This window comes from Bifidobacterium leontopitheci (assembly GCF_009193355.1).
In the GTDB taxonomy this organism is placed as follows: Bacteria; Actinomycetota; Actinomycetes; order Actinomycetales; family Bifidobacteriaceae; genus Bifidobacterium; species Bifidobacterium leontopitheci.
The window spans coordinates 1-43,538 of record NZ_WBVT01000028.1 but is presented as its reverse complement, the minus strand read 5'-3'; the positions used below and the strand labels follow the sequence as shown (position 1 = coordinate 43,538).

At 64.8% G+C, this 43,538-nt stretch carries 35 protein-coding genes, 2 tRNA genes and 1 pseudogene; 13 read left to right on the top strand and 25 right to left on the bottom strand.

Going from position 1 to position 43,538, the window contains the following annotated elements; translation table 11 throughout:
• A pseudogene (locus F7D09_RS08380) lies at positions 1–145 on the bottom strand (carbohydrate ABC transporter permease); the annotation flags it as partial.
• A gap of 224 nt (positions 146–369) precedes the next feature.
• Here F7D09_RS08380 and F7D09_RS08375 point away from each other — a divergent pair.
• Positions 370–1,383 carry a LacI family DNA-binding transcriptional regulator gene (locus tag F7D09_RS08375; protein ID WP_152234933.1) on the top strand — a complete coding sequence of 338 codons (1,014 nt, stop codon included), beginning with the start codon at positions 370–372 and terminating at the stop codon, positions 1,381–1,383.
• Positions 1,384–1,547: 164 nt separating this feature from the next.
• On the opposite strand, the gene F7D09_RS08370 is transcribed toward F7D09_RS08375, so the two are convergent.
• The 4 genes from F7D09_RS08370 to orn all read right to left on the bottom strand — a co-directional run bounded on the left by F7D09_RS08370 (position 1,548) and on the right by orn (position 5,228).
• Positions 1,548–2,018 carry a hypothetical protein gene (locus F7D09_RS08370; RefSeq protein WP_152234932.1) on the bottom strand — a complete coding sequence of 157 codons (471 nt, stop codon included), beginning with the start codon at positions 2,016–2,018 and terminating at the stop codon, positions 1,548–1,550.
• Between the two features lie 92 nt (positions 2,019–2,110).
• Complete coding sequence (locus F7D09_RS08365; protein ID WP_152234931.1) at positions 2,111–3,553, bottom strand: DEAD/DEAH box helicase; 1,443 nt, start codon at positions 3,551–3,553, stop codon at positions 2,111–2,113.
• A gap of 13 nt (positions 3,554–3,566) precedes the next feature.
• Positions 3,567–4,484 (bottom strand): Cof-type HAD-IIB family hydrolase, encoded by a 918-nt coding sequence (locus F7D09_RS08360; protein WP_152234930.1) that lies wholly within the window; start codon positions 4,482–4,484, stop codon positions 3,567–3,569.
• A 96-nt stretch (positions 4,485–4,580) separates the two neighbouring features.
• Positions 4,581–5,228: an oligoribonuclease gene (gene orn / locus F7D09_RS08355; protein WP_152234929.1), complete on the bottom strand. Its 648-nt coding sequence runs from the start codon at positions 5,226–5,228 to the stop codon at positions 4,581–4,583.
• A 252-nt stretch (positions 5,229–5,480) separates the two neighbouring features.
• On the opposite strand from orn, the gene F7D09_RS08350 reads away from it, so the two are divergent.
• Positions 5,481–7,235, top strand: a complete 1,755-nt coding sequence (locus tag F7D09_RS08350; RefSeq protein ID WP_152234928.1) for a glycoside hydrolase family 13 protein — start codon at positions 5,481–5,483, stop codon at positions 7,233–7,235.
• 292 nt (positions 7,236–7,527) lie between these two features.
• Here F7D09_RS08350 and guaB read toward each other — a convergent pair whose 3' ends face one another.
• From guaB to F7D09_RS08335, 3 genes are all read right to left on the bottom strand, one after another.
• Positions 7,528–9,072 (bottom strand): IMP dehydrogenase, encoded by a 1,545-nt coding sequence (gene guaB, locus F7D09_RS08345; RefSeq protein ID WP_193312398.1) that lies wholly within the window; start codon positions 9,070–9,072, stop codon positions 7,528–7,530.
• 137 nt (positions 9,073–9,209) lie between these two features.
• Positions 9,210–10,391 carry an MraY family glycosyltransferase gene (locus tag F7D09_RS08340; RefSeq protein ID WP_152234927.1) on the bottom strand — a complete coding sequence of 394 codons (1,182 nt, stop codon included), beginning with the start codon at positions 10,389–10,391 and terminating at the stop codon, positions 9,210–9,212.
• Complete coding sequence (locus F7D09_RS08335) at positions 10,388–11,035, bottom strand: L-threonylcarbamoyladenylate synthase (RefSeq protein ID WP_152234926.1); 648 nt, start codon at positions 11,033–11,035, stop codon at positions 10,388–10,390. The genes F7D09_RS08340 and F7D09_RS08335 overlap by 4 nt, the downstream gene beginning before the upstream one ends.
• A 179-nt stretch (positions 11,036–11,214) precedes the next feature.
• Here F7D09_RS08335 and F7D09_RS08330 point away from each other — a divergent pair, with 179 nt between their 5' ends.
• Complete coding sequence (locus F7D09_RS08330; protein ID WP_226836140.1) at positions 11,215–11,931, top strand: sugar O-acetyltransferase; 717 nt, start codon at positions 11,215–11,217, stop codon at positions 11,929–11,931.
• A gap of 185 nt (positions 11,932–12,116) precedes the next feature.
• Here F7D09_RS08330 and prmC read toward each other — a convergent pair whose 3' ends face one another.
• From prmC to rpmE, 3 genes are all read right to left on the bottom strand, one after another.
• Positions 12,117–13,166, bottom strand: a complete 1,050-nt coding sequence (gene prmC / locus F7D09_RS08325; RefSeq protein WP_193312400.1) for a peptide chain release factor N(5)-glutamine methyltransferase — start codon at positions 13,164–13,166, stop codon at positions 12,117–12,119.
• Between the two features lie 220 nt (positions 13,167–13,386).
• Positions 13,387–14,475 carry a peptide chain release factor 1 gene (prfA, locus tag F7D09_RS08320; protein ID WP_152234925.1) on the bottom strand — a complete coding sequence of 363 codons (1,089 nt, stop codon included), beginning with the start codon at positions 14,473–14,475 and terminating at the stop codon, positions 13,387–13,389.
• A gap of 189 nt (positions 14,476–14,664) precedes the next feature.
• Positions 14,665–14,877, bottom strand: coding sequence for a 50S ribosomal protein L31 (gene rpmE / locus F7D09_RS08315; RefSeq protein WP_152234924.1), 213 nt, complete (start codon positions 14,875–14,877; stop codon positions 14,665–14,667).
• 474 nt (positions 14,878–15,351) lie between these two features.
• Between rpmE and F7D09_RS08310 the strand changes: the two genes are divergently transcribed.
• Positions 15,352–15,735: a glycerophosphodiester phosphodiesterase gene (locus F7D09_RS08310; RefSeq protein ID WP_152234939.1), complete on the top strand. Its 384-nt coding sequence runs from the start codon at positions 15,352–15,354 to the stop codon at positions 15,733–15,735.
• Between the two features lie 62 nt (positions 15,736–15,797).
• Here the strand turns inward: F7D09_RS08310 and F7D09_RS08305 are convergent.
• A tRNA-Ile gene (locus tag F7D09_RS08305) sits at positions 15,798–15,871 on the bottom strand.
• Positions 15,872–16,028: 157 nt separating this feature from the next.
• On the opposite strand from F7D09_RS08305, the gene F7D09_RS08300 reads away from it, so the two are divergent.
• From F7D09_RS08300 to F7D09_RS08290, 3 genes are all read left to right on the top strand, one after another.
• A complete protein-coding gene (locus F7D09_RS08300) occupies positions 16,029–17,066 on the top strand; it encodes a GlxA family transcriptional regulator (protein WP_152234923.1) in 1,038 nt (345 codons plus the stop codon).
• A gap of 209 nt (positions 17,067–17,275) precedes the next feature.
• Complete coding sequence (locus tag F7D09_RS08295) at positions 17,276–18,163, top strand: GRP family sugar transporter (RefSeq protein ID WP_152234922.1); 888 nt, start codon at positions 17,276–17,278, stop codon at positions 18,161–18,163.
• 96 nt (positions 18,164–18,259) lie between these two features.
• Positions 18,260–19,285: a Gfo/Idh/MocA family protein gene (locus tag F7D09_RS08290; RefSeq protein WP_152234921.1), complete on the top strand. Its 1,026-nt coding sequence runs from the start codon at positions 18,260–18,262 to the stop codon at positions 19,283–19,285.
• Positions 19,286–19,365: 80 nt separating this feature from the next.
• Here the strand turns inward: F7D09_RS08290 and F7D09_RS08285 are convergent, their stop codons facing one another.
• Positions 19,366–20,670, bottom strand: a complete 1,305-nt coding sequence (locus F7D09_RS08285) for an SAM-dependent methyltransferase (RefSeq protein ID WP_152234920.1) — start codon at positions 20,668–20,670, stop codon at positions 19,366–19,368.
• A 326-nt stretch (positions 20,671–20,996) separates the two neighbouring features.
• Between F7D09_RS08285 and F7D09_RS08280 the strand changes: the two genes are divergently transcribed.
• The gene (locus tag F7D09_RS08280; RefSeq protein ID WP_152234919.1) at positions 20,997–21,869 is read left to right on the top strand and encodes a D-hexose-6-phosphate mutarotase; all 873 of its coding nucleotides are present in this window, start codon (positions 20,997–20,999) and stop codon (positions 21,867–21,869) included.
• Between the two features lie 173 nt (positions 21,870–22,042).
• Here F7D09_RS08280 and F7D09_RS08275 read toward each other — a convergent pair whose 3' ends face one another.
• From F7D09_RS08275 to F7D09_RS08250, 6 genes are all read right to left on the bottom strand, one after another.
• The gene (locus F7D09_RS08275; protein WP_226836138.1) at positions 22,043–23,068 is read right to left on the bottom strand and encodes a serine hydrolase; all 1,026 of its coding nucleotides are present in this window, start codon (positions 23,066–23,068) and stop codon (positions 22,043–22,045) included.
• 465 nt (positions 23,069–23,533) lie between these two features.
• Entirely contained in the window at positions 23,534–24,718 is a 1,185-nt protein-coding gene (locus tag F7D09_RS08270; protein ID WP_152234918.1) for a toxic anion resistance protein, read from the bottom strand.
• A 1-nt stretch (position 24,719) separates the two neighbouring features.
• A complete protein-coding gene (locus F7D09_RS08265) occupies positions 24,720–25,808 on the bottom strand; it encodes a substrate-binding domain-containing protein (protein ID WP_152234917.1) in 1,089 nt (362 codons plus the stop codon).
• Entirely contained in the window at positions 25,805–26,644 is an 840-nt protein-coding gene (locus tag F7D09_RS08260) for a 5-bromo-4-chloroindolyl phosphate hydrolysis family protein (protein WP_226836136.1), read from the bottom strand. The genes F7D09_RS08265 and F7D09_RS08260 overlap by 4 nt, the downstream gene beginning before the upstream one ends.
• Positions 26,644–28,377, bottom strand: coding sequence for a substrate-binding and vWA domain-containing protein (locus tag F7D09_RS08255; RefSeq protein WP_226836134.1), 1,734 nt, complete (start codon positions 28,375–28,377; stop codon positions 26,644–26,646). Before F7D09_RS08255 ends, F7D09_RS08260 begins: the two co-directional genes overlap by 1 nt.
• 568 nt (positions 28,378–28,945) lie before the next feature.
• Positions 28,946–30,955, bottom strand: a complete 2,010-nt coding sequence (locus F7D09_RS08250) for a DEAD/DEAH box helicase (protein ID WP_152234936.1) — start codon at positions 30,953–30,955, stop codon at positions 28,946–28,948.
• A 339-nt stretch (positions 30,956–31,294) separates the two neighbouring features.
• On the opposite strand from F7D09_RS08250, the gene F7D09_RS08245 reads away from it, so the two are divergent.
• A complete protein-coding gene (locus F7D09_RS08245) occupies positions 31,295–32,239 on the top strand; it encodes a DMT family transporter (RefSeq protein WP_376863168.1) in 945 nt (314 codons plus the stop codon).
• A gap of 185 nt (positions 32,240–32,424) precedes the next feature.
• Here F7D09_RS08245 and F7D09_RS08240 read toward each other — a convergent pair whose 3' ends face one another.
• From F7D09_RS08240 to F7D09_RS08225, 5 genes are all read right to left on the bottom strand, one after another.
• Positions 32,425–33,096, bottom strand: coding sequence for a hypothetical protein (locus tag F7D09_RS08240; RefSeq protein WP_152234916.1), 672 nt, complete (start codon positions 33,094–33,096; stop codon positions 32,425–32,427).
• A 207-nt stretch (positions 33,097–33,303) separates the two neighbouring features.
• On the bottom strand, positions 33,304–34,053 hold the full coding sequence (locus F7D09_RS08235) for an ABC transporter ATP-binding protein (RefSeq protein ID WP_152234915.1): 750 nt from the start codon (positions 34,051–34,053) through the stop codon (positions 33,304–33,306).
• Between the two features lie 31 nt (positions 34,054–34,084).
• Positions 34,085–35,860: an FtsX-like permease family protein gene (locus F7D09_RS08230; RefSeq protein WP_152234914.1), complete on the bottom strand. Its 1,776-nt coding sequence runs from the start codon at positions 35,858–35,860 to the stop codon at positions 34,085–34,087.
• 311 nt (positions 35,861–36,171) lie between these two features.
• Positions 36,172–36,330 (bottom strand): hypothetical protein, encoded by a 159-nt coding sequence (locus F7D09_RS11200; protein ID WP_193312397.1) that lies wholly within the window; start codon positions 36,328–36,330, stop codon positions 36,172–36,174.
• Positions 36,331–36,505: 175 nt separating this feature from the next.
• A complete protein-coding gene (locus F7D09_RS08225) occupies positions 36,506–37,726 on the bottom strand; it encodes a DUF2974 domain-containing protein (RefSeq protein ID WP_152234913.1) in 1,221 nt (406 codons plus the stop codon).
• Between the two features lie 91 nt (positions 37,727–37,817).
• Between F7D09_RS08225 and F7D09_RS08220 the strand changes: the two genes are divergently transcribed.
• Entirely contained in the window at positions 37,818–38,666 is an 849-nt protein-coding gene (locus tag F7D09_RS08220) for an alpha/beta hydrolase (RefSeq protein WP_152234934.1), read from the top strand.
• Between the two features lie 261 nt (positions 38,667–38,927).
• On the opposite strand, the gene F7D09_RS08215 is transcribed toward F7D09_RS08220, so the two are convergent.
• Positions 38,928–39,001, bottom strand: a tRNA-Asp gene (locus F7D09_RS08215).
• A gap of 279 nt (positions 39,002–39,280) precedes the next feature.
• On the opposite strand from F7D09_RS08215, the gene F7D09_RS11635 reads away from it, so the two are divergent.
• The 3 genes from F7D09_RS11635 to F7D09_RS08205 all read left to right on the top strand — a co-directional run bounded on the left by F7D09_RS11635 (position 39,281) and on the right by F7D09_RS08205 (position 43,460).
• Complete coding sequence (locus F7D09_RS11635) at positions 39,281–39,412, top strand: hypothetical protein (protein WP_264371987.1); 132 nt, start codon at positions 39,281–39,283, stop codon at positions 39,410–39,412.
• A gap of 163 nt (positions 39,413–39,575) precedes the next feature.
• Positions 39,576–40,934, top strand: coding sequence for a glycosyltransferase family 4 protein (locus tag F7D09_RS08210; protein ID WP_152234912.1), 1,359 nt, complete (start codon positions 39,576–39,578; stop codon positions 40,932–40,934).
• A gap of 171 nt (positions 40,935–41,105) precedes the next feature.
• Positions 41,106–43,460 (top strand): glycoside hydrolase domain-containing protein, encoded by a 2,355-nt coding sequence (locus tag F7D09_RS08205; RefSeq protein ID WP_152234911.1) that lies wholly within the window; start codon positions 41,106–41,108, stop codon positions 43,458–43,460.
• Positions 43,461–43,538: the final 78 nt, after the last annotated feature.

Genomic DNA, 43,538 nt, shown 5'->3' with positions numbered 1-43,538 from the left:
AGAACGAGATGTACACCGCATACACCAACGGGATGATGAACACGAACACGAACACCACCGCGAACGGCCACATGAACTTCCAACCACGCCAATCCGGCTTGTGCCTATTCACACGAGCCGACGGCGCTACTTCAGCTGCTGCCATAACCCTCTCCTTCGAAGGACTCGAAGTCGCTGCCGCATGGAACGTTCTGTGACGTTGTGTGCCGTTACGTTCGTTCCGTGCAACATTGTCTGGAAAAATGTTTGCGTTATCATAATAGCACCAATGTTGAGATTGTCCACTTCGCCGCCCGGCAAGTCGCAAGAAAAAATCGCCTATGATGGTAACCAAAACATAAGATTCCACGTCAAGACAAAGCAGTAACCATGGATCATTCACAACCAGCCTCCATGCAGGACGTCGCGCGCGCGGCCGGCGTGTCGCCGCAGACCGTCTCCCGCGTAGCCAACGGCAGCAACGCCGTGCGACCAGAAACCAGACAACGTGTCGAAGCGGCGATGGAGAAGCTCGGATACCGTCCCAACTATGCGGCGCGCGCGCTGAAGCACGGCCGGTTCAAGGACATCGGCGTCGTATTGTTCAGCATGCTCTCCTATGGTAACGCTCGCATTCTCGGCGGCATCGCGCAGGCGGCCAACGACAGCGGGTACGCCATCACCATGCAGTTCATCGGCCGCAACCACGAGCGCACGCTGGAGGCGGCGGTCGAACGCATGAAGCAACTGCCTGTCGACGGCGTGATCGTGGTCATGGAGGAGCATGTGCCCGACTTCGACACGTTCCAGCCGCCGAAGGAGCTGCCGGTGGTCATCATCAGCGAGGACCCGGCCAACCACTGCCCCACCATCGACTCCGACCAGTATGGCTGTTCGACGGCCATCGTCGACTACCTGCTGAGCAAGGGGCACAAGACCGTCTACCACATCGCCGGCCCTTCGTCGTCGCGAGCGGCGGAAAGCCGCGCACGCGGCTGGCATGACACTCTCGACCAGCTGGGGTTGCGCATCCCGCCCACCTATATGGGCGACTGGGACGCGGACAGCGGCTATCAGGCCGGGCTCGTGCTCGCGCACGACCCGGACTGCACCGCCATCTACGCGGCGAACGACCAGATGGCGTACGGCGCGATGCTCGGCCTGCAGGCCGGCGGACGCCGCGTGCCCGAGGACGTGAGCGTGATCGGCGTCGACGACTCGCTCGTCGGCACCGTGCCGAGGCTCGCACTGACCACGATGCGGATGCGGTTCAATGACGTGGGCAGTGAGGCGTTCTTCATGGCCAAGCGCATGTGTGAGGGGGCGAAGGTGCCGGCCGGCGTGAAGACCGTCATCCCCGCGGAGCTCGTGGAACGCGGCTCCGTGCGCGACATCAGCGTCTGACGCGGATCGCGGCATTACCCCGTTTTGTCACAGCGTGCACCTACCCGCTGTGACGAAAAACAACGAAAACAACGACAGTGGGGGCCGGTCCGACGACACGTCGGGCCGGCCCCCACTACGCTATAGCGACGCTATGCCTCACCTTACGCGAAGGGAGGCTCTGGTCACTTCTTGACGCTCGCGTTGACGGCGTCGACCGCCTTCTGCAGGCTGGCGGTGTGGTCCTTGTACCACGTGGTGTTGGACTCGATCTTGCTGATCTGCGTCTTGAACTCGTCGGCGGTCTCGACGTTGCAGGCGCCCAGCTCGGGGGTCTTGACGTCCAGCTCGTCCGCCAGCTTGGCGAGCGTGTCGGGGTCGTTCACCTGATCCTCCGTGTACGCGCTGGCGGCCGCGGCGTCGCCGTTCACCAGCGTGTTGTAGACGTTCTGCTGCATACGGCGCTGCTCGGACACCTCGGCGCAGCTGGCCTTGAGCGACTCCACGCTCTCGCCGCCGAGCGACCTCCATGCGATCACGCCGGCGATGACGGCCACGACGACCACCACCACGGCGATGACGATCGCCACGACCGGCTTCTTCTTCGACCCGTTCTTGTTAGCGACGTCCTTGCTGGCGCTGTTGTTCTGTGCCACTCTCAATCTCCTTTGTCTTGTGGACAACTCTGTATGGACAACATCGGCATACTTTACCAAGACGCCAGACAAAACATCATGGCCGCGACACGTCAGAACAGCGCGGCCTGCTCGAACCCACCGTCGCCCGCCGCACTCGCGACGCCGTCACCCGCAGAGCCGCCACCATCCCGGCGCCCCGGCCGGAACGCCGCGGCCCCGTCCGCGTCCAGCGTCGCCGACGCATCGTCGGACGCCCGTCGCAAATCACCGTCCAGCGACACAGCATCCGGCGACACCGCGAACATGCGGTTGTTCACTCCCGCCAGGTACAGTCCGTCGAGCCGCTCCACGCGCGACAGCGCCACATACCCCATGCCGGGCGCGAACGTGCGGCTCAGGTCCATGACCGCCCGGTCGAGCGTCATGCCCTGCGACTTATGGATCGTGATGCCCCACGCGCAGCGCAACGGCACCTGACTGACCGACGCGAGCACTGTGTCGCCGTCCATCATCTCCCATGAAGCCGGTTTCATGGTCACGATGTTGCCGTTCTCGAACTCGACGACCGGCCAGCCGCCCTTGCTGTCGGCGGCGAACGCGCGCACCGTGCCCAGCGAGCCATTCACATACTGGTGGTCGGCGTCGTTGCGCAGTGCCATCACCGCCGCGCCCTCCTTGAGCATGAGATGCTCGGGCGCCAGCATGTTGCGTTTCAGCCGTTCGACCAGCGTCGCCTCGCCGGCCTGTTCGGCGTGGAACCAGTGCGGATCGCCGGCGATGCGCTCCAGCCGCATGTCGTTGAGCCCGTCGGCCTGCCGGTTGACGGGGAACAGGTGGACCGCCACCTCGCCTTCGGCAGGCCGGACGCCGAGCCGCGTGACGAGGATGTCACGGTCGCCGTCGTCCACGCAGCCGTTGCGGATGTCGGTGAGCACGCCGAGCAGACGGCCGTCATCCTGACGATGCTGTTCGGTCAGGTAGCAGACCGCCGGATTAAGCTCACGCCACACCAGCGACTCGGTGACGAACCCCTCCGGGTTGAGCCCGGCGTCCGCATACCGTCGCCGCGAGTCGAGGAACTCCTGGCTTTTCGGCAGCACGTCACGGTTACGACCGGACACCGAAACCGGCGGCAGCTGGAAGAAGTCGCCGGACAGGACCACCTGCAGCCCGCCGAACGGGCGCGGGTCGCGGCGCACCGAACGGCACACCTGATCGACCATGTCGAACAGCCATGCGTGCATCATCGACACCTCGTCGATGATGAGCACGTCGGTCGCCTGGATGCGGCGGCGCCGGCGGGTCCTGATGGTCTTCAGCAGGTTCGTCGTCAGTACGTCGGCCAGGCCGATGCCGCTCCACGAGTGGATGGTCTGGCCGTTGACGTGCGTGGCGGCGATGCCGGTGGACGCGGTGACGGCGACGTCGGCACCGTCCGCACGCGCCTGACGGATGAACTCGTTCAGCGCATACGTCTTGCCCGCGCCCGGCGCACCTGTCAGGAACACGTTCGCGCCGGCGTTCAGGATCGCCAGGGCTTCGCTCTGTCTCATGTCGACCTGTCCGTTACCGCACGGTCTGTGCGGTCTGCTCGGTCTGCGTGGCCTGCGCGGCCTGCGAGCCGCCGATGCCGAGCAGCCGCCGCACGACCGTGAGGACGCCGTGCTCGGTGTTGGCCGGCGCGACGTAGTGCGCGGCCTGCTTGAGGTCGGGGTGGGCGTTGGCCATGGCGAACGACCATTCGCCGGCGTCGAACATCTCCAGGTCGTTGAGGTAGTCGCCGAACACGGCGGTCTGCGCGGGAGTCACGCCAAGGCTGCGCTGCAGGGCGACGACTCCCTGACGCTTGTTGGTCGCCGGATCCATGATGTCGACCCAGTGCGCACCGGAGACGACCACCGCCCACGTGCGGGCGATGTCGGAGAGCAGTTCGTCTGCCATCGGCTCGGCGGCGCCGAAGTCGAAGATGGCGAGCTTGAGCACGGTCTCCCCCGGCGTGCCGAGCACGTCATGCAGGTCGTCGACGATGCGCAACGCCTGATAGTACTTGCTGCACTCATCCACGAACGGCTTGTCGGCGCGCTGGATGTACGCGGTCTTGAGGCCGCAGACTACCAGGCCGATGTCGTGCCTGCCGGAGGCGACGGCCTGGTCTACCATGTCGATGACGTCACGGGTGAGGTCCCAGCCGACGCCGTGCACGTCGACGATGTCGCCGTCCGCCATGACCACGTTGCCGTTCTCGGCGACGAACGACGACACGCCTGCCGCCTGTTCGTGCGAGAACATGGTCTGCAGGGTGGCCAGCTGGCGGCCGGACGCGGGGACGAACTCGACGCCGCGCGCCTGCAGCTCGCCCAGCAACGGCCAGAAGCCGTCGGGGATGCGGCTGTCGCCGTCAAGCAGCGTGCCATCCATGTCGGCGACGATGAGTCGGATGTCGTGAGGGCCGGGGGTGATGGCCGTCCAGTCGACTGCGGTCATGAGGGGTCCTTTCTGTGGGGTCGGTCGGTCAGTTGCGTGCGGGCGCGGTCGGACGGCGGCGCGAACGTGGCGCTGCGCAACCGCCGCCCATGCAGGCTACTTGTTCAGGCTGGTGGCGACGATCTCGTCGCGGATGCGCGCGGCCTCGGCCGCGTCGGGGCCGGGGGCGGGCGCCATGACGGCCGCACGGTAGTAGCGCAGCTCGTCCAGCGATTCGATGATGTCGGCGAGCGCCCGGTGGCCGCCGTTCTTCGGCGGGCGGTTCTCGTACACGGCCGGATACCAGCGGCGGGCGAGCTCCTTGAACGTGCTCACGTCGATGCTGCGGTAGTGCAGGTGGCTCATGAGGTTCGGCATGTAGTGGTCGAGGAACTTCTTGTCGGATCCGATGGTGTTGCCGGCGAGCAGCGGGCGCACGCCGTCCGGGGTGAAGCGGGCCACGTACTCGGTGACCTTCCTCTCGGCCTCCTCGAGGCTCAGGCCGTGCTCCCACTCGTTGATGAGGCCGGAGCGGGTGTGCATCTGGCGGACGAAATCGTTCATGTGGGCGACGGCCTTGTCGGACGGCTTGATCACGTAGTCGACGCCCTCATCCAGCACGTTGAGGTCGAAGTCGGTGGGCACGACGGAGACTTCGACAAGCTCGTCGCCGCCGAAGATGTCGAGTCCGGTCATCTCGCAGTCGATCCAGATGAGGCGCGAGTCCTTCGCGCTGTAGGTTTCCGCATCATGGCTGTCTACCATGTGAAGCCGCCTTTCCTTCTGTTTTGGGAACGTTACAGACTATATCCGACCGGGGACGATGTTTCGCCGTTCACGATTTGGGTGCGCCCGCAAATCGTGAACGGCGAAACGCACGATATCGCACATGCGCATTCGGCCAAACCGCAGGATTCCAAGGTTCGGCGTGTTCGTTCGCACATCTCCGCGTTCACGATTTGCCGCCGCCTTCAAATCGTGAACGGCGATGGGCCGTCGCAGGCGCATAATGGGGGCATGACACAAGACAATCAGGCGGACTGGTGGCGGCAGGCGGTCGTCTATCAGGTCTATCCGCGCAGTTTCAAGGACACGACAGGCTCTGGGATCGGCGACCTCAACGGTGTGACAGAGAAGATCGGCTATCTCAAACGGCTCGGCGTGGACGCGATCTGGCTGTCGCCGTTCTACCCGAGCGAGCTGGCTGACGGCGGCTATGATGTGGCCGACTACCGCAATGTGGACCCGCGGCTCGGCGACATGGATGATTTCGACCGGCTGGCGGCCACGGCGCATGAGGCGGGCATCAAGATCGTCGCGGACATCGTGCCGAACCACAGCTCCCACCTGCACCCGTGGTTCCGGGAGGCGCTCAAGGCGGCGCCCGGCTCGCCGGAGCGGGACCGCTACGTCTTCCGTGACGGCAAGGGACCGAACGGCGACGAGCCGCCCACCAAGTGGGTGAACCATTTCGGCGGCCCGGCGTGGACGCGCGTCGAGGACGGGCAATGGTACCTGCACATGTTCACCAAGGAGCAGCCGGACTTCAACTGGAAGAACCGCGAGGTGCGCGACGATTTCCTCAGGACCCTGCGCTTCTGGTGCGACCATGGCGTCGACGGGTTCCGCATCGACGTGGCGCACGCCCTCGCCAAGGACCTCGACCGTGACGACCTGGACGACTACGGCGTGATGAGCACGAACGACATGCCCGCCGACGGCTCGCATCCGGTGCTCGACCGCAACGAGGTGCATGACATCTACCATGAGTGGCGCCGCGAGGTGTTCAACCGGTACGATCCGCCGCGCTTCGCCGTAGCCGAGGCGTGGGTGCGCCCCGAGCGGCAGTACCTGTACGCTTCGCCGGACGACTTGGGGCAGATCTTCAACTTCGAGTTCGCCAAAGCCGACTGGACGTTCGAGGCCATGCATGCGGCAATCGCGGAAGGTCTGGCGTGCGCGCGGCGCAGCGGCTCGACCTCCACGTGGGTGATGAGCAACCATGATGTGCCTCGCCATGCGAGCCGGTATGCGCTGCCGCAGGTGCCGACGGACGAATACCATCAGATCGCAGCCGACTGGGCGTTGCGCATGGGTCGCACGTACCGTGAGGACCGTGCGCTGGGCGCGCGGCGGGCGCGCGCGGCGCTCATGCTGGAGATGGCGCTGCCCGGTTCGGCGTACGTGTATCAGGGCGAGGAGCTGGGCCTGTTCGAGGTGCCCGACATCCCGTGGGACCGGCTTGAGGACCCGTGGCCGTTGCGCAGCGACCGTGACCGTTCGACCAAGGGCCGTGACGGCTGCCGCGTGCCGTTGCCGTGGACCGCGGCCGACGCGCCGCGACTCGACGCGCCCGGTGCCCGCTTCGGCCATGGCGGCTCGTTCGGCTTCTCGCCGGCCGGGGCGGCGCACGAGCCGCACCTGCCGCAGCCTGACTGGTTCGCCGGCTTCGCGGTCGATGTGGAGGATGCCGACGACGGCTCGATGCTGAATTTCTACCGTCGCGTGCTCGCGTTGCGTCATGAGCTGCAGACGGCGGATACCAGCTGCGCGTGGCTGGCCGAGGACCGGCCCAGCGGTGCGCGCGACGGCGCCGACGGGCAACCGGGCGGCGTGATCGCCTACCGGCGCGCCAACGGATGGGCGAACATCACGAACTTCGGGGCGACGCCGGCCGTGCTGCCGGACGGCGACGTGGCGCTGACGTCCGGCCCGCTGACGGACGACGGCCGGCTGCCGCAGGACACGTCCGCGTGGCTGCGGCTGGAGTAGGGTGGCAATCGGATTACATAATGATAATCGGGCCTTCCGCCGCTGTGGCGGGAGACCCGATTGATGTGATAGGTGCCACGACCCTGCCGGGCGCACCCTGACCGGGTGAACGCTCCCCCAGTCAGCTTCGCTGACAGCGTCCTGCAATTAAGGACGGTCTACGGCCGACTCAATGCTGGCTCGCTGTCGCTCGCACCTCGCCTACAAACAGCTCCGCTGTTTGCTTGACGGCTCGGCCCTCCACCGAGGGGGCCAAGGGAAGCGGGTCGGTCCGGCAGTGTGCCGGAGGCTATCAGTTGTGGAAGCCGGTGTAGTTCGGGGCTTCGGTGGTCATGACGATGTCGTGCGGGTGGGATTCGCGCAGACCGGCGTCGGTGATGCGGATGAAGCGGCCCTTCTCCTGCAGCTCGGCGATGTTGTGCGCTCCCACGTAGAACATGGACTGGTGCAGGCCGCCGATGAGCTGGTAGAGCACGGCGTTGAGCGGTCCGCGGTACGGGACCTCGCCTTCGACGCCTTCCGGCACGACCTTGTCGTTGCTGGTGACGTCGGCCTGGAAGTAGCGGTCCTTGGAGTAGGACTTCTTGCCGCGCGGGGCCATGGCGCCCAGCGAGCCCATGCCGCGGTACAGCTTGTACTGCTTGCCGTGCAGGAGCACTTTCTCGCCCGGGGCCTCCTCGCAGCCGGCGAGCGTGCCGCCGAGCATCACGGAGTTCGCGCCGGCGACGAGCGCCTTGGCGATGTCGCCGGAGTAGTGGATGCCACCGTCGGCGATGCACGGCACGCCGGCGGCCTTGCAGGCCTGGGCGGCGTCGTACACGGCGGTCAGCTGCGGCACGCCGACGCCGGCGACCACGCGGGTGGTGCAGATGGAGCCGGGGCCGACGCCGATCTTGACGGCGTCGACGCCCGCGTCGATCATGGCCTGGGCACCGGAGCGGGTGGCGATGTTGCCGCCGATGACCTGCACGTCGCGGAACGCGGGGTCGGACTTGATGCGGCGGATCATGTCGAGCGCCAGACGGGCCTCGCCGTTGGCGGTGTCGACGACGAGCACGTCGACGCCGGCCTCCATCAGGGCGGAGGCGCGCTGCCAGGCGTCACCGAGGAAGCCGATGCCGGCGGCGACGCGCAGACGGCCCTGGCCGTCCTTGGTGGCGTCCGGGTACTGCTCGGTCTTGACGAAGTCCTTGACGGTGATCAGGCCGGCGAGCTTGCCGTTGTCGTCGATGAGCGGGAGCTTCTCGACCTTGTGCTGGGCGAGCAGGCGGTGGGCGTCCTCCTTGGAGATGTTCGCCGGACCGGTGATGAGGTTCTCCTTGGTCATCACGTCGCGCACCTTGAGGTGGTCGTAGTCCTCGGAGGGGATGAAACGCATGTCGCGGTTGGTGATGATGCCGACGAGCTTGTTGTCCTTGTCGACGACCGGCAGGCCGGAGATGTGGAACTTGCCGCACAGCTTGTCGAGGTCGGCGAGGGTCACGTCGGGGCTGACGGTCAGCGGGTCGGTGATCATGCCGGATTCGGAACGCTTGACGACATCGACCTGGGCGGCCTGGTCGTCGATGGACAGATTGCGATGCAGTACGCCGATGCCACCGTTGCGGGCCATGGCGATGGCCATCTCGGATTCGGTGACGGTATCCATGGCCGCGGAGATTGCCGGGACCTTCATGGTGATCTCACGGGTCAGGTGCGTGGTCGTGTCGACTTCGGAAGGAATGACGTCCGTCTCGTTCGGCAGCAGCAGCACATCGTCATAGGCGAGGCCCAGTTTGGCGAAGATCGGAGGGACGGGGGCATAGGATTGCATATTCACATCAGAATTTGTAGCCATGTATCCACTATATGAGCGCAAGGCGACGAACACGACACGACACGGTTATGAGACGGTGCACTGAGGTCAGGGAACGGCCCTGATCGGCGGTCTGCAGGCCGCACGAACGGCCGGGCGCAGACCGCCTGAGGCTTCCTTCAGGCCGCCTTGCCGCTGCCCTGGCTCATTTCGTCGGACGCGTGGCGCGCCTTGCGCCGGGCCGCCTCGTACGTGCGGTCCTCTTCGGCGATCTCGGGCAGCCGCTGCTTGAGGTAAGGGTACATCGTCGCCACGGTGAGCACGACGACGGCGACGGAGAACGCGATCGCCACATGGTCGGCGCGGAAGAACAGGATCATGATCGAACCGAACGCGATGAGCGCCGCCCAGCCCCACAGGATCAGCACCGCACCCTGCACGGTGTGGCCGATGCGCAGCATGCGGTGGTGCAGGTGCATGCGGTCGGGGTGCATCGGCGACTGGCCGTGGCTGAGGCGCCGCACGATCGCCAGACACATGTCCAGTACCGGCAGGAATAGCACGAGGATCGGCAGCAGGATCGGCATGAACACCGGCAGGTAGACGCTCGTGTGGATCGAAGCCGGGTCGAGTCGGCCTGTCATCACGATGGACGCGCAGGTGATGAGATAGCCGAGCAGCATGGAGCCGGAGTCGCCCATGAACAGTTTGGCGGGATGCCAGTTGTGCAGGATGAAGCCGACGCAGATGCCGACCATCGCCACGTCGATCAGCGTCGCCATCGAGGCGTAGGACGGCGAGTTGCGGGCGATGATGTACGAGTAGACGGCGAAGGCGATGCCGCCGATCGCCACGATGCCGGAGGCGAGGCCGTCGAGGCCGTCGACGAAGTTGACCGCGTTGATCGAGGCGACGATCAGGATGGCGGTGATGCTGATCGAAATGCCGGGGCTCGCCGTGACCAGCGACCCCAACGGCAGCGAGATGATCTGCAGGCCACCCCACGCCACGAACACGGAGATGAGCAGCTGCCCCGCCATCTTGAGCATCCAGTCGAGGTCCCACAGGTCGTCGGCCATGCCGAGCAGGCAGATCATGGCGGCGCCGGCGAGGATCACCCACTCCTGGTTGTTGTTGGCGAACAGACCGGTGGTGAAGGAGATGCGGCTGGCGTAGATCATGGCGAACGTGAAGCCGATGAGCATGCCCAGGCCGCCCATGCGCGGCGTCGGGATGGTGTGCACGTCGCGGGCGCGCACCTTGCCGACGGCGCCGATGTGGATGGCCATGTGACGGATCAGCGGCGTGACCAGCCAGGTCACGCCTCCGGCGATGGCGGCGATCAGCAGATAGACCCTCATGCGCCCAGACCTCCGCCGTTGACGTGCAGCGCCGCGCGGATGGCGGACTGCGGGATGATGCCTTCGCGAAGGATCCTGATGCCGTCGCGCTCATGCGGGTCGGCGGCGACGACGGTGCTGGCCACATGGCCTTGCGTGGCGCCGCCGTCCAAGTACAGCTGCACGTCGTCGCCGAACGCCCCCACGGCCTCCTCGACGGTCTGCGCGCTTGTGTCGCCGGAACGGTTCGCGCTGGATGCGGCAAGCGGGCCGAGCGCGCGCAGCACGCGCAGGGTGAGCGCGGAGTTGGGCACGCGGATGCCCTGCGTGCCGTCCGCGGCGATGGTGCGCAGCGTGCAGTCCTCGCGGGCGATGGTGATCGGCGAGAACGCGCCGGGCAGGAACCTGGCGGCCAGCCGGTTGAGCGGCGCGGGCAGGTCGAGCCCGAGCTGGTCGAGCTGGTCGACGGAGGCGAGCAGCACCTGCAGCGACTTGAACCGCGGGCGGCGCTTGACCTGGTAGATGCGGTCGATGGCCTCACGGTTGCGCGGGTCGCAGGCCACGCCGTAGACCGTGTCCGTGGGGATGACGACCAGACCGCCGCCCCGGATTATCGACGCCGCCTCGGCGAGGGAATCCTCGTCAACCTTGCGCACCGCACTCATCAGATTCAAGACCTCCCGAAAATCATCTATAACCACACCATTGCACCATTGCGGCGCGACACGCCGGACCGCCGCCGCATGCGCCGCAGCCGCACCGTTCGCAAGGCCGGCAACGTCGCGGCACGGCCGTACCGCAGCGGCGGCGTGTCATATCGACCGCCCGCGGCAAGATGGCACTCATGAACGATGCCATGCCGAATGCCGTGAACCATACGCTTGACGCCGCCGCCGATGCGGCCGCTTCCGCCGTGCCGCCGGTCGAGCTGCGCCGGCCCCGCGCCAGCGAACGCGAGGAGATGCTGGCCGGCCGTCTCTATGACGTCTCCGACCCCGAGCTGGTGGCGTTGCGCGATCGCGCCGCCGACCTGTGCACGCGGTTCAACGCGCTCCCCCGCGGCGCCCGGGAGGAGCGCCGGGCGGTGCTTGACGAGCTGCTGCCGCACCATGGCGAGGATCTGGACGTCATGGGACCGGTGTTCTTCGACTACGGCTGCCATACGACGATCGGCGACCGCGTGTTCGCGAACTTCAACTTCACCGTGCTCGACTGCGCTCCGGTGACGATCGGCGACGACGTGCTGTTCGGGCCGAACGTCTCGCTGCTGCCGCCGATGCATCCGATCCGCTGGCAGGACCGCAACGTGCGGCGTCGCGCGGACGGCTCGACGTACGACTATGAGTATGGCCGGCCGATCTCGATTGGCTCGAACTGCTGGTTCGGCGGCAATGTGACGGTGCTCGGCGGCGTGACGATCGGCGACGGCTGCGTGATCGGCGCGGGCGCTGTGGTGGTCGGGGACATCCCCGCGAATTCGGTGGCCGTGGGCAATCCGGCGAGGGTGGTGCGCACGATCAGCGACGCGGACGCCAGCGTCTATCAGGCGTACGCGCAGTAGCACAGGTCTCTGCGGCGAGGGAACCTCGCACGTCACGTTTGTAAGATGCACATTGTGCAGCTTGCGGCAATGATGTGAAGCATGAGTGAAGAAACGGGCTGGATTGTGTACCTTGAGGCGCACAATCCAGCCTGCTGTTTCCGTAAGATGCACTATGTGCAGTTTGCGGAAACGGGACCGACAGTTCAGGCCTTGACGGCGAAGAGGTAGCGGGGGCGTCCGGTCCAGTCGTTCTCGGTGCGTGCCTGGTCGAACCCGTTGGCCTGCGCGAAGGCGACGAGGCGGTCGCCTTGCGAGATGTCATGCTCCATGACGAGCGCGCCGCCCGAGCGCAGCAGCCGGGCCGCGCGTTCGATGATGCGTTCGGGGATGAGCGCGCCGTCCAGGGAGCCGCCATACAGGGCCATGTCCGGGTCGTGGTCGCGCACTTCTGGCTGTTCGGGAATCTGGGCGAGCGGCACGTACGGCGGATTCGTGATCACGATGTCGATCGTGCCGTCCAGTTGCGGGAGGGTGAACGGGCTGGTCGCGTCCGCCTGCTCAAGGTGATAGTTGTAGCCGGCGGAAGGATCGCGCTTGGCGACCGTTTCGCGGTTGCGTTCGGTCCACCGGTATGCCTCGGGGGACAGTTCGACCGCCCACACTTCGGCGCCGCGCACTTCGGTGACGACGGACAGTCCGATCGCGCCCGACCCTGCGCACAGGTCGACCACGCGCGGCGCGTACAGGCGGTTCTGCGTGATCCAGTCGAGTCCGGCCTGCACGACCGTTTCGGTTTCCGGCCGTGGGATGAAGACGCCGGGTCCGACGGCCAGGTCGAGGTAGCGGAACGGGGCATGACCGACAATGTACTGCAATGGCTCGCGCGCCGCACGACGGGAGACCATGGAGTGGAAGCGGTCAAGAGGGGTGGCGGCGGACTGGCGGGAATCGCCGGCTTCGCCGGGACCACCCCCAGTCGGCTCACGCTGACAGCCCCCGTCAGCGGGGGCGGGAGAGGAAGGGTCGCTCACGCCGCCGGTGGGGGCGGGAGCGGAGGGGACGACGACAGCGGGGGCGGGAGCGGAGGGCGTCAGCGCGGTCAGGTCGTCGCCCATGAGGAGGGCCTTGTCGATGTCGTGCAGCTCGCAGCCGACCGCTTCGGCCAAGAGCATTTTGGCGTCATGCTCCGGCGTATCCACGCCCGCCTCGCGCAACCGTCCCGCCGCGTCACGAATCATCTCCTCCAGGGACATACCCATCCTCCCCTTTTTTTCAAATCACTTGCGGCCCAAACAAACGCAAACGTAACAGAGCCACCCAACGAGGGCTGGGCTGGGGCATACGATGCTCGACCGTATGCTTGGCCGAGCGGCCTTGAGCGTGTCGAGCATCGTATGCCCCAGCCCAGCCCGGTCAAAAAGCCAGCCCCGGTCACGCTCGAATATCGCACGCCCAGCCAGCCCCGGCCGCACGCTACTTCTGGTTCGCCAGACGCTCCGCCTCGTCGGCCTGGATGTCCGAGTCGATGACCGCCTGCAGGTCGCCGTCGAGCACCGCGTCGAGGTTGTACGCCTTGTAGTTGGTGCGGTGGTCGACGATGCGGTTCTCCGGGAAGTTGTACGTGCGGATGCGCTCGGAACGGTCGAGCGAGCGCACCTGCGAGTGGCGCATGTCGGCGGCTTCGGCGGCCTCCTGCTCGTGCTTCATGGCGAGCAGTCGGGATTTGAGGACGCGCAGCGCGGCGGCGCGGTTCTGGATCTGCGATTTCTCGTCCTGCATGCTCACGACGATGCCGGTGGGGATGTGCGTCATGCGCACGGCGGAGTACGTGGTGTTCACGGACTGGCCGCCGGGGCCGGAGCTCATGAAGATGTCGATCTTGAGGTCTTTCGGATCGATTTCGATCTCGTCGTCGTCCTCGTCGGCTTCGGGGAAGACGATGACGCCGGCCGCGGAGGTCTGGATGCGGCCCTGCGATTCGGTGACGGGGATGCGCTGCACGCGGTGCACGCCGCCTTCGTACTTGAGGGAGGCCCACACGCCATCCTCGGGGGCGGGCGTGCCTTTGGCGCGGATGGCCATCTGCACGTCCTTGACACCGCCGAGCTCGGTGGTGTTCTCGGACTGGACGGTGACGGTCCAGCCGCGTTTTTCGGCGTAGCGCGTGTACATGCGCATGAGGTCGCCGGCGAACAGCGCGGCTTCTTCGCCGCCGGTGCCGGCCTTGATCTCCATGATGGTGTCGCGAGCGTCGTCGGGGTCGCGCGGGATGAGCGCGGTGCGCAGCTTGTCTTCGGCTGCCGGCAGTTCGGCTTCGAGACGCTTGGCTTCGTCGGCGAATTCCGGGTCTTCGCCGGCCATCTCACGTGCGGCTTCAAGGTCGTCGCGCACGGAAAGGTAGGTCTTGTAGGCGGCGACGATGGAGCCGAGTTCGGCGTGGCGTCGGCCGAGCTTGCGCATCTTGTCGGGGTTGGTCACCACCTCGGGGCTGGCCATCTGCTCTTCGATGGACCGGTATTCCTCCAATGCGGTCGCCGCCGCAGGGAACTGCTCGTCTGTCATGGTCATTCCTTGTCTGACGCCGGCGTCGGGCCGGCCCTGATATCGGCACGACCGTCAGGTGGAGGCCGTGTGCAATCGTCACGTGGACGTTGTTGTATGGGAAAGCGATTTGGGTATCAAAAAACGCCAGCCCGCTTGCGGCCCGGGCACGCCGAAGCGCGCCGGACCATGCGGACTGGCGTCGATACGCTACTTGGCCTTCTTGCCGTAGCGGCGCTCGAAGCGAGCGACGCGGCCACCGGTGTCCAGAATCTTCTGCTTGCCGGTGTAGAAGGGGTGGCACTTCGAGCACACGTCGACCGTCATGTGGTCGCCCTTGTAGGTGGAACGGGTGACGAAGGTGTTGCCGCACGAGCACAGAACCTCGACGGCATGGTATTCAGGATGAATGCCCTGCTTCATGGTGTCTCCTAAGGAATCCAGGTGACCCGGGTCGCCTTGCCCCTATGGCAGGCGTGAACCGGAACCTTCGGAAGTATACGCCGTGGTGTGGATTATCATATACCGCCACATGCAGGCACGTTCGCTTGACTGTCGAATCGAACATAACTGCACATACCGTGCCGCGAACGAATCATGAGCCGCACATGGCGACAACGATGCGCACACGACCTCCCAATACGATGACAAGTAGGTGAACAGCTATATAAATCAACGGTTATATCAATACAAGAAACAACGACGCTGCTATCGTTGGAGCCACAAGGATATCCGAGGACACCATCACACAATCCTATTGGATGTGTTCCATCACAACAGAAGACCATCCAATATCAAACATTCAGGATGTGCGTTTCGACTATCAGTACAGCGAAAGGAAGCCATCATGGCAACTGAAGACAGCAAGGATGAGAGGTCATCACCGTGAACTTCGACATGTTCGACAAGAGCGCCGACGAGAAGACCGCCGAGGCCAACAAGGTCGCCAGGTCGTTCGGCATCAGCGACGAGGCGATCGCCGAGGTCGAGGACTTCAAGGCGAAGCTCACCCGGTACAACGCGTGGGATCTGCCGTTCATGGGCTACGTGAACGATGACGGCTACGGCTACGCCTACGTGCCGGACGCGGCCATCGTCCGCGAGCCCTACTGGGATGCGCACAAGGCGTTCCTCGCGCTGCCCGAGGACGTGCAGACCGCGTTCGCGATCCGCATGCTCTTCACCCACCGTCCTGTCGACCGCTACGGCGCGAGCATGTTCCTGCACTACCAGCGCGGCTTCAGGGTCAACTTTGTGGGCACCGGCGCGAACAAGTACTGACATCAAGCCGGCGAATACGCTAATCCCCTTGAAAACAGCGGTTTTCAAGGGGATTTTCCATGTGGGGCCGCTGGGGCTTGAACCCAGGACCGGCGGATTATGAGTCCGATGCTCTAACCGACTGAGCTACAGCCCCACGTCGGCGCGAAGGCCAACCTGAACAGTCTAGCACACGGACCGCGACGACGGCCGGCCGCCGCCGCGCGCACCGCCGCAGGGCCTCCGAGACCGGCCGCGCGGATACAATGGTCGCGTATCCGGCATGTCATCCACCATGGCAGGAGGTTGGCCTGATGAGAATCGCGGTGCTGCTGCCCGGCACGATGTGGGCGTTCGACGTCATCTCCATCATCCAGATCTTCGATGACGACTCCGTGGAACGTGGCGGGCAGAGCCGCCCGACCATCGATTTCATAGCCGCCACTGCCTCGCAACCGCTTGACCATGGCCTCGCCATCGCCGCCACTCCCCTTGCCGACTACCATGAGTCGCCCGACCTGATCATCATCCCCGGATTCGCCAACCCCAAGGACATCGCCCACGACCGGCGTCACGGCGACGACAAGGCCGCCCTGTTCACCGACGATCCCGCGGACGCGCTGGCGATCCGCGACTGGCTGATCGAACGGCATCATGCGGGTGCTGAAATAGCCGCCATGTGCACCGGCGTGTTCGCGCTCGCGTGGACCGGATTGCTCGACGGCGTGGACTGCACCACCCATCTGCCGTTCGTCGACGATCTGGCCCTGCAGTTCCCCAAGGCGGTGGTCATGCGCGATCGTCTGCTCACCCATGACGTACGGCGGCGCATATGGACGTCGGCGGGCGGCAGCATCTGCCTCGACCTGTGCCTGGCGCTCATGGCCGAGCATGAGGGGCAGTCGCTGGCCAGCGCGGAGGCCGACGTGCTGATGATGCGCTACCCGCATTCGACCGACAGCCGCCGCCCCCGCGAGCGCCAGACGGCATCCGCCGTCAGGTCGTCATCGCAGCAGCGCGACGATATCATCGCGCTCACCTGCCGTGTCAGGGAGCATCTCAGTCACGACTGGACGCTTGACGCGCTCGCCAGGACCGTGCACATGTCGCCGCGCTCGTTCCAGCGGCGGTTCGTCGACGTCATCGGCATGCCACCGAGCAGCTGGCTGCTGACGGAGCGGCTGAACGCGGCGAAGGAGCTGCTGGAGCTGACCGACCTGCCGGTCCATCAGGTCGCCATGCGTGCGGGGTTGCGCAACGCCGACCTGCTGCGCAAGCATTTCACCGCCGCGTTCGGCGTCAGTCCGAGCCGGTACCGCAGGCGATTCCAGGAGCCTGCCCTGCCGCGGTAGCGCAGCCGCCGACCGTGGCCGCCGCACACGACGCCCGCCGCGCCAAGCCGCAACACACTGTCGTGATTTTCCCGAAAGTTGGCGTAAACCCACCGGCTGCGGCGTGACGCCGGCTGCCGGGCCTTTCCTACACTGAGACAGTGAACAATGTTGTTGCGCTCCCGTGAGGACACGGCAGTCCGGGCGGGAGCGGAAGGAAAGGATATGACATGTGGTCCATCCTCCTGGCCTTGGTCCCCGCGTTCGGCTGGGGCTTTCAGGGCGTCGTCATGCAGAAGGTCGGCGGCACGACCGCCAACAAGCAGATGGGCATGGTGCTCACCACGCTGCTGTTCGGCATCGTGGTGCTGATCTTCCATCCGATCAGCTGGTCGTGGACGCTCATCGCCGCGGCGGCCGTCAACGGCATCCCGTGGAGCATCGCGCAGATCCTGCAGATCAGGTCGTTCGACTATCTGGGCGTGGCCCGCGCGATGCCGCTGTCCACCGGCATGCAGCTCGTGTTCACCACGCTGCTGGGCGCGCTGTTCTTCCATGAGTGGACGCACGGATGGCAGTTCGGATTCGGCATCACCGCGCTCGTCGTGATCATCGTCGGCGTCGCCTGCACCGCGTTCCAGGAGAAAAGCGAGGACAAGGGGCCGTCGAACCTCAAGCTCGGCCTGCTCATCACGCTCATCTCGTCGCTGCTGTACACCAGCTACGCGGCGGCCGGCAAGTTCTTCTCCGTCTCCAGCTGGGACATGCTGTTCCCGCAGGCCGTGTTCATGATGCTCGGCACGACGGTCATCGCCTTCGTCATGAGCGGCAAGGACGCCGGCGACAAGGAGATCGGCGTGTTCGGCCGCAAGAGCTGGCTGAACATGTCGACGGGCGCCTTGTTCGCCACCGCGAACCTGACCGTGCAGCTGTCCAACGAGATCAACGGCCTTGCGGTCGGCTGGACGCTGTCGCAGATGAACGTGATCGTCGCCACGCTCGGCGGGCTCTTCCTGCTCAAGGAGAAGAAGACCCGCAAGGAGATGGCGTTCGTGATCGTCGGCATGGTGCTCATCGCCATCGGCGGCATCCTCATCGGCATCACCAAGAACGGCTGACGGCCGTCAGCCAGCGGTCACCGTCAACCATCAGTCATCGCCAACCATAAGTCATCGTCATTCATCGTCAACCATCATCAATCAAAGGAGATCATCATGATCAATGTCGGTTTCATCGGATGCGGCGCCATGGGCCGCGACCACGTCCGTCGCATCACCGAACGCTGCAGCGGCGCCCAGGTCGTCGGCGTCTATGACACCGTCACCGCCAACGCGCAGCAGGCCATCGACGACAACCGGCTCGACGCGGCCATCTACGATTCGGCGGACGCGCTCATCGACGACCCGAACGTCGACGCAATCGTCATCGCCAGCCGCAACGACGTGCACCTCGACCCGCTGCTGCACACCATCGCCGTCGGCAAGCCCACGTTCACGGAGAAGCCGATGACCATCAACGGCGCCGACAGCTGGAAGGTCGTCGAGGCGGAGGTCGCCCGCGGCCGCAGGACCATCCAGGTGGGGTTCAACTGGCGGTTCGACCCGGGCTACGACGCGATGAAGCGGTTCACCGCGTCCGGCGAGATCGGCGCGCTGCTCATGTCCGGCATGCGCCACTACAACGCGCAGGCGGCGACCAGCTACTACGGCACCGACAACGTGATCAACGACACGCTGATCCACAACTTCGACATGCTGCACTACCTGTTCGGCGGCGACGTGACGGCGATCGAGATGAAGTTCGCCCGCATGAACTCGCTCAACCCGAACGGCGAGTCGCTGCGTGAGCCGCAGCTGGCGATCGTGGAGTTCTCGGACGGCGCGCTGGCGACGGCCGAGGCGAACGTCAACTGCCAGTACGGTTACGACATCCAATGCCGTCTGGTGGGCGAGTCCGGCATCATCTCGCTGCCGGACGTTGCGACGCCCGAGGTGCGCAAGGCCGGGCAGATCAGCCACGCCATCTCGTCGGCATGGTTCGACCGGTTCATCGAAGCGTACGACCGCGAGTTCGACCGGTTCTTCGCGAACATCGAGGCCGACCGCCAGCCGGGAGGCCAGGAGGCGACCGCGTGGGACGGCTATGTGGCGAACGTGATCGCCGACGCCGCCCTGGAGAGCCTGCACCACGGCGGGCGGATTCCGGTGACGCTCAACGAGCAGCCGGCGCTGTACCGCTGACGTTGACGTCACGTTTGATATGAGTCGGGGGTCGACCGCAGTACGGCCGGCCCCCGACTTCGTTGTATCAGCTTCTGGAATCAGGCCATCCACCACGGACGCAGCGGATACCAGTCGCCGAGCGGACGGCCGTCCTTGTCGGGTTTGACGGCGAGGAACTGGTGGAGCTGGATGCCGTTGAGCTCGAAGTTGAGCGCGCACGCGGCCAGATACAGGCCGTACACCTTGGCCCGTTCGAAGCCGACCTGACGGACCGCGTCCTCCCAATGCTCCTTGAGGTTGTGGTTCCAGTGATGCAGGGTCAGCGCGTAATGCTGACGCAGGTTCTCCTGGTTGACCACCTCGAAGCCGGCGTCGTGCAGGGCGCTTTCGATGAAACCGGGCGAGGCGAGGTCGCCGTCGGGGAAGATGTAGCGGTCGAGGAACTCGTCGGTTCCCGGACGGTTGCCCGGCTTGTCCTTCGCGATGGTGATCTGATGGTTGAGCAGTCGTCCGCATGGCTTGAGCAAACGGAACATCTCGTCGAAGTAGTGACGGTAGTTCTTCGCGCCCACATGCTCCATCATGCCGACGGACGTGATGCCGTCGAAGTCGCGCTCCGGCACGTCGCGGTAGTCCATCACGCGCAGTTCGGCAAGGTCCTCGAGCCCTTCGCGGCGAATCCAGTCCTGCCCGTATTCGACCTGCTCGTGCGACAGCGACACGCCTATCGCGCGGATGCCGCGCTTGGCGGCGGCGATGACGAGCGACCCCCACCCGCATCCGATGTCGAGCAGACGCTGGCCGGGCTTCAGGTCGAGCTTGTCGAGGATCAGGTCGATCTTGTTGCGCTGCGCGTCGTCGAGGCTCATGTCCGGCGTGTCGAACACGGCGCACGTGTAGGTCATGGTCGGGCCGATGAAGTCGGCGTAGAACCGGTTCGACAGGTCGTAGTGAAAGCTGACCGTCTCGGAGTCGGCCTTCTCGGTGTGCGGGATCAGACCGGACTTGATGCGCTCGAGCCGTGACGGCCCCTCGGACTGCGGCACTTCAGGCTTGTGATAGCCGTGGCTGACGACCGCGGCGGCGATGCGGGCCGCGTCGATGGCCGACGGCCGGTGCAGGTAGGGCTTGAGCGCCATCATCTGCCGCATCTGCGGATACGGGTCCGCATAGTCGATGCCGGCGAAGTCGAGATAGCCGAGGATGTAGGAGCGTACGAGCCCGATCTCGTTCGGATTGGCCGCCAGCTGGTATACGGCCTTCGGACTGGTGACCCTGATCTGCAGCGGCGCGGCCTTGGGGCCGAACACCGACCCGTCGAACGCCTCCACACGCACCGGAGCGTCGGCGTCAAGCACCGCCGACACCATCTCGCTGATCAACATGGATTTTCCGTTGCCCATGCCCCGCCTCTTTCCCATAGATTTGCAGACAACGCGTCACGCCGGCGAAGGTGACCGCTCACACAACCATCACGGGAGCTCCGTCACCGGTCACACCGGTCTGCAACGATTCTAATGCATCGACCGACCATTACCGCTCACATCGAGGCACCATACGAAAAACCGATGGCGAGACCTCTCCCCTCCCCTTCCATCCCCCACCATCACGCCCCTCACGTCACAGCGGATGTCCGCACGCTGCGACATGGGAGCAGGATGCCGGCAAAGGGGAAGGGCAAGGGCGAAAAAGCAAGAGCTGACAAGCCGCGGTCCTATACTTGAATCTCATGAGCGAACTCCATATCATCCGCAACATCAGCAACGACGATGGCGCCGCGCAGGTCAGCGACTACGGCGCCCACCTGCTCACCTGGACCCCCACGGCAGGCCGGCAGGTCATCTGGCAGCCGAAGGCCGTCTATCTGGGCGAAGGCAAGGCCATCCGCGGCGGCGTCCCCGTCGTGTTCCCCTGGTTCGCCAAGGGCTGGGAGAACGGCGAGATGACGGCGAAGACCCCGAAGCACGGCTTCGCCCGTACGAGCGACTGGCATGTCGACGCGGAATACACCGATGACAGCCGCATCCGCTACACACTGACCGACGCCGACGCGAACCCCGAATGGCTCGCCGAGCTGCACTGCGGCGCTGCTCCGCGGTTCCACGCGACGTACGACATCGAGGTCGGCTCCGAACTCGCCATGACGCTGACCGTCACGAACGACGGCGACGAGCCACTGCGCTACGAGGCGGCGCTGCACACGTACTTCAGCACGAGCGACATCACCGCGGCGTCCATCCACGGCCTTGAGCACGCCGACTATCTTGACGCCACGCTGCCCGGCTTCCCGCCGCGCGTGCAGGGCGACGAGCCGATCACGTTCGACGGCGCCACCGTGGACCGCATCTACTATGCGACCGATCCGATCATGCTGGAGGATCCGGCGTGGAACCGCGCCATCGTCATCACCGCCGAAGGCACCAAGCAGACCGTCACCTGGAATCCCGGCGTCGCCGCGGACACCGAAATCGGCGACATGCAGCCCGGTGAATGGCGTGATTTCGTGGCCATCGAGGCCGCCTCCTGCCGCGAGCACGCCATCGTGCTGCAGCCCGGCGAATCGCACGCCATCACGCAGCGCGTGCAGGTCGTCGGCCGGTAAGGGCTCCCAGCACCGTCACTCTGCTCGCCCTTGCACGGTGACGCACCCGTGAGACCCCTTGGAAACACTGGGGTTTCGCTCCTGCGTCACTGTGCAAGGGCGAGCAGAGTGACGCAGGGTAACCCCGGCGTTGATTGGCGTGGCAACGACCGACTACGACCTGCAACGACCGGCTACGACACGAGCCGGTACAGGGCCGCGGAAGCCTTCGCGATCGCGGCCCACGACGACCCGGACGTCATGATCGCGAAGGCGTAGCTGCCGTCCGGCGTGGTCACGATGCCGGCGTCGTGCAGGTACTCGTCACGGAACCCCACCTTGTCGGCGACGGTGCAGTCGCCGCCGCACACCGACGCCACGCCGGCGGGGATGCCGGAACGGTAGACCTGCCGTTTCATCAGGTCGATCACCATCGCCCGGTCCGCCGACGTGCCGATGGTCCCCTGATGCAGTTTCGTAAGGATCAACGCAAGGTCGGAGGCGGTGGTGCGCACGTCAAGATAGTGCAGCGTGGTGCCTGTGGCGCCCAGCGAGCGCGCCTGCGCGGTGACCGTCGCATAGCCGCGCTCGTTGTCGCGCATGAGCCACGCCTTCGGGCAGTCGTTGTCCGAGTCGACGATCATCGTGGTCAGGCATGCCTTGAGGCTCATGCCGTTGAGCGGCGAATCCCATGTCATCTCGCCGGATTCGACGGCGGTCATCATCGAATAGGCGACGAACAGCTTGTACGTGCTCGCCGAAGAGTACACGCGGTCGGCGTCGATGCGCACGATGTCGCCGCCGTCGGACAGGTCCACGACGGCAACCGCATAGTCGGCGTCGCCGAATATCGGATCCAGCGCGGCCTGCGCATCCGCACTCAGGTCGCGCGCGGCCGTCAGCGACGGTGCCGGCACGGCGGAGCGTCTCAGGCCTCCCTGGGACGCCACCGACGTGGAACCGGTGTCGCCGATGTCGCGTTCGCCGCCATCGCCGCCGCCTGACGCAAGCGGCAGGACCACCAGCGACACGAGCGCGAGCGCCGCCAGCGCCACGCACAGCCGACGCCGCAGATACACGAGTGCAGGCGGTGCCATGCGCGAGGCAATGCGGTCGATGTCGGCCGGTTGGCCGCCGACAGCCTGGCCGGACTGCGACCGGACGACCGTCGGCCGATCGGTCTTCGCGTTGCCGCCTCCCGCGGAACCGTCCAGCCACATGCCGACCGCACGCACGCAACGCCGCACAGTGCCACATCTCGCAGTGCCACATCTCACAGTGCCACGCCGTACAGTGCCGCGCGCAACACTGCGTACGCTGTCGCGGACGCGACCACGGATTTCGCCGCAAGCCGTCAGGACGGCGGCGAAGACGACGACGCACGCGGCGGCGCAACGGGACGCCGCCCGCCGAAGCGTGCGCATGAGCCCCGAACACCGTTTGGACATCGTGCGCACCTCCCCGAGTCTTCATCCGCCCCGCCGGCCGGATCACACCGGCCGATCCATGACGATCCGCCCATATCCGACGGGTCCTACCGGCCAGTGTAGGCGGATGCGCGCACGAAACGGCCGGACGGCTCACGGGGTGGGCGCGGCCGGCCGTTGGAACGAAGACCGCGAGCGCGGACGGCAAGAGACGGCACAGGGCGGCACAGAGGCGACGCAGAGGCTGCAGAGACGGTTTCAGCGCATCTGCTGGGCGTTGTCGAGCAGCGCGTTCTTCAGGTCGGTCTCGATCTGCCGCATCTTCACCTCGGCGGCCGCACGGTTGGCCTTGCCTTCCTTCTGGATCTGCACGGTCTCGCGCAGCGTGGAGATCAGCTCGTTGTTGACGCGTTCGATGGTCTCGATGTCGACCACGCCGCGCTGGTTCGCCTTTTCGGCGTCCACCGCGCCCTGATGCAGGATGCGCGCGTTCTGCTGGAGCATCTTGTTGGTCACGTCGTCGGCCTGCTTCTGCAGGTCGAGCGCCTTACGCTGGTTCTCCAGGCCGAGCGCGATCACCATCTGCGACTTCCACACGGGGATGGTGGTGGAGATGGTCGTGTCAATCTTGTCGACGATGGTCTGGTCGGCGTTTTGGATGATCTTGATCTGCGGTGCGGTCTGCAGCGAGACGACGGAGACGCGGTCCAGATCGTCGAGACGCTTGTCGAACCGGTCGAGCTTCGACTTGAAGTCGGTGAGCACCTGCGCCTGCATGGCGTCGCCGGAACGCTGCGCCTCCTCCTCGAGCTTGGGCAGCTGCGTGGTGCGGAAGTCGTGCATGGCGCTCTTGCCGGCGAGCACGTACATCTTCAGCTGCTTGTACTGCTGGGCGTTCTGCTGGTACATGGTGTCGTACAGGGCGATGTCGGCGACGAGCCTGGTCTGCTGGGCCTCCAGCTTGGCGACGATCTCGTCGATCTGCGAGGAGACTTTCTGATAGCGACGGCGCATCTTGTCGACGCCGCCGAGCAGGTTGCCGAGGATCGGCACCTTGCGGATGGAGCCGAGTTCGGCGTCGTCCACGGTGGTGAGCAGGTTCTGCAGCAGCTCGCCCGCCTGACCGGTGTCCTTGGATTGGATCTTGGCGAGGATGTCGTCGGCGAACGAGGCGGTGTAGCGTTGCGCGTCCTTGCCGTACGACGATTCGATGCCGCTCTTGGTCAGGTCGATCGACTCGGCGAGCTGCCGGATGCGCGCGCGGTCCGCTTCGGGCAGGTTGGCCAGCTGCGTCTCCAGCGTGTTCTCGGGGGTGAGCTGCGCGTTCTGCGGGGCGAGCACCGAGCCGGCGCCCTCGCTGAGTGAGCCGAGCGTGAGGTCGCTGGTCGCGGTCGCTGTCTTGCTTGCCTGCGTCAGGTCCGCAAGGGAGATCTCCTGTACCATGTCATTGTCCTTTCGATAGAATGTCGATGAGCTGCTGCATTGCGTCGTTGTTCGGCAGTTCGGAAGCCGCCGAGATCTGCTCCAGCGTTCCCGGGACCTTGAACCGGCTGATGCTGGAGGTGCCGCGAAAGTCGGCGGAGCGGAACCCGTGGCGTTCCCAGGCGAGCTTCTGCACGTCGCTGCTTTTCAGCAGCTTGAGCAGGATCTCGCCGTCCGCGTCCGTGGGGATGAACACGTGCGTCGACCAGACGGTGGGCGTCGGGTAGACGATGACCACATCGTCCTTGACCTGATTCCATGCGTCGGGGTCGTTGACGGCGAGGTCGAGGATCTGGCTTTCGTAGCCGACCATGATCGGCTTGGAGCCGACGCCGAGGTTCAGGAACTGGTTGAACGAGTCCTCCGAGCTGGTCTCCATCCACCCCGACTTCGAGAAGATGGCCGAGATCTTGGCCGAGTCGCGACTCAGCGAGGTGGTGGTGGCCGGCTGGCCGCCGTTCAGCACGGTGGCTACGAGCGCGGCGTATTCGTTGCCGGAGTTCGATTTGACCGGATCGGTGGAGTCGATGCGGAACTGGCCGTAGCCGGACATCCAGCCGACGTCAGCCCAGGTCTTGTTGTTCACCATCGCGTCCACGGCTTTGGCCATGTCCATGCGGTACACGCCGCCGTCATGGCTCATGATGCCGGATTTGACGAGGGCTTCTGCGACCGGCTTGTGCGTGTACAGCACGATCGGCGAGTTGAAGACGATGTCGCCTTTGGACGTGTCCACGCCTTTCGCCTTGCCGTATTCTACGGCCGCGCGCGACGAGGGGAACAGGTAGTCCAGGCCCTTGCGGTCGGCGTCCATCATGGCCAGCGACCCGGCCTTGCGGTAGTTCACGTCGAGGCCCTGCGCCTCGGCCAGCTTCTTGAACCGTGCGTCGTCGAACAGGCCGATCTTCTCGCCGCCGAGATAGCCGTTCACCTCGTTGAGCTGCGTGGGCTTGGGTTGCGCGCCCCGCCAGACGAGGATGCCGCCGATGAGCAGGAACACGACGAGCAGCGACACCAGTCCGATGATCTTCGATTTCGTGATGCGCATCATACCGCCTTTCCTGTTGGCCGGGTCTCTGTTGGCCGGGTCTCCGTTGGATCAGTCTCCCCGGCCGATATTGTGGACGCTGTTACCGCGGACGCCGCCACGGGCGCCGCTGTCGCGGACGTCGTCGGCTCGGGTGCCGACGTCGCGGGCAGAGCTGCCGCGGACGCCGCGCTATCGGACGCCGCGCTATCGGACGCCGCCACCGCGGGCGGCTCATCCTGCAGCCGCAGGCTCTCGTCGTACCCGTCCATGCGGGCGAGCCGCACGATGGCGTCCGAGTCGGCGGTCAGCGACAGGGTCTTCGCCTCGACCGCATGCCGCAGCTCGCCGGCCGCCGTGGTCTCCAACGCCTGCAACGCCTCGATGGTCTCGGTGCGCGCCCGGCCGAGCTGGGAGAGCACACCGGCACGTTCCACGTCAAGGTAGCCTTGCAGCAGACTGGCCGTCTGGTCGCCGTACACGTTGATGAAATGGCTGAGCGTCGGGTATGCCTTCGGCTCGCCGGTCACGTAGCGGATCAGCGCGTTGGTGGCGGCCACCACGTCGTTGGCCTCGGAGCGCACCCGCATGTCGTGGATGCGGTTCATGAGCCCGGTGATGCGCTCCACGCACGCGTTCGCCTGGTCGATGACCGCCAACGCCTTGTCGCCGTCCGGCACCAGGTCCACGGCGATGTTGCCGATCCGCCGCTGCCGTTCCGTGAGCGCGGATACGCCCACATAGCCGAGCGCCGCCGCGGCCGCGCCGACCACGAGCCCCGCCACGCCGCCCTTGAGCAGCACGAACGCGAGCGCCCCGAGCGCGAAACCGGCGATGAATCCCGCGATGATGGAGAGCATCAGTTGTATCCCTTCACCTGGCGGAACACGTCGGCCAGATCGCCCTTGCGCCCGTCGAACACCTTCGCGTTCGACAGTTCGGCGAGGTCGTTGAGCTGGGTGGGGTCGGCTTCGGCGAACATGATGGAGAACACGGGCGGCTGGAACGTGTTCTGCTGGTAGATGTTGGTGAACTTGGTCTTGTCCTGCGTGCTGGACTGGCCGTCGGTCATGAGCACGATCGCGGTGGTGTACAGCGAGGGGTCGCTCGGCATGTTGTACAGCGCCTGGACGAGGCCGTCGTAGATGTTGGTGCCGCCGCTGGGGTCGAGCGTCCGCGCCTGGTCGATGAGCGACGCGGTGTCCGTGCCCTGTGCCTTGATCGCGTCCATGGCGTTGGAGTTGAACGGGATGAGGATGTTCACGTCATTGCTTCCCGGTTCGATCATGGATTGCGCGGCCTTGCGCGGGTCGAGGGCGGCTTTGAGGCCGCCGACCACGCCGTCCTTGCCTTCGCCGTACATGGATCCCGAGTAGTCGACGACCCAGACGGTCCAGCTGGGCTTGCGCAGGTTGCGCTGGTAGACGTCGAGCGCCTTGGTGATGACGGTGGCGGAGGGCATGGCGATGGCTTTGAGCGAGTCGGAGCCGGTGGTGATGCCCCATTCGGCGCGGAAGGATTCCTTGACCTTGGCGTCCGTGGCGTAGGCGAGCGCGCCGCCGAGTCCGGTGCGGCGGCCTGCCTGCTCGAACAGCCGCTTGGACGCCTTGGAGCTGAGCGCCTTCTGGAATTTGGCGAAGGCGTCGTCGAGCTTCTGGCCGCGGTCCACGTAGCCGAGCGGCGAGTCGCTTACGGCGATGCCGTCCGACGGGTATACGGCGAGCAGCGGGTCCTTGCCGGCGGCGGTGAGCTCCTTGTCGGCGGCGATGACCAGCGACTCGTAGTTGACCATCGAGTCGAACCTGCCGGAGTCCTTGACGACCATGTCCTTGAGCCAGTCCGACGAGCCGGACGAGCGGTTGACGCCGGAGAGCAGCGTCTTCATGTTCTGCTGGAGGGCAGAGTCGTCGAGGTCGGCGGCGGTGAGCGCCTCGTTCTTGCCGCTGAGCGCGGTGAGGAACGCGAGGTATGCGGACGCGCCGGAGTTCGACTGGGTGGCGCTGGTCATCGAGAAGGTGAGGTCGCCGGATTGCACGGCTTTGATGAGGTCGGCCGTGGAGACCGGCTTGGTTTTGCCGGACGCGTCCGCCCAGCCGAGTTTGACGGCCTTCTGCTTGGCGATGCCGAACACGATGGGCGTGGTCGAGGTGCTCTGCTCATCCTTGACGATGTGCTGCGTGTCGCCCATGGAGATCCACATGGAGCTGGCCGGCCAGACGGCGTCGTATTGGTCGCCGCCGCGTTTGAGCGACTGCATGATGTCGAGCGAGCCCATGTAGTCGAGCTGCACGGTGACGCCGGATTCGTCGGCCGCCTGCTGGATCGCGGCCGCGACCTCGCGGTTCTCGGAGCCGGAGGCGATTTTCAGCGTGTCAGAGGATCCGCCGTTCTTCGGCGTGAAGGTCTGGGATTTGGAGGGGTCGGTGGTCGTCGTGCCGTCGTCGCCGCCGTTGCCCCCCGAGGAGCAGCCGGCCAGCAGCATCACCGCCGCGGTGAGTGCGGCCGTCGCCGCCATGAGCCGGGTGCGCAGAGTACGTTGCGGGGCGTTCCGCGACGCTCCCGACAATGCCTGTTGTTGTGTCGAATGGGTCATCGCAACCCTTTCTTGTTCATCGTTGTAGTCCGCTCATTATCTAGCGACAAAACGACAATAAACCGTTGGAAAACCAAGGTTTAACAGGGGGTTACGATGGGCTGAACGACAGGTAAACCACGCTGTTTTTCGCATCGTTGGCGCGATTGTTTCTGCATTCCTGCGATGCAGCCAGCCGGCAGGCTGGCCGGCCCGCTCCCCTTGGCCCCCTCGGCAACGGCAATCACCGCAACGGCCACGAATTCGCGATCATGTTTGTCACAGCGGGTAGCTACCCGCTGTGACAAACCGGCAGGACGCTGTCGTTTGCAGGCGATTGGCCCGCAGGGCCCCTCGGCGAAGGGCCGAGCCGTATAGCAAACAGCAGAGCTGTTTGTAGGCGAGGTGCGAGCGACAGCGAGCCAGCATTGAGTCTGCCGAAGGCAGTCCGTAATTGCAGGACGCTGGCAGCGTCAGCTGACTGACCGGCCCGCCCCCCTGCCCCCTCGGTGGAGGGGGCAGGCACGGCCGCAGGCCGCGACTGGGGGAGCGTCACCCGCGCAGCGAACCGGACCGCTCGAAGTCTCGATCAGCGGCCACGGCGGAACGGCGCCGCGGACCGCTTGCCATGGCCCTTGCGGAAGCCGGCTGCCTTACGCGACGGCTGGGCGGCGCGCACGTTGCGATGCGACGAACGTCGACCGTCGCCGGCGCCGCCACGACGTTTGCCTTCGGACTCGTAGCCTGAACTGTTGCGATCATCGCGGCGCGATCCGCCACGGAACTCATCGCGTCCACCGCGCAAATCGTCGTGCCTGCGGCCGCCGCGCCCGCCGAAACGATCGTCGCGACGGTCGGCATTGCGCCCGTCGCGCTCGAAACGGTCGCGCTTCGTGGTATGACGGCGCTTGCCGTAGCCGCCGCGGGCCGCGCGGGCGACATCGTCCGAGATGAACGAGACCCGCTCCTCGCCGCGGTGGTCGAACCGGTACTGGGCGCTGTCACGCTCGTGCTCGGCGAGCGGCACGAGCGGCGTGTTCTGGTCGTCGTCGGCGTACACATCCGCGTACCGGCCGCGCTTCTTGCCGCCCTTCCTACGCTTCTCCTCGACGACGGCCGGCTGCGCCTCGGCACGGTTGTAGCGCGGATTGCCGCCGTCGAAACGGTCGTCGCGACGGTTCGAGCGGCCAGCGGAACGACGGCCGGACTTGCCGGACTTGGCCGCGCGGGCCGCCTTCGCCGCGGCACGGTCTGCCGCCGCCTTCTCCTTCAGCGCCTGCTCAAGCGACCAGCCTTCCACGGTCGGCACCGTCTCGCCGACCAGGTCCAGCAGCTGCGGCGAGGCGGGCGTGATCTCCACGGAACGCACCTTGAGGCCGGCGCGGCTCATCATGCGGCGGGTCTTGCGCGTCTGGTTCGGCAGCACGAGGGTGACCACGTCACCGGTCTCGCCGGCGCGCGCGGTACGGCCGGAACGGTGGAGGAACGACTTCTCGTCCTCCGGCGGCTCGGTCTGCACGACGAGCGCCACGTCATGCACGTCGATGCCGCGGGCCGCCACGTCGGTGGCGACGAGCACGCGCACCAGGCCGTTCTCGAACGCGGCGAGGTTGCGGTCGCGTTGCTTCTGGCTGAGGTTGCCCTGCAGGTCGACGGCGGGGATGCCCTGCTCCACGAGCTTCTTGGCCATCTTCTTGGCCTGGAACTTGGTGCGGGTGAACAGGATGCGCTTGGACTTGCCGCTGGCGAGCAGGCGGATCACCTCATGCTTGTTGCCCTGCGAGACCTCGAACACGTGATGGGTCATCGTGTCCACGTGCGCGTCCACCGCGTCGACCGCGTGGACGACCGCATCCGGCAGGAACCGGTTGACCAGCTCGTCGACGCCATGGTCGAGCGTTGCGGAGAACAGCATCTTCTGGCCCTTGGGGTCGACCTGCTCCATAAGACGGGTCACCGGCGGCAGGAAGCCCATGTCGGCCATCTCGTCGGCCTCGTCGAGCACGACGACCTCCACGGATTCGAGCGTGAGCAGCTTCTGGCGCAGCAGGTCCTCAAGGCGGCCCGGGCAGGCGACGACGATGTCGGCGCCGGCGCGCAGGCCCTTGACCTGACGGTTCTGGCTCACGCCGCCGTACACGGTGACCGTGGTCATGCCGTAGGCCTGCGCCAACGGGGCGATCACCTCGTCGATCTGGTTGACGAGCTCGCGCGTGGGCGCCAGGACCAGGCCGCGCGGGTGCGGCAGACCGGCGGACGCCTTGCCGTCCTTGCCGGACTTCTTGCGGCGGCGCTCCTCTTCGAAATCCTCCATCGCCACTTCGGTGACGCTGCGCTCGCTCAGTCGCGCGACCAGCGGAATCGCGAACGCCAGGGTCTTGCCGGAACCGGTCTGGCCACGGCCCAGCAGGTCACGGCCGGCCAGCGAATCGGCGAGCGTGTCCGCCTGAATGGGGAACGCGCGGGTCTTGTCGTCCTGCGCGAGCACGCGCACGAGCGGACCGGGCACGCCCAGCTCGGCGAAGGTCGGCGCTTCGGCGTCGCCCACGGCGAGCGCGGCGGCCGGCGTGTTCTCGGCACGGTCGCCCAGCGCGGCCATGGCGGTGCTTTCGTTCTGTTCGGTGATGTTCAACGTTTCTTCGGTAATCAACTTGTTCTATTCCAGTAATGCCGGATGCGACGCCATACGAGGCGCGCGAACGGCCGGCGCGGCGCGCCGGAGCCGCCGCGACAGGGCCGGCATGACAGCCTTTCAACAGCTTCCAACAGCGAAGCCGACCAATTTTCTTGTGCGTGTCCCTACATGCGGCTTCTTACGTAAGTGCCCGTACACCCTATCAGCACCCCTCGCCATGGATGACGTGCACACACCGGCGTGGCGACGGGCAGCGACGGCTACCATCGGTATCGGCTGGCATGCGGCCAGCCGACCGACGCGATGCAAGAGGAGTTCGAGGATTCGATGAGGAAACCGGCGTTGTCGCCCACGACGGGGCGCATCATGCTGCTGGCGTGCGCGATGCTGTGGGGCGGCAGCTATCCGACGGCCAAGGTGGCCATGGGCGCGGTCACGCCGCAATGGCTGATGGCCGTGCGCCTGCTCGGCGCGGCAGGCGTCATGCTCATCCTGTTCCATAAGCGGATCCTGCCGGCGCTCAGGCCGTCGATCATCATTCCGGCGATTTTCGTGGGACTCACGTACTGGGGCACGATGTTCTGCCAGATGACCGGATTGACGATGATCGAGCCGGGCCGCAGCGCGTTCCTGACGGCCGCGTATTGCGTGATCGTGCCGTTCACCTCGTGGCTGCTCATCAGGCAGCGGCCCACGTCGCGCAATCTGGTCGCGGCCGCGCTGTGCCTCACGGGCGTCGGCTTCGTGTCGCTGGCCGGCGGCGGCATGGGCGGATTGTCGGTAAGCCCCGGAGACCTGTTGACGTTGCTGTGCGCGTTCGTGTTCTCGTTCAACCTGGTGTTGCTGGGCAAGTGGAGCCGGGTGATCGACCCGGTGGCGTTGACGTTCACGATGTTCGTCGTGGCCGGCGTGTGCTTCGTCGGCGGCGCGATGGTCACGGAGCCGTCGCCGAGCGCCGCATGGCTCGAGCCTGCCGTGCTCTCCTGCCTCGCCTATCTGGTGCTCGGCGCGACGATGCTCGCACAGGTCATGCAGAACATCGGCCTCAAGGTCACGCCGCCCTCGCAGGCGTCGATCATCATGTGTCTGGAGACCGTGTTCAGCATGCTGTTCTCGGTGCTGTTCTACGGCGAGCGTGTGACGGTCACCGCCGGCATCGGCTTCGTGCTTATCTTTTTGGCGATCGTCGTCTCGCAGGTTCGTTTAAGCGGCCGCATGTTGGAGCGCATCGGCGGGCGCCGCGGCTGACGGCAGACGCGGCTCGGCTCGCCCATGGACTTCGGCCGGCTCAATATGCGGGTGGCGCTCCCCCAGTCAGCTACGCTGACAGCCCCTCCACCGAGGGGGCCAAGGCAGCATACGCGAAACATCAATATACGGAAGGAGACAGCCCTCCACCGAGGGGGCCAAGAAGCGGGTGCAGTCCGCGCGGCTCACGCCACAGCACGCAATACGTCACGCATCCGGTCGACGCCTTGGCTGAGACGGCTCATCCACGCCGCGTCCAACGGCATGTAACCGTCGTCGCCGCGATGATCGGAACGCTCAAGTCCGGCTACGTCACGGCCGTCGACCGCCACTACCCCGGTCATCGCCGTCGGCTCAAGTTCCTTCAACAGCGGACGGTGCAATAGGCCGCCCAACGCGTCGAGCCGGAACGTAAGGTCGCCGTCGACGACGATGCTCCCCTCCCCCACGCTCATCGTCGTGATGCCGAGCTCGCCGACGAGCGCGATCCGCAGCAGGTCGTCAAGCGTATCATCTGCCAGCCACAGCAGGTCGTCCCACAACGTCTCGTACCCGGGATCGTCCACCACCCAGTCGTGGCCGTCCCTGTATCGCGGGTACAGCTCGGCCGACCCGTCCGGTTGCAGGTCGGCTTCGATGTCGAAGACGTCGATCACCTCCATATGGTCGGCGTAGGGCGCCCGGTCGAGCAGGTCAAGTCCCCTGATGAGGATCCACCGGTCATACCAGGCGAACCGGGCCAGCCATGCGGCGAACCGTTCGAAGGCGCGGTCGCGCTCCCTGGCGTTTTCGGCGTCGTAATGTCGCGCGTCCATCCAATGCATGGATGTCGGTGTGTTCTGCCATCTGATCTTCATGAGACCACCGTACGGCCGCATGAAAAAACCGGTAGATATCTACCGGTTTTTGTGTCGCGGCGGCTGCCGGACGTTACGCGACACGCCGACGGCCGTTGCACGGTCGGACGATAGGAAATCCAAAAACGGCGGTTTCAAGCCGATTCGCCAAATCCAATCTCACAACCATGCAGCGGCCGTCGGCGTGTCGCAACTACGAGACGAGGATCACCGGTGGTGACGGACCAGCTTGGCCAGCTGGTACACCTCGTCGGAGGCGGCGGCCACTTCGGGGCTGTGCGTGACGATGATGACGCTCTTGCCCTCGTCGTGCGCCAGCGAGCGGAAGATCGCCATGATGTCGTCCTGCGTGGCGAGGTCCAGGTTGCCGGTCGGCTCGTCGGCGAGGATCACCGCAGGATCGTAGCTCAGCGCGCGGGCGATGGCGACACGCTGCTGTTCGCCGCCCGACAGGTGCAGGATACGCTCGTTGAGGTACTCGGGCTGCAGCCGCACCTTGGCGATGAGCTCGGCGGCGATCTCCTTCTTGGGACGGTCGAACTTCTTGCCGGAGGCGTCCATGGACAGGATGATGTTCTCGGCCACGGTGAGCGCCGGCAGCAGGTTGAAGCTCTGGAAGATCACGCCGATGTCGCGGCTGCGGTACCGGTAGCGGTCGGCTTTGGCGAGGTCGTTGCCCTGGTAGAGCACCTTGCCTTCGCTCGGCGTGGTGAGGCCGGAGAGCAGGGAGAGCAGCGTGGTCTTGCCCGCGCCGGACGGTCCGGTGATGGAGACGACCCTGCCGGCGTGGAACTTGTAGTTCTTGTCGGCGAGGACCTTCTTGCCGCCTTTGGTGTACGAGTAGGACACGTGGTCGAGCTCGAGCACGGGGGTGTCGGTCCGCGCGGTCGCGGCGGTGTCGGCTGCCGCGTCGGCGTTTGTTTCGTTGATGGTGTCGTTGATGGTCGCTGTGGTCATGGTTGTTGCGCTTTCGTTGAGGTCTGGCATGTCAGGAACGGTCGGCGAGGATCTGCAGCGGCTCGTAACGCATCACGAAGATGATGCCGACGAGCGCGGAGACCAGGGTCAGGCCCAGTCCGATGAGGATGAGCTGGCCGACGACCTTGAGGTTGACGGTGGCGTTGATGGTGCTCACATAGTCGACGGCCCGGTTGAAGCCGCCGCGCATGCCGCCCTGGTCGCCGCCGGGCGCGCTCGGCGCGGAGTTGCCGGACGTCGAGCTGTTGGACGTCGAGCTGTTGGACGATGAGGAGTCGGACGACGAGGAGTCGGACGACGAGCCGGACGAATCGGACGACCCGGAGTTCGCTCCCGGAGCCCCACCCATGTCGGCGCCGCGGCCGAACTGCTCCTGCTGGCTGGCGGCCTGCGTCTCCTGCGAGGAGACCTGCGCGGCGAGCAGCTGGTTGGAGACGGGCACGGAGGCCGCCGCGCCGCCGGCCACGCCGAGCGCGATGCCGCACATGGTCACGATGAGCAGCTCGATGGCGAACTGGGCGGCGACCTTGGCCTTCTTGACGCCGATGGCGGTGAGCACGCCCACCTCGTACTTGCGTTCGCGGATGTTGAACAGGTTGAGCACGATCAGCACGACCGCGCCCACGGCGAGCACGACGATGAGCAGGGTCAGCGCGAACTTGGCGAGGTTGTCGAGCGGCACGAGGCTGGACTCGTAGTTCTCCACGTCGGCGGACTGCACGGTGTACGTGTCGGCGAGCCCGGCCTTCTTCACGTCGGAGGCGAACGTCTCGTAGTCGTCGGCGTTGTCGAACACGTAGGTGTAGGTCAGCTGCGTGGTCGTGTTGTCGTCATCGTCGTTCGCCGTGGTCGTGGAGTCGAGACCGAGCGACTTGAGCGTGGAGACGGAGGTGTAGATCGCGTTGTCGGCGTCCTGCGAGGTGCCGCCCATCGGGCCCATGGCGTTGGTGTTGCTGGACGTGGTGTTCTCGTAGATGCCGCAGATGGTGAGCGTGTAGGTCTTGGACGTGTCGCTCGGGTTGGTGACGGTGATGGTGTCTCCCACCTCGAGGTCGTTGAAGTCGGCGAGCGCTTTGGAGATGATGACCTTGCCGTTGTCGTCGGAACCGTAGCCGAACACTTCGCCGGAGGTCATGGTGAAGGTGCCGTTCTGCGCTTTGGCGACGGCGGTGTCGGACGAGAAGCCGGTGAGGGTGAAGTCGCCGGAGGTCATCATCATGCCGCCGCGGTCGCCGCCGCCCTGACCGTCGCCGCCGGGGCCGCCCTGACCGGGCTGGCCGGAGCTGTTGGAGTCGCCGGACGAGCTGGACGAGTCGGACGAACTGGACGAACTGGAGTTGGCCGAGTTCGATGATGTGGATTCGACCGGCTGGAACGAGTCGGTTCCGGAGACGCCGGTGCTTTCGGAGTAGTAGCTGCTCACCGGCACGCTGGACGCCTTCTCGTATTTCTGGTAGTCGGCGAGGCTCAGCGTTGCGGATTCCATGGCGGCGCGCATGGCGCTGAAGTCCGGCGCGCTGTCTGACGACGAGCTGGATGAGTCGGACGACGAGCTCGACGAGCTGGAGCTTTCGCGCGCCTGCTCCATGAGTTTGCTGCGGTCGGCGCTGATGGTGGCCGTCACCGTGGTGGATGCAAGTCCGGTCTCGCGCGCGTTGTCGGCAGCGTTGCGGATGGACAGGCCGATGGTGGCGGCCGCCGCGATGATGGCCACGATGATGACGATGAGTATGTTGCGGCCTTTGTTTCTGGTGACCGTCTTCCATGCGTTTTTCAGTACGAACATGACGCTCCTTGCGTTCGTTGTTCAGTCGGATGCTTGTTCCGGGCGGATGCGCGTCCTTGTGGGGTGCGCGATGCGCTCATAGCGGAATCTGACTGCAACTATGCAAGGGAAGTTTGGCACTGCACTGGAATGCCGCTCGAAGGAGCCGACGTAATCGGCGTATCTTCGCTGATACTTTTCTGAATGTATCCTGAATTGAATGGCCGCTCACCGGCATGACGATACGCTTCGACGACGGCCATCAATGTACGACGTCATACATGCGGTGCGGCCGCCAGCCGAACGATCGTCTTCGCTCAGGGTGCCCTCAATCAGGCGTCGGCGCGGCCGGCGACCGCGCATGCGGCCAACGCGCGGGGACGGGTCACGCGCACCTGACCGTAGATCAGCGCGCGGGTGAAATGACGTGCGCACAGCCCCTCGCTCTCGGCGGGGTTGTGGCATCCGGCGATATGGCATTGCGTGGACATGATGTTACCTGCTTCCTTGTAAGTCTTTCGGCCCTTCTCGCCATGCACCTCCTGGTGCATGACCTATCGCCCGAACGTAGCAAAGCGGCCCTACGTTATTGTCAAATAAAACGATTCACCGGCGAGTCGTTAACGATAACAACATAAAATAATATTTTTTACCCTTTCCTTACCTTTATATTTCGTCGACGTTCGGCCTTGCCGGAACCACCGCAGACGTCACCGTGGATGTCATGGTCGACGTCATGGTCGACGCCGCGGTGGAGGCCAATCCCTTGAGCACGGCGAGCGCGACCTCACGATCCTCGGCGTCGATGCCACGCGCGGCCGCCAGCATGGCCGGCAGTGACTGCCGCCAATGCGAGGTCAGCTCGCCGAACGTGGCGCACCCGGTCGCGCCGAGCACCGCGAACAGCTGCTCGATGAACCGCCTGCGATGGTCGTCGTCATAGGAGGCCATCCACCCGTTGATCGTGCGCGCCGCATACCGCGCGCCCGCGCTCAGGCCGTCCGCGCGCTCGAATTCGCCGTCCTTCACCTGCCAGTTGAGCGCGAAATGCTGCATGATGCCGATGCCGTCGCTGCGCACGACCGTATAGCCGTCCGCCACGTCCTCGCGGTCCTCGAACAGCATGCCGATGACGGACGCCTCCGGCACCGACTTGTGCACCCTGCCGGCGATGCGCCCGTAGCCGGCCCCGTCACGGAACTCACGGTCGAATCCAGGACCGTCATGCGAGTACACGCCGACGATGCGCCGCTGCACATCCGAAGGCGCTCCGGCTGCCGCATACACCGCCAGATTGCCGCCCTTGGAGTGCCCGCCGACGCGGATCGGACCAGACCACAGCCCGGCCACCCGCCGAAGATAGCGGACGGCGGCCTCCTGCGAGGGAACCGGACGTCGGAACGCCATCATGAAATCCTCCTGCCAGCCGACGATGGAACTGTCCGTGCCGCGGAACGCCACATACAGCGAGCCGTCGCCCACCTCGAACGCGCACGCCGAGAACTGCTTGGTCTCCTCCGGCTCGAATTCGCTCACATACCCGCCCACGCGCACGCCACGCCACCGCGGGTTCTCGCACATCGCGCGCAACAGGTCGACGTTCATCGCCGGCTCCCACACCCGGCCGAACATGGCGTCGTAGCATTCGGCTCGCAACAGGTCGCGCAGACCCACCATCGGCAGGAGCGATGCCGCGGAACCGTCGTCCGCGGAACCGCCCACAGGGGCGCCCGCACGACCACCCACCTGGCCATCCTCCAGCCGCGGCACATTGCCAGGCATGCGAGCATAGGCCAGCTGCGCAAGTATCAGACTGTCCATCTCATTGAACGGCCGTTCGGCGAAGGTGATGAAATCGTTGCGGGTTTCGTCGATGATAGTGCCCATACGGCCATATTGTAGTGGCCTCGAACGGCATACGGGAGTAGTGTTGATGCCGAAACGAACGACGGAACGGCGCACGTCACAGGAGGCGGCCATGCAGTACATCGAACGGGTCATCGCGGGCATTGACGGGTCGGAGGCGCGACTGACCGGGTACGTCATCGACAACAGCGACGAGATGGATCCGGACCGTACGCGACCTGCGCTGCTGATCCTGCCAGGCGGCGGATACGCGATGACCTCCGACCGCGAGAGCGAACCGGTGGCGCTGCGGTTCCTCGCGGCCGGCTTCCACGTGTTCATCCTGCGCTATTCGTGCGCGCCCAGCCGGTATCCGGTGGCGCTGCTGCAGGCGGCCGAAACGATGCGACTCATCCGGGACAATGCCGTCGAATGGCATGCGGACGCGCGCAAGGTGGCGGTGATCGGCTTCTCGGCGGGCGGTCATCTGGCCGGCAACCTGGCGACCTCATCCAGCGACGGCGAGCTGCGCGCCCATGGGTTTGAGCCTGCCGAGGTGCGGCCGGACGCGCTGCTGCTCGGCTATCCGGTGATCACCGCCGGCGAGTTCACGCATCGCAAGAGCATCAGCACGCTGCTCGGGCCGGAGAGTCGGCATGACGAGCGGCTGCTGGATCTGCTGTCCATTGAGCGGCATATCGACGCGGCCACGCCGCCGGTGTTCGCCTGGCATACGATGACCGATCCGACCGTTCCGGTGGAGAACACGCTGATGCTGATCCGCGCCTGCCGTGCCGCCGGGGTGAGCGTCGAGGCGCACCTGTTCCCGGAAGGCGGGCACGGATTGTCGCTGGGCACGGCGGAAACGGCGCGCGCGGGATCGCGGGGAGCGGCCGGCGAGTGCGATCCGGCGAATGTGGTGCCGTGCGTGCAGGTCTGGCCCGATCTCGCCGTCGACTGGATGCGTCGCACGCTGCGGTGATTGGTGATTGCGGGGTTCGGTGGGTGGTCGGGCTGACTGTTGGAGTGCCGGCGGCCGTTTTCCACCGCCGGCCGCCCGATGATGGTCGATAACGGACGCAAAACAGCCGATTTGCGTCCGTTATCGACCAGAACGGTATGACTTGCAGCGGCAAACGGCCGCCATCAGGCGCGGAACCGTCCGTTTGCCGCTACAAGCCGTCAAGTGGTCACGGAAAACAAACTGCGAATATCAGGAAAACAGGGGGAAGATATAAAAAAGCGACCCCGGCCGGACTTGAACCGGTGACCTCCGCCGTGACAGGGCGGCGCTCTAACCAACTGAGCTACGGGGCCGTGTGCTTGCTTGAAGCAACGAATGACAATATTACAGGAGAATCAGAAAAAGCCAACTTCGGCGTGTCGTGTCGCGTTCACGGCATGTTCACAACCCGTTAACCCCTTGCAATTCCAACGATTCCGCCGTTTTTCAGCCTGTCATAGATTACGCCGATGACGAACCCCTTGCATCGGCACCGGCATCCGTGTTTTCATGATAGACACCTTCGAATAGGGGGAACGAAGGAATCCAACACACTGACACATCCCCCAATCGCACAAAAAAGGAGGTATGCGATGACGTTCACCACACTTGATTTCGCGGAGACCTATCTGCTGAAGACGAAGGCGCCGGTCATGTCGGCATACTCCGTCGAAGACGACCTCGATGCGCAGGATGAACGAGGAGCAGCCGACCCTCTGGCATAAGGCATGAAGCCGATTACGCCCCACGCCCGCACCTCACGCATCCGGCACCGGCAGGCCTCCCCGAACGGCATGGCGTCATTCGGCTGAACAGATCGCGACGCCACGATGAACACCGTTCGCACAGGAAGGTACGTAGGCGCCTGCATATCTACACTGAGTTGCTATGACCGCCCATGTAATCGCAACTTCCACCCACGCCGACACCGCCCACATCGTCGCCGCTGAAACGCAACCGCACCAACGCACCGCGCCGCAGGATGACGCCGGACCGGCAGACACCGCAAACCGGCGTCCCCTTTCGGTCCTGATAGTCAGCGAATCCTCACTCGAACAGACCAACGGGGTGAGCGGCAGCGTCAGGCACATCCTGGCACGGTTCGCCGAACGCGGCTTCGACGCGCGGGTCATCGCCCCCGGCCCGGCGCCGCAAGGCGACATGGTCGACGGCTACCCGGTGAGCGCGGTGCCGACATGGCCGATCCAGCAGTTCAACGTGGCGATTCCGACGAAATCCTCGGTGATCAGGACCATCAAGGACGGACCAAAACCGGACATCATCCACGTGGCCGCGCCGATCTCGAAGCTCGGTCACGCTGCACTGATTGCAGGCAGACGGCTCGACGTCCCCACGGTGGCGATCTACCAGACCGATGTTGCGCAGTACGCCCGGCGTTTCGCCCGTGAGGCGATCGACAGCGCGGCCAACAGCGTGCTGCCGAAGAAGCACACCGGCTGGCTGCGCAAGATCGGCCGTGCCGCAGGCGACGGCGCCGAACAGATTGTAGGCGCACGCATCGCGAAGATGCACAACATGGCGACGCTCACCTTGGCGCCCACCGATCAGGCGAAAGCACGGCTCGAGTCGTTCGGCGTCGACGCGCGGCTCATTTACCAGTGGGGTCGCGGGGTCGACGTAAGCCTGTTCAACCCGTCCCGGGCCGCGAGCGCGGAGGCGGCCCGACTGCACCGGCAGTGGAGTCACAGCGGGACGCTTCCGGTTGTCGGCTATGTAGGCAGGCTCGCACCGGAAAAGCAGGTGGACCGGCTTGCCGCGCTGGCCGGATTGGGAATCCAATTGGTGATTGTCGGCGGCGGCCCGTGCGAGGAACAGCTTGAGGAGCTGCTGCCGGACGCCGTGTTCACCGGCATGCTGCACGGCGAGGATCTGGCGAACGCCTATGCCGCGCTCGACGTGTTCGTGCACACCGGTGCGGAGGAGACGTTCGGCCAGACCATTCAGGAGGCGATGGCGAGTGGCCTGCCGGTGGTCGCACCGGCCGCGGGCGGTCCGCTCGATCTGGTGGATGACGGCCGTACCGGATTATTGTTCGACCCTGCGGATGACCATGATCTGCGCGCCGCGGTGGAGCGACTGGCAGGCGACGCGAACCAGCGGCACGGCATGGGACAGGCCGGATTCGAAACGGTTCGCAGCCGCACGTGGCCGGCGCTGGTGGATCGTCTGGTGGACTACTACCGGCTCGCCTACGAACTGCACCTGGCCGGAACCGCGCCGGCATGAAGATTGCCGTGAAGCGCGGCTCATCTGGACATCTGTTGATAGGTAGCCGACCGTATCCAATCAGAGCTGTCAAATGACGTGACAATAACGGTTAACAATCCTCCCTCTCCTGGCAGTAGGAGTGAAGGCGGCAATTCCGCCGCCCTCACGAAACAATCCCAGGAGGACATCATGACAGATCGAATGGTACTGCAAACCCAGCAGTGGTTGAACAAGACTTACGGAAGCGATTCCCGATTCAAGAAGGTGGCAGAAGACGGCCTGACTGGCTGGGCGACCATCTACGCACTGACGCGGGCACTGCAAATCGAACTCGGCATCCAGTCAACAGCAGACAATTTCGGACCGTCCAGCCGGCGACTGTTTTCACAGCGCTATCCGAAAGGCGTCCAGCAACAGGCCGACAATGCCACAGCCACTTCTAACGTGTACGCCATCATTCAAGGCGCGCTCTGGTGCAAGGGATACTCCACCGGAGCCGGAAGTATCACGCAGCATTTCTACAGCGGCACCGGCAATGCAATCGAAGAGCTCAAGAGCGACATGGGCATCGATGGTGATTCCAGCGTTGATGTGGACATCATGGGCGCTCTGCTGTCGATGAAACAATTCGTGCTGCTATCCAACTACGGAGGTACCGCTTCCATTCGAATGGCACAACAGAGCATCAACCGCAAGTACCGCTCCTACACCGGCATCATTCCCACCGACGGCCTGTACGGTCGTGAGATGAACACTGCTCTGATTCAAGTGCTGCAGGCACTGGAAGGATTCTCTCCCAGCGAGGCGACTGGCAACTTCGGCACCGGTACCCGTGGACGGCTGAAGACCATCACCAAGGCTAACGCCGCAAACTTTCCAAATTGGGTGTGGCTTGCTAGCGTCGCCCTTGCCTGCAACGGAGCCGAAAACAATCCCGATACCGTATGGAATGACCAATTCGCCGCAATGGTGAAGGCATTCCAGCAGCGCTACGCGCTTATCGTCACCGGTGAAGTCGATTCGACCACATGGATGAGCCTGCTGACATCCAAAGGCGACCCGGATCGCTACTGCGTCGCATGCGACACCCGCTTCGAAATCACCAGTGACCGGCTTGCAACACTCAAGGCGAATGGATACGAAATCGTGGGACGCTACCTGACCGAGCCGAAACAGGAGACATTAACGCCCGACCAGTATTTTAAGGCAATCCGCCCCGGGGAGCTTGAACGCATCACCAAGGGCGGTATGAAATTCTTCCCCATCTATCAGGAGTACTCCAACAAATTGGAATACTTCACCGCCGCCACAGGAGCACAGCATGCCAAAAAGGCACGCGAGGCTGCGCAGCGTCTCGGCATCCCGCCCACGCACATCTACTTCGCAGTGGACTTCGACGCCACCGACAATCAGGTCACCAGCAACATTCTGCCATATTTCAGAGCTGTTCATTCCTCACTCAACGGAGGCTATGGCATTGGGATTTATGCATCGTGCAATATTTGCACGCGAATCATTAAAGCCGGTTATGCAAGCAGTGCATTCGTATCCGATATGTCCACTGGCTTTTCCGGTAATCTCGGTTTCCCGATTCCTGACGCTTGGGCATATGACCAGTTCACAGAAATCACAAACTATCAAAACCGAGGTTGGGATCTCGACCGCGTCGCCTATTCCGGACAGGTTGCTGCTTGCAACTCTCTTATTCCCTCACCTGCGGAACCATCTCCCGACCCCGACCCTGAGACGCCAAAGGATGATCCTCTGCTGAAATGGACCATCGACACTGAGGAAAAATGCAAGACCATGTTGCAACAATCTTCGGTCAGTTCCTATACAGGATTTATTGGTGAATTTATTCTAGAGTGGCTCCGTAAGCCGGAGTACTGGGGCAACGGGTATGCTGGACTATGGACACTGTATACGCCGGAAGCCAGTAGCCCGTCAGATCTTGAAACGGCAAGACAGTACTGTGCCATCACATGCGGAAAACAACCATCCATCAAAGGGACCCTGCCTCGACGGGATATCGCCCATATGGCAGCTACTGCCTTAGGATACCTTTCTTGGGGAGTGGAAGACGACATAAAGAAATACGGTCTCGGAGATCTAGGTGGATGGCCTCTGGATTTGTTGCAAATCTGGGGGTCTTACGTACGAGAAAACCCCGGGAATCTGTCGACATGGTTGAATTCCCATCTGGGAAGTCTCCAAAACGGTAAGGGGTTTGGATACGCAGATATCCTTGCAGATGCCGATGCTTGGCTTATTGCCCGATATATGTCCCTTCATCCAGGCAGCGAATCCCTTTCAAACGCGATGAATGATGTGTTTAAGCAGAGCGAAACCCACCGCATCATCCGTTTTTATGATGAACGATTCGGCAGTAGCGCTGACAACGTAGTGACAATCTTTAAGACTGTCGCAAACGGTATCGATGCATGGGGGATAGAGAATGTGCCGTTTTCCGAGAAAATGCTAAAGGCAGCGGCCAATGGTAGTGCCCGATTTCTTGCGCACTTTGGTTCTCGCCCGTCCCTGTGACGATGATCAGTTCGCTTCGTGTACGTTCTCACCGAGTCGGGACATGTCGAGGTAGCGGCGCGTCGACCACTCGCTGGA

Bases quoted from the DNA above. Each gene is read 5' to 3' on its own strand.
- F7D09_RS08375 (WP_152234933.1), top strand. From the start codon at position 370: ATGGATCATTCACAACCAGCCTCCATGCAGGACGTCGCGCGCGCGGCC.
- F7D09_RS08365 (WP_152234931.1), bottom strand. From the start codon at position 3,553: ATGAGACAGAGCGAAGCCCTGGCGATCCTGAACGCCGGCGCGAACGTG.
- F7D09_RS08360 (WP_152234930.1), bottom strand. From the start codon at position 4,484: ATGACCGCAGTCGACTGGACGGCCATCACCCCCGGCCCTCACGACATC.
- orn (WP_152234929.1), bottom strand. From the start codon at position 5,228: ATGGTAGACAGCCATGATGCGGAAACCTACAGCGCGAAGGACTCGCGC.
- F7D09_RS08350 (WP_152234928.1), top strand. From the start codon at position 5,481: ATGACACAAGACAATCAGGCGGACTGGTGGCGGCAGGCGGTCGTCTAT.
- guaB (WP_193312398.1), bottom strand. From the start codon at position 9,072: ATGGCTACAAATTCTGATGTGAATATGCAATCCTATGCCCCCGTCCCT.
- F7D09_RS08340 (WP_152234927.1), bottom strand. From the start codon at position 10,391: ATGAGGGTCTATCTGCTGATCGCCGCCATCGCCGGAGGCGTGACCTGG.
- F7D09_RS08335 (WP_152234926.1), bottom strand. From the start codon at position 11,035: ATGAGTGCGGTGCGCAAGGTTGACGAGGATTCCCTCGCCGAGGCGGCG.
- F7D09_RS08330 (WP_226836140.1), top strand. From the start codon at position 11,215: ATGAACGATGCCATGCCGAATGCCGTGAACCATACGCTTGACGCCGCC.
- prmC (WP_193312400.1), bottom strand. From the start codon at position 13,166: ATGTCCCTGGAGGAGATGATTCGTGACGCGGCGGGACGGTTGCGCGAG.
- prfA (WP_152234925.1), bottom strand. From the start codon at position 14,475: ATGACAGACGAGCAGTTCCCTGCGGCGGCGACCGCATTGGAGGAATAC.
- rpmE (WP_152234924.1), bottom strand. From the start codon at position 14,877: ATGAAGCAGGGCATTCATCCTGAATACCATGCCGTCGAGGTTCTGTGC.
- F7D09_RS08310 (WP_152234939.1), top strand. From the start codon at position 15,352: ATGTTCGACAAGAGCGCCGACGAGAAGACCGCCGAGGCCAACAAGGTC.
- F7D09_RS08300 (WP_152234923.1), top strand. From the start codon at position 16,029: ATGAGAATCGCGGTGCTGCTGCCCGGCACGATGTGGGCGTTCGACGTC.
- F7D09_RS08295 (WP_152234922.1), top strand. From the start codon at position 17,276: ATGTGGTCCATCCTCCTGGCCTTGGTCCCCGCGTTCGGCTGGGGCTTT.
- F7D09_RS08290 (WP_152234921.1), top strand. From the start codon at position 18,260: ATGATCAATGTCGGTTTCATCGGATGCGGCGCCATGGGCCGCGACCAC.
- F7D09_RS08285 (WP_152234920.1), bottom strand. From the start codon at position 20,670: ATGGGCAACGGAAAATCCATGTTGATCAGCGAGATGGTGTCGGCGGTG.
- F7D09_RS08280 (WP_152234919.1), top strand. From the start codon at position 20,997: ATGAGCGAACTCCATATCATCCGCAACATCAGCAACGACGATGGCGCC.
- F7D09_RS08275 (WP_226836138.1), bottom strand. From the start codon at position 23,068: ATGTGGCTGGACGGTTCCGCGGGAGGCGGCAACGCGAAGACCGATCGG.
- F7D09_RS08270 (WP_152234918.1), bottom strand. From the start codon at position 24,718: ATGGTACAGGAGATCTCCCTTGCGGACCTGACGCAGGCAAGCAAGACA.
- F7D09_RS08265 (WP_152234917.1), bottom strand. From the start codon at position 25,808: ATGATGCGCATCACGAAATCGAAGATCATCGGACTGGTGTCGCTGCTC.
- F7D09_RS08260 (WP_226836136.1), bottom strand. From the start codon at position 26,644: ATGCTCTCCATCATCGCGGGATTCATCGCCGGTTTCGCGCTCGGGGCG.
- F7D09_RS08255 (WP_226836134.1), bottom strand. From the start codon at position 28,377: ATGACCCATTCGACACAACAACAGGCATTGTCGGGAGCGTCGCGGAAC.
- F7D09_RS08250 (WP_152234936.1), bottom strand. From the start codon at position 30,955: ATGGCCGCGCTGGGCGACCGTGCCGAGAACACGCCGGCCGCCGCGCTC.
- F7D09_RS08245 (WP_376863168.1), top strand. From the start codon at position 31,295: ATGCAAGAGGAGTTCGAGGATTCGATGAGGAAACCGGCGTTGTCGCCC.
- F7D09_RS08240 (WP_152234916.1), bottom strand. From the start codon at position 33,096: ATGAAGATCAGATGGCAGAACACACCGACATCCATGCATTGGATGGAC.
- F7D09_RS08235 (WP_152234915.1), bottom strand. From the start codon at position 34,053: ATGACCACAGCGACCATCAACGACACCATCAACGAAACAAACGCCGAC.
- F7D09_RS08230 (WP_152234914.1), bottom strand. From the start codon at position 35,860: ATGTTCGTACTGAAAAACGCATGGAAGACGGTCACCAGAAACAAAGGC.
- F7D09_RS11200 (WP_193312397.1), bottom strand. From the start codon at position 36,330: ATGTCCACGCAATGCCATATCGCCGGATGCCACAACCCCGCCGAGAGC.
- F7D09_RS08225 (WP_152234913.1), bottom strand. From the start codon at position 37,726: ATGGGCACTATCATCGACGAAACCCGCAACGATTTCATCACCTTCGCC.
- F7D09_RS08220 (WP_152234934.1), top strand. From the start codon at position 37,818: ATGCAGTACATCGAACGGGTCATCGCGGGCATTGACGGGTCGGAGGCG.
- F7D09_RS11635 (WP_264371987.1), top strand. From the start codon at position 39,281: ATGACGTTCACCACACTTGATTTCGCGGAGACCTATCTGCTGAAGACG.
- F7D09_RS08210 (WP_152234912.1), top strand. From the start codon at position 39,576: ATGACCGCCCATGTAATCGCAACTTCCACCCACGCCGACACCGCCCAC.
- F7D09_RS08205 (WP_152234911.1), top strand. From the start codon at position 41,106: ATGACAGATCGAATGGTACTGCAAACCCAGCAGTGGTTGAACAAGACT.